The 57193-nt window shown below is 39.4% G+C and carries 61 protein-coding genes and 1 tRNA gene (1 of these 62 cut by a window edge); 30 read left to right on the plus strand and 32 right to left on the minus strand.

Annotated features, from left to right (window positions below; translation table 11 throughout):
- Positions 1 to 309, plus strand: partial view of a hypothetical protein gene (locus P3L44_RS04190; protein ID WP_272662789.1) — the 3' portion only. The gene continues 234 nt to the left of window position 1, outside the view; the window shows 309 of its 543 coding nt (coding positions 235-543); its start codon lies off the left edge, out of view; the stop codon is at positions 307 to 309.
- Between the two features lie 54 nt (positions 310 to 363).
- Here P3L44_RS04190 and P3L44_RS04195 read toward each other — a convergent pair whose 3' ends face one another.
- Positions 364 to 600: a SymE family type I addiction module toxin gene (locus tag P3L44_RS04195; protein ID WP_316928263.1), complete on the minus strand. Its 237-nt coding sequence runs from the start codon at positions 598 to 600 to the stop codon at positions 364 to 366.
- Positions 601 to 702: 102 nt separating this feature from the next.
- Here P3L44_RS04195 and P3L44_RS04200 point away from each other — a divergent pair, with 102 nt between their 5' ends.
- Positions 703 to 1608 carry a DUF6862 domain-containing protein gene (locus P3L44_RS04200; protein ID WP_336298694.1) on the plus strand — a complete coding sequence of 302 codons (906 nt, stop codon included), beginning with the start codon at positions 703 to 705 and terminating at the stop codon, positions 1606 to 1608.
- The gene (locus tag P3L44_RS04205; RefSeq protein ID WP_125895265.1) at positions 1609 to 2016 is read left to right on the plus strand and encodes a hypothetical protein; all 408 of its coding nucleotides are present in this window, start codon (positions 1609 to 1611) and stop codon (positions 2014 to 2016) included.
- Between the two features lie 45 nt (positions 2017 to 2061).
- Here the strand turns inward: P3L44_RS04205 and P3L44_RS04210 are convergent, their stop codons facing one another.
- Positions 2062 to 2289 (minus strand): SymE family type I addiction module toxin, encoded by a 228-nt coding sequence (locus tag P3L44_RS04210; RefSeq protein WP_272662792.1) that lies wholly within the window; start codon positions 2287 to 2289, stop codon positions 2062 to 2064.
- A gap of 514 nt (positions 2290 to 2803) precedes the next feature.
- On the opposite strand from P3L44_RS04210, the gene P3L44_RS04215 reads away from it, so the two are divergent.
- From P3L44_RS04215 to P3L44_RS04225, 3 genes are all read left to right on the plus strand, one after another.
- Positions 2804 to 3151: a thioredoxin family protein gene (locus P3L44_RS04215; RefSeq protein WP_272662793.1), complete on the plus strand. Its 348-nt coding sequence runs from the start codon at positions 2804 to 2806 to the stop codon at positions 3149 to 3151.
- Between the two features lie 42 nt (positions 3152 to 3193).
- Positions 3194 to 3988 (plus strand): sulfite exporter TauE/SafE family protein, encoded by a 795-nt coding sequence (locus tag P3L44_RS04220; protein WP_140172745.1) that lies wholly within the window; start codon positions 3194 to 3196, stop codon positions 3986 to 3988.
- Positions 3989 to 4210: 222 nt separating this feature from the next.
- A complete protein-coding gene (locus P3L44_RS04225) occupies positions 4211 to 5218 on the plus strand; it encodes a LacI family DNA-binding transcriptional regulator (RefSeq protein ID WP_004905247.1) in 1008 nt (335 codons plus the stop codon).
- A 160-nt stretch (positions 5219 to 5378) separates the two neighbouring features.
- On the opposite strand, the gene P3L44_RS04230 is transcribed toward P3L44_RS04225, so the two are convergent.
- The 6 genes from P3L44_RS04230 to P3L44_RS04255 form a co-directional block, all read right to left on the minus strand.
- Positions 5379 to 6350 carry an ABC transporter permease gene (locus P3L44_RS04230; RefSeq protein ID WP_272662794.1) on the minus strand — a complete coding sequence of 324 codons (972 nt, stop codon included), beginning with the start codon at positions 6348 to 6350 and terminating at the stop codon, positions 5379 to 5381.
- 10 nt (positions 6351 to 6360) lie between these two features.
- Positions 6361 to 7845, minus strand: a complete 1485-nt coding sequence (locus P3L44_RS04235) for a sugar ABC transporter ATP-binding protein (RefSeq protein ID WP_140172743.1) — start codon at positions 7843 to 7845, stop codon at positions 6361 to 6363.
- Between the two features lie 156 nt (positions 7846 to 8001).
- The gene (locus tag P3L44_RS04240; RefSeq protein ID WP_370661211.1) at positions 8002 to 8862 is read right to left on the minus strand and encodes an ABC transporter substrate-binding protein; all 861 of its coding nucleotides are present in this window, start codon (positions 8860 to 8862) and stop codon (positions 8002 to 8004) included.
- Between the two features lie 151 nt (positions 8863 to 9013).
- Positions 9014 to 10087: a zinc-binding dehydrogenase gene (locus tag P3L44_RS04245; RefSeq protein ID WP_140172742.1), complete on the minus strand. Its 1074-nt coding sequence runs from the start codon at positions 10085 to 10087 to the stop codon at positions 9014 to 9016.
- Positions 10088 to 10806: 719 nt separating this feature from the next.
- Positions 10807 to 12108, minus strand: a complete 1302-nt coding sequence (locus tag P3L44_RS04250; RefSeq protein ID WP_094963063.1) for an anaerobic C4-dicarboxylate transporter — start codon at positions 12106 to 12108, stop codon at positions 10807 to 10809.
- 79 nt (positions 12109 to 12187) lie between these two features.
- Positions 12188 to 12904 carry an aspartate/glutamate racemase family protein gene (locus P3L44_RS04255; RefSeq protein WP_272662795.1) on the minus strand — a complete coding sequence of 239 codons (717 nt, stop codon included), beginning with the start codon at positions 12902 to 12904 and terminating at the stop codon, positions 12188 to 12190.
- 460 nt (positions 12905 to 13364) lie between these two features.
- On the opposite strand from P3L44_RS04255, the gene hypT reads away from it, so the two are divergent.
- Positions 13365 to 14276, plus strand: a complete 912-nt coding sequence (gene hypT / locus P3L44_RS04260; protein ID WP_140172740.1) for a hypochlorite stress DNA-binding transcriptional regulator HypT — start codon at positions 13365 to 13367, stop codon at positions 14274 to 14276.
- A 263-nt stretch (positions 14277 to 14539) separates the two neighbouring features.
- Here hypT and P3L44_RS04265 read toward each other — a convergent pair.
- The 4 genes from P3L44_RS04265 to mutY form a co-directional block, all read right to left on the minus strand.
- Positions 14540 to 14615, minus strand: a tRNA-Phe gene (locus tag P3L44_RS04265).
- A 183-nt stretch (positions 14616 to 14798) separates the two neighbouring features.
- Positions 14799 to 15872 carry a membrane-bound lytic murein transglycosylase MltC gene (gene mltC, locus P3L44_RS04270; protein ID WP_140172739.1) on the minus strand — a complete coding sequence of 358 codons (1074 nt, stop codon included), beginning with the start codon at positions 15870 to 15872 and terminating at the stop codon, positions 14799 to 14801.
- Positions 15873 to 15926: 54 nt separating this feature from the next.
- Positions 15927 to 16196, minus strand: a complete 270-nt coding sequence (locus P3L44_RS04275) for an oxidative damage protection protein (protein ID WP_042848738.1) — start codon at positions 16194 to 16196, stop codon at positions 15927 to 15929.
- Between the two features lie 10 nt (positions 16197 to 16206).
- Positions 16207 to 17259, minus strand: coding sequence for an A/G-specific adenine glycosylase (mutY, locus tag P3L44_RS04280; RefSeq protein ID WP_272662796.1), 1053 nt, complete (start codon positions 17257 to 17259; stop codon positions 16207 to 16209).
- 289 nt (positions 17260 to 17548) lie between these two features.
- Here mutY and trmB point away from each other — a divergent pair, with 289 nt between their 5' ends.
- The 5 genes from trmB to P3L44_RS04305 all read left to right on the plus strand — a co-directional run bounded on the left by trmB (position 17549) and on the right by P3L44_RS04305 (position 21554).
- On the plus strand, positions 17549 to 18268 hold the full coding sequence (gene trmB / locus P3L44_RS04285; RefSeq protein WP_004264669.1) for a tRNA (guanosine(46)-N7)-methyltransferase TrmB: 720 nt from the start codon (positions 17549 to 17551) through the stop codon (positions 18266 to 18268).
- Complete coding sequence (locus tag P3L44_RS04290) at positions 18268 to 18600, plus strand: YggL family protein (protein ID WP_004264672.1); 333 nt, start codon at positions 18268 to 18270, stop codon at positions 18598 to 18600. The genes trmB and P3L44_RS04290 overlap by 1 nt, the downstream gene beginning before the upstream one ends.
- Positions 18601 to 18719: 119 nt before the next feature.
- A complete protein-coding gene (gene glsB, locus P3L44_RS04295; RefSeq protein WP_004264677.1) occupies positions 18720 to 19637 on the plus strand; it encodes a glutaminase B in 918 nt (305 codons plus the stop codon).
- A 23-nt stretch (positions 19638 to 19660) separates the two neighbouring features.
- Positions 19661 to 20392 (plus strand): DUF2884 domain-containing protein, encoded by a 732-nt coding sequence (locus P3L44_RS04300; protein WP_272662797.1) that lies wholly within the window; start codon positions 19661 to 19663, stop codon positions 20390 to 20392.
- Between the two features lie 211 nt (positions 20393 to 20603).
- Complete coding sequence (locus tag P3L44_RS04305) at positions 20604 to 21554, plus strand: siderophore ABC transporter substrate-binding protein (protein WP_125893698.1); 951 nt, start codon at positions 20604 to 20606, stop codon at positions 21552 to 21554.
- Between the two features lie 160 nt (positions 21555 to 21714).
- Here P3L44_RS04305 and hemW read toward each other — a convergent pair whose 3' ends face one another.
- The 9 genes from hemW to rsmE form a co-directional block, all read right to left on the minus strand.
- Positions 21715 to 22854 carry a radical SAM family heme chaperone HemW gene (gene hemW / locus P3L44_RS04310; protein WP_140172736.1) on the minus strand — a complete coding sequence of 380 codons (1140 nt, stop codon included), beginning with the start codon at positions 22852 to 22854 and terminating at the stop codon, positions 21715 to 21717.
- Entirely contained in the window at positions 22847 to 23440 is a 594-nt protein-coding gene (locus P3L44_RS04315) for an XTP/dITP diphosphatase (protein WP_140172735.1), read from the minus strand. Before P3L44_RS04315 ends, hemW begins: the two co-directional genes overlap by 8 nt.
- 16 nt (positions 23441 to 23456) lie before the next feature.
- Positions 23457 to 24041: a YggT family protein gene (locus P3L44_RS04320; RefSeq protein ID WP_094962050.1), complete on the minus strand. Its 585-nt coding sequence runs from the start codon at positions 24039 to 24041 to the stop codon at positions 23457 to 23459.
- Positions 24042 to 24060: 19 nt separating this feature from the next.
- On the minus strand, positions 24061 to 24882 hold the full coding sequence (gene proC / locus P3L44_RS04325) for a pyrroline-5-carboxylate reductase (RefSeq protein WP_004264693.1): 822 nt from the start codon (positions 24880 to 24882) through the stop codon (positions 24061 to 24063).
- Between the two features lie 13 nt (positions 24883 to 24895).
- Positions 24896 to 25588: a YggS family pyridoxal phosphate-dependent enzyme gene (locus P3L44_RS04330; RefSeq protein WP_140172734.1), complete on the minus strand. Its 693-nt coding sequence runs from the start codon at positions 25586 to 25588 to the stop codon at positions 24896 to 24898.
- 147 nt (positions 25589 to 25735) lie between these two features.
- Positions 25736 to 26155 carry a Holliday junction resolvase RuvX gene (gene ruvX / locus P3L44_RS04335; protein ID WP_004264697.1) on the minus strand — a complete coding sequence of 140 codons (420 nt, stop codon included), beginning with the start codon at positions 26153 to 26155 and terminating at the stop codon, positions 25736 to 25738.
- The gene (locus P3L44_RS04340) at positions 26155 to 26718 is read right to left on the minus strand and encodes a YqgE/AlgH family protein (protein ID WP_094962048.1); all 564 of its coding nucleotides are present in this window, start codon (positions 26716 to 26718) and stop codon (positions 26155 to 26157) included. Before P3L44_RS04340 ends, ruvX begins: the two co-directional genes overlap by 1 nt.
- 190 nt (positions 26719 to 26908) lie before the next feature.
- Complete coding sequence (gene gshB / locus P3L44_RS04345) at positions 26909 to 27856, minus strand: glutathione synthase (protein WP_140172733.1); 948 nt, start codon at positions 27854 to 27856, stop codon at positions 26909 to 26911.
- 9 nt (positions 27857 to 27865) lie between these two features.
- On the minus strand, positions 27866 to 28597 hold the full coding sequence (gene rsmE, locus P3L44_RS04350) for a 16S rRNA (uracil(1498)-N(3))-methyltransferase (RefSeq protein ID WP_140172732.1): 732 nt from the start codon (positions 28595 to 28597) through the stop codon (positions 27866 to 27868).
- Positions 28598 to 28876: 279 nt separating this feature from the next.
- Between rsmE and P3L44_RS04355 the strand changes: the two genes are divergently transcribed.
- Complete coding sequence (locus tag P3L44_RS04355) at positions 28877 to 29686, plus strand: A24 family peptidase (protein ID WP_272662798.1); 810 nt, start codon at positions 28877 to 28879, stop codon at positions 29684 to 29686.
- Positions 29687 to 29747: 61 nt separating this feature from the next.
- Here the strand turns inward: P3L44_RS04355 and P3L44_RS04360 are convergent, their stop codons facing one another.
- Positions 29748 to 30392 (minus strand): DsbA family protein, encoded by a 645-nt coding sequence (locus tag P3L44_RS04360; RefSeq protein WP_140172730.1) that lies wholly within the window; start codon positions 30390 to 30392, stop codon positions 29748 to 29750.
- A gap of 172 nt (positions 30393 to 30564) precedes the next feature.
- Positions 30565 to 31437 (minus strand): MBL fold metallo-hydrolase, encoded by an 873-nt coding sequence (locus P3L44_RS04365; protein WP_272662799.1) that lies wholly within the window; start codon positions 31435 to 31437, stop codon positions 30565 to 30567.
- 130 nt (positions 31438 to 31567) lie between these two features.
- Between P3L44_RS04365 and P3L44_RS04370 the strand changes: the two genes are divergently transcribed.
- Positions 31568 to 32488, plus strand: a complete 921-nt coding sequence (locus P3L44_RS04370) for a LysR family transcriptional regulator (RefSeq protein WP_272662800.1) — start codon at positions 31568 to 31570, stop codon at positions 32486 to 32488.
- Here P3L44_RS04370 and P3L44_RS04375 read toward each other — a convergent pair.
- Positions 32462 to 33397 (minus strand): LysR family transcriptional regulator, encoded by a 936-nt coding sequence (locus P3L44_RS04375; RefSeq protein ID WP_140172727.1) that lies wholly within the window; start codon positions 33395 to 33397, stop codon positions 32462 to 32464. The genes P3L44_RS04370 and P3L44_RS04375 overlap by 27 nt on opposite strands.
- Positions 33398 to 33523: 126 nt before the next feature.
- Here P3L44_RS04375 and lysA point away from each other — a divergent pair, with 126 nt between their 5' ends.
- From lysA to P3L44_RS04395, 4 genes are all read left to right on the plus strand, one after another.
- Positions 33524 to 34783 (plus strand): diaminopimelate decarboxylase, encoded by a 1260-nt coding sequence (gene lysA / locus P3L44_RS04380; RefSeq protein WP_004264731.1) that lies wholly within the window; start codon positions 33524 to 33526, stop codon positions 34781 to 34783.
- A gap of 171 nt (positions 34784 to 34954) precedes the next feature.
- Complete coding sequence (locus P3L44_RS04385) at positions 34955 to 35590, plus strand: hypothetical protein (protein WP_004264733.1); 636 nt, start codon at positions 34955 to 34957, stop codon at positions 35588 to 35590.
- Positions 35591 to 35612: 22 nt separating this feature from the next.
- Positions 35613 to 36317 carry a hypothetical protein gene (locus P3L44_RS04390; protein WP_272662801.1) on the plus strand — a complete coding sequence of 235 codons (705 nt, stop codon included), beginning with the start codon at positions 35613 to 35615 and terminating at the stop codon, positions 36315 to 36317.
- Positions 36314 to 36847, plus strand: coding sequence for a hypothetical protein (locus P3L44_RS04395; RefSeq protein ID WP_272662802.1), 534 nt, complete (start codon positions 36314 to 36316; stop codon positions 36845 to 36847). The genes P3L44_RS04390 and P3L44_RS04395 overlap by 4 nt, the downstream gene beginning before the upstream one ends.
- Positions 36848 to 36995: 148 nt before the next feature.
- On the opposite strand, the gene tnpC is transcribed toward P3L44_RS04395, so the two are convergent.
- The 3 genes from tnpC to tnpA form a co-directional block, all read right to left on the minus strand.
- Positions 36996 to 38519 (minus strand): IS66 family transposase, encoded by a 1524-nt coding sequence (gene tnpC, locus P3L44_RS04400; RefSeq protein ID WP_163762158.1) that lies wholly within the window; start codon positions 38517 to 38519, stop codon positions 36996 to 36998.
- A 135-nt stretch (positions 38520 to 38654) separates the two neighbouring features.
- Complete coding sequence (gene tnpB / locus P3L44_RS04405) at positions 38655 to 38948, minus strand: IS66 family insertion sequence element accessory protein TnpB (protein ID WP_316928264.1); 294 nt, start codon at positions 38946 to 38948, stop codon at positions 38655 to 38657.
- Positions 38945 to 39241: an IS66 family insertion sequence element accessory protein TnpA gene (tnpA, locus tag P3L44_RS04410; RefSeq protein WP_094961085.1), complete on the minus strand. Its 297-nt coding sequence runs from the start codon at positions 39239 to 39241 to the stop codon at positions 38945 to 38947. Before tnpA ends, tnpB begins: the two co-directional genes overlap by 4 nt.
- A gap of 10 nt (positions 39242 to 39251) precedes the next feature.
- Here tnpA and P3L44_RS04415 point away from each other — a divergent pair, with 10 nt between their 5' ends.
- A complete protein-coding gene (locus tag P3L44_RS04415) occupies positions 39252 to 39893 on the plus strand; it encodes a hypothetical protein (protein ID WP_316928265.1) in 642 nt (213 codons plus the stop codon).
- A gap of 80 nt (positions 39894 to 39973) precedes the next feature.
- Here P3L44_RS04415 and fadE read toward each other — a convergent pair whose 3' ends face one another.
- Positions 39974 to 42439, minus strand: a complete 2466-nt coding sequence (gene fadE, locus P3L44_RS04420; RefSeq protein ID WP_272662736.1) for an acyl-CoA dehydrogenase FadE — start codon at positions 42437 to 42439, stop codon at positions 39974 to 39976.
- Between the two features lie 390 nt (positions 42440 to 42829).
- On the opposite strand from fadE, the gene lpcA reads away from it, so the two are divergent.
- Positions 42830 to 43408: a D-sedoheptulose 7-phosphate isomerase gene (gene lpcA, locus P3L44_RS04425; protein WP_140172722.1), complete on the plus strand. Its 579-nt coding sequence runs from the start codon at positions 42830 to 42832 to the stop codon at positions 43406 to 43408.
- Between the two features lie 27 nt (positions 43409 to 43435).
- Positions 43436 to 44203: a class II glutamine amidotransferase gene (locus P3L44_RS04430; protein ID WP_004264748.1), complete on the plus strand. Its 768-nt coding sequence runs from the start codon at positions 43436 to 43438 to the stop codon at positions 44201 to 44203.
- Here the strand turns inward: P3L44_RS04430 and P3L44_RS04435 are convergent.
- A complete protein-coding gene (locus tag P3L44_RS04435) occupies positions 44174 to 44911 on the minus strand; it encodes a murein L,D-transpeptidase family protein (protein ID WP_004264751.1) in 738 nt (245 codons plus the stop codon). The genes P3L44_RS04430 and P3L44_RS04435 overlap by 30 nt on opposite strands.
- A 416-nt stretch (positions 44912 to 45327) precedes the next feature.
- Here P3L44_RS04435 and P3L44_RS04440 point away from each other — a divergent pair, with 416 nt between their 5' ends.
- From P3L44_RS04440 to nqrM, 8 genes are all read left to right on the plus strand, one after another.
- Positions 45328 to 46671 carry a Na(+)-translocating NADH-quinone reductase subunit A gene (locus P3L44_RS04440; protein WP_004264753.1) on the plus strand — a complete coding sequence of 448 codons (1344 nt, stop codon included), beginning with the start codon at positions 45328 to 45330 and terminating at the stop codon, positions 46669 to 46671.
- 4 nt (positions 46672 to 46675) lie between these two features.
- Entirely contained in the window at positions 46676 to 47914 is a 1239-nt protein-coding gene (locus P3L44_RS04445; RefSeq protein ID WP_004264756.1) for an NADH:ubiquinone reductase (Na(+)-transporting) subunit B, read from the plus strand.
- Complete coding sequence (locus P3L44_RS04450) at positions 47907 to 48701, plus strand: Na(+)-translocating NADH-quinone reductase subunit C (RefSeq protein WP_110592315.1); 795 nt, start codon at positions 47907 to 47909, stop codon at positions 48699 to 48701. Before P3L44_RS04445 ends, P3L44_RS04450 begins: the two co-directional genes overlap by 8 nt.
- Positions 48694 to 49323: an NADH:ubiquinone reductase (Na(+)-transporting) subunit D gene (locus P3L44_RS04455; RefSeq protein ID WP_004264762.1), complete on the plus strand. Its 630-nt coding sequence runs from the start codon at positions 48694 to 48696 to the stop codon at positions 49321 to 49323. The genes P3L44_RS04450 and P3L44_RS04455 overlap by 8 nt, the downstream gene beginning before the upstream one ends.
- Before the next feature lie 4 nt (positions 49324 to 49327).
- Positions 49328 to 49924 (plus strand): NADH:ubiquinone reductase (Na(+)-transporting) subunit E, encoded by a 597-nt coding sequence (gene nqrE / locus P3L44_RS04460; protein ID WP_004264764.1) that lies wholly within the window; start codon positions 49328 to 49330, stop codon positions 49922 to 49924.
- Positions 49925 to 49939: 15 nt separating this feature from the next.
- The gene (gene nqrF, locus P3L44_RS04465; protein WP_004264766.1) at positions 49940 to 51166 is read left to right on the plus strand and encodes an NADH:ubiquinone reductase (Na(+)-transporting) subunit F; all 1227 of its coding nucleotides are present in this window, start codon (positions 49940 to 49942) and stop codon (positions 51164 to 51166) included.
- 240 nt (positions 51167 to 51406) lie between these two features.
- Positions 51407 to 52438: an FAD:protein FMN transferase gene (locus tag P3L44_RS04470; RefSeq protein ID WP_272662734.1), complete on the plus strand. Its 1032-nt coding sequence runs from the start codon at positions 51407 to 51409 to the stop codon at positions 52436 to 52438.
- A 17-nt stretch (positions 52439 to 52455) separates the two neighbouring features.
- Entirely contained in the window at positions 52456 to 52683 is a 228-nt protein-coding gene (gene nqrM / locus P3L44_RS04475) for a (Na+)-NQR maturation NqrM (RefSeq protein WP_004264769.1), read from the plus strand.
- A gap of 96 nt (positions 52684 to 52779) precedes the next feature.
- Here nqrM and P3L44_RS04480 read toward each other — a convergent pair whose 3' ends face one another.
- On the minus strand, positions 52780 to 53142 hold the full coding sequence (locus P3L44_RS04480; protein ID WP_110732236.1) for a hypothetical protein: 363 nt from the start codon (positions 53140 to 53142) through the stop codon (positions 52780 to 52782).
- Positions 53143 to 53320: 178 nt separating this feature from the next.
- Positions 53321 to 54235 (minus strand): glycerophosphodiester phosphodiesterase family protein, encoded by a 915-nt coding sequence (locus tag P3L44_RS04485; RefSeq protein ID WP_272662732.1) that lies wholly within the window; start codon positions 54233 to 54235, stop codon positions 53321 to 53323.
- A gap of 284 nt (positions 54236 to 54519) precedes the next feature.
- Here P3L44_RS04485 and dinB point away from each other — a divergent pair, with 284 nt between their 5' ends.
- The gene (gene dinB / locus P3L44_RS04490; protein WP_272662730.1) at positions 54520 to 55575 is read left to right on the plus strand and encodes a DNA polymerase IV; all 1056 of its coding nucleotides are present in this window, start codon (positions 54520 to 54522) and stop codon (positions 55573 to 55575) included.
- A 48-nt stretch (positions 55576 to 55623) separates the two neighbouring features.
- On the opposite strand, the gene pepD is transcribed toward dinB, so the two are convergent.
- The gene (gene pepD, locus P3L44_RS04495) at positions 55624 to 57084 is read right to left on the minus strand and encodes a beta-Ala-His dipeptidase (RefSeq protein WP_109911973.1); all 1461 of its coding nucleotides are present in this window, start codon (positions 57082 to 57084) and stop codon (positions 55624 to 55626) included.
- Between the last annotated feature and the right edge of the window lie 109 nt (positions 57085 to 57193).

The raw sequence follows: 57193 nt of genomic DNA on the forward strand, positions 1-57193 counted from the left end.
GATACGGCTTTAGAAAAACTATTAGTAGATAGCTCGGGAACTCCAGTTGTTAATTTAGAAATATGGAAATCTCAGAATAACAATAGTTTTAGCCAACGTTTTATCGATGATTTTGATTTTGATATTCAGGCAATAGTATCACCAACGTCTATAATGCTAAATATTGCAAAGAACGAGGAAGAAATTAATTGGATAAAATGTAGTGACAGATTTTATGTGGGTATTAATGACAAAAAAAACATCACAAGTATGTTATTGGATAAACTAACACAAGAAGAAATAAGTAATTTTTTTGAGGCAATCAGTTAGTTATTACTAAAAATATAGAGATCCCAATTCTATACTGGGATCTCCTTAATGATCTTATTCGTTCTCAGCCAACCGGATAACCAACTGTCCGGCTTGGCGGGTGAGAGTGATGCTGCTGCCCACCGTAAACCTTAGTTCACTCAACCACTTACCACTTAAGGTGAGCCTTGGGTTGGGTTTACCTCGTTTGGGAGGAATCCATTGTATAGCGTTTGGTTTTAATTCTGCTTTATCCCTTTTTAGGCTAAAAAACGCACGTCGGGGCACTTGTGTTCGACAAGTAAAATGCACTGGAAAAATAAACTTGTAATTGATTGAATATACAAGGAAAAAGTTGTTTTATCCGCCCGTTTCGCAATGGAGTGAGTTGTTGTTGAGAATAACTACTTGAGCATGCCAGAAGCAGGTTTAAGAGATTATTTACAACGTAAAGCTGACAGTGGCGATATTACGGATGAGCAAAAAGCAAAACTAGATGGCTTAAAACAGCTTGATGTAGATAGAGATAATGCTTTATCAGCTGCATGTTCTGGCAGTAATAGCCAAGCTTGTGCCAAAGAGTTACAACTTGCCTATGACGCAAAAGATAGCTATCAAGGTTATGCGGAATACCAAGCTTATCATGATGTTTTAAAAGCTTATCCAGACCAAATGGCGAAGTACGATGATTTGGTGACGAGCTACTCGAAAGACCTGATTGGATTATTAGATCAAGGTTATTCAATGAGCCAAGCTAGCCAAATGCTGGATCAAAAACTTGCGAAAGACCAAGCTTTCCAGAAATCTATGGATGATATGCCCCAGTGGGTCAAAATATCGTTGGTTGTTCAAGAGACGGTAGGTTTAGTTTACGGTGCGAAGGCTGCTAATGATAATGTCGGTGCGTGGATAAAAGATAAGCCTAGTGAAATGAAGCGCCCAACGCCTCAGCAATCAGAGAAAGATGTTGGTAAAGATTTAGGTAATGGTTGGCGTGAGCAAGTCAGCTTTAAAGATGGAAAAGAAGTTCCTTATGGTACAAAAGGTAGTACCAGACCTGATTGGTGCCAAGGAAATACGTGTAGCGTTGAAGTTAAGAATTACACAGTTTCTACTAACTCCAATGGGTTAATTAATAATGTATCTAAGCAGGCAATTGAGCGAAAAGAACATTTACCAGCAGGTATGACTCAACGCGTTGTAATTGATATTAGAGGACAGACAGTCTCTGCTGCTCAAGAAGATGTTATAATTAAAGGGATTGTTTCTAAATCAAATGGAGCAATAAAACCTACAGATATTCAATTTAAGAGGAAATAAATGAAAAGTATTGGTTTTATGGGCGGAAGTTCTATATTTGAAACTGGAACAGTACAAGAAATGATTGATTTTTTTGATTATTTATCTGGTGAGAATATTCCTGATTTGGAGAAGGAATTAATAGATAGCTTATATAGAAAATATATTAGATATCAAGATCTAGATCGTTTTGAAAACTTAATAACAGAGTTGAAGAAATCATCAAGTTCAGAATCAAAATATCTAAAATACTTTGATGCGATTATTACTTGTATCGAATCTGCAAAAATGTTCTATAACAGCTGGGAAATATACCAACCATTAAAAGTTGGATTTACAGATATGCCATACTGTATTGATGATAAGGATCGTCCTCAAGAGTTGTATGATGCTCTAACAGAGGATGATTTGCCTTTTTGGTTACGTTGATCTGAAAAGAGAACCCAGCCGTACACTGGGATCTCCTTAGCCGTCTTACTCCCCCTCAGCCAGCCGGATGATCAACTGTCCGGCTTGGCGAGTGAGGGTATAGTGGCTGCCTACCTCAAACCTCAACTCATTCAGCCACTTACCGCTTAAAGTCAGTTGTGGGCTGGGGTTGGGTTTACCGCGGTTAGGGGCGTAACCCACTGTATAGTGTCTGGTTTTGACCACTTCCTCTTTAGCCGTCGGTGTTTTTACACTACAATCGCGCTTAGCCATGGTGACTACCTCGTATAGTTGTTGTGGTTAGCGACTGTTGTGAGGTGTGAACTCATAATTGCCATGCGTTCTATCTCAACGTTTTATGCTGTTAGATCTCGTTGAGATCCGTTAGACATATTTCAGTCATAATCTAAATAAAAAATTTAAAGGTTTTATTAAGTGTAGAGAGTCTGGTTTACTTTTAATTATAAATATCTTTATATTTCACCAAATAATGTGATTACTATAATGCTTGAAATACAAGTTAAAAATAAATGTATAATAAATTAGGTATATATAATTATAGTTTCTTTAAGTTAATATAAATATTTATGGCGGTTGGAAGCTATTTTAATCATTTGTTTTAAATCATATTTACATGCATTTTATGATGGGTAATAAGTTAATTTATTGATTTTAAATAATAAAATTCCCAATAATATTGATCAACTAATGGATAAGAAGTGATATATTATCGAGTATATTGTTTTTGTATGTTAGTTTAGGAAAAAATCACAAAAGGTAGCATATAATGCCGAATATTTTATCATTAGATAGTGATAATTTCTCGAGTACACTTTACCCCCTAGAGCAAGATGAGCAACAAACTGTAGTTGTTTATTTTTCGGCATCGTGGTGTTTACCTTGTAAAAATATGAAACCTATTTTCATTAAAATTTCTGAATATTTTCAAGGAAGTAACATCATTTTTGGCATTGTTGATATTGCTCAATCGCCCACTTTAGCTCCTCGATATGGTATAAAATCAGTGCCAACAATTGCGGTTTTCCAAGATACTCGGTTAATCGATATTATTGCAGGAGAAGTACCATTTAATAGGGCATTAATGGTATTGGAGAAAACGCTCGGTAAGCGTTAATATTCAGCGAATATATTTAATAATAATGATAAGAAATTCATAATGTTAATATTGATATTAGAAGGGTTATTGATAGGCTGTCTACTCGGTTTGACGGGAGCTGGCGGGGGAATTCTTGCTGTTCCTGCTTTAATGGCAAGCCAAGGTTGGAGTGTTGCACTCGCTGCGCCTGTTGGGCTTCTAGCAATTACAATAGCGGCTTTTATCAGCGTTATTCAAGGGCTTATAAAAAAAAGTATTCGTTATAAAGCCGCAATTTGGATAGCATTATTGAGTATCCCTTCTGCTAAGTATGGTATTTACCTTGCCCATATTGTACCTTCAGTTTGGTTAACGCTTATTTTTAGCCTTGTTATGCTTTATGTCGGGGGGCGTATATTTTTCAATAGGGTTGATGAGCAAAATGATGCACATTGTTTAATTAATACAGAAACTGGGAAATTTATTTGGAACACTAAAACAGCGTTAATCTTTGGGGGGATTGGTGTCATTACAGGATTACTTACTGGTATGCTAGGTGTCGGTGGTGGTTTTATTATTGTTCCTGCATTGCGAAAGTTCACTAATTTGAATATGAAGAGTATTATTGCAACATCGTTAATGGTTATTTTCTGTATTGGTAGTATTAGTATTTTTATTAATGTTTTGAATGGGTTTCAATACCCTAAAGAAATTAGTATTATATTTATTGTCTCTTGTGTCATTGGTTTATTAATCGGTCGATTAATAATGCATTATATTTCCAATAGAACCATTCAAATGCTATTTTCAATTGTTGTTATTCTTGTCGCTTTAGGATTGATTTTATCAGTGCTGATTGAGCTAAAAGTTATTTAAAATATATTTTAAATGTCAATTTGTTTATTTAACATTTCTAATTCATGCGGTATGTCACTATTTTGAATTATCAGTCATTTATTCTTCTTAAAGAAAGTGAAATTGATTTATCTTCAAGCTCAAAACGGTATAATGAATAATCGCATATTTCTCCCTGATAATAGCCAAATGGATTACTAGCCTATTCTTCAGGGGATTCATTAAAGGTTGACTAGTATAATTATGACAAAACAAGATAGCTCAACAACGATAATTGATATAGCTAAACGTGCTAATGTAACTGATATTACAGTCTCTAGAGCATTTAATCATCCTGAGATGGTAAAGAAGGAAACTCGAGATAAAATATTAGCGATAGCACAAGAGCTCAATTATGTGCCAAATCTTTTTGCACGTAATCTGAAAAACAAAAATAGCCGCATAATAGGTGTGGTTACTGATAGCACATTTAACCCATTTTATATCGTACTGATTCAAACTGTCTCACGCTTAGCGAAAGAAAAAGGCTATCAAGTCATGATTTTTGATTCAGATAGTGATGAAAAAGCAGAAAAAACAGCAATCGAAACATTAGTCAGCTACAAAGCGAGTGGGATCCTACTATCGCCAGTTCGTGATGATAAAGACTATCAACCAAGTTACTTATCATTAATTGATCAACATAATGTGCCTTTAGTTTTTGTTGACCGTTCAATTTATGGTTATCAAAATAAGTATTCAGGGCTGTTTTTGAAAAACTTTGAAATTGGCGCTTTAACAGGAAAATTTCTTAACCAGCAGAATAGTGAAAACACACTGATTGTTTCAGGGCCAGAAGGATCTGAAATTAGTTTGTCTCGTTTAGCGGGTATATATGAAAATTTTCCAAATAGAAAAAATATTAATGTCTTATACAGCAGTTATATGTTTAATAAGAATGATGAAGATTATCTAAGAAAAAAAGTTCAAGAGCTTTATACACCAAATATGTATATTGTTGGGCTGAATGGAATTATCACGGCAGGGATGTATAAAATTATTTTAGAGCTAGGCCTTTCTTGCCGTTATTTTTCTGTAGATTTACCACCCTATGCAGATACTTACCATTTATCTATTTCTGGTGTACACCACGATTCAGTATATCTTGGTGAATTAACAACTGAGTTATTGTTTTCTGAAATAGAGCGAGATTCACATAAAGACCATAAAACAAAACAGATATTTGTTGATGGGAAACTTGTTGTTTATTAATAAGAGTTAGAAAGAAAGTCCGTTATGATTTTTATATGTACTCTAAAGAATTTGAGTTGTATATGAACACAGTCAACACCCATACAACTTGAAGTATGGCAATTATAGATAGGCAGGTAATGATACCTGCCTATCTTAATGGCGATGAGGTATTATTAATTTAGCGTTTCATTGAGCTAATTAAGGTAGCGCCCCAAATAATTAAACCTTTTACAATATATTGAACATAAGGTGAAATACCTAATAAATTTAAACCATTATTAAGTACGCCTAAGATCATTGCGCCAATCAGTGTGCCAATGATCATACCACGGCCTCCTGCTATTGAGGCGCCGCCGAGTACGACCGCAGCAATCGCATCTAACTCAAAGCCTACTCCTGCATTGGGTTGCCCACTCATTACTCGAGAGGTAAATATTAACCCAGCGAATGCAGCAGTAAAACCGCTAATAACGTAAACTAACATTTTATAACGTTCAACGCGGATACCACTGAGGCGTGCTGCTTCTTCATTACCACCAATAGCGTAAATATAACGGCCAAAAGAGACATGATTTAGTACAACATAGAAAATAAGATAAAGGCCAAGCATTAATAAAATAGGAACTTGAATTCCCATTAATTCTTCTCGTCCCCAAAAAGCAAACTCTTGAGGTAATCCTGAAACTGGGTAGCCACCGGTATAAATTAAGGCTAACCCTTTAGCAATAATCATGGCACCTAAGGTGACAATGATTGGCGGCATTTTACCGTAAGCGGCTAAAATCCCATTAATAAAGCCAAAAGCAACACCCGATAATAGTCCAAGAGCGATGGCTGCATAGGGGTCCATTCCATAATACTTCATTAAGCCTGCCATCAAGGTTCCAGACAGTGCCATAACAGCACCAACGGACAAGTCAATTCCACCTGTTAAGATAGCAAATGTCATACCGATAGCGATAATGGCATTAATAGAAACCTGACGAGCTATGGTCGAAAGGTTGTTTACAGTTAAAAAATGTTCATTAAAAATGGACATGCAGACAAATAAAAGAATTAAACCAACAAATGGTAAAAATGCAGGTATTTTTGTTAGCTTAGAAAAACTAAATTTATTTTTAGTTAATGGAATTGCACGTTGATTAGACATAGTCGTTATCCTATATAATATTGCCGGCCGCATGTACCATGATCTGAGTTGAGTTTATTTCGTCTCCAGTTAACTCAGCGGCAATTTCACCATCTCGAAAAACCAAAACTCTATCACTGACACCAATAACTTCTGGTAGCTCCGATGAAATCATAATAATGGAAATTCCTTTTTCAGTTAGAGAGCGCATTAATTGATAAATTTCTGATTTTGCCCCAACATCAATACCTCGAGTGGGTTCGTCGAAAATAAGAATTTTGGCTTGTTTATTTAGCCAGCGAGCAATAACAACTTTTTGCTGGTTTCCACCGCTTAAAGTAGAAACTGCAGTGTGAGGCTCTGGTGTTTTAACTTTTACTTGGGAAATTAAATCAATAGATAAAGTGAGTTCTTTTTTGTTTTGAATTAAAAATAATTTTTGAGCGTGATTGTTTAGCCATATATTTTCTTTAACGGAAAACGGCAATACAAGTCCTTGAGTTTTTCGGCTTTCTGGTAATAAACCGATACCTAATTGCAGTGCAGTCGCAGCTGATTTAACTTTAACTTCTTTGCCTTCTAAAACAACTTTTTTCTTGTAAGCCTTATCAGCACCAATCATGGCAAGAATAGTTTCTGTGCGACCTGAACCGACTAATCCAGCAAGCCCTAAAATTTCACCTTTTTTTAGTTGAAGGTGGTTAGTTGGGCTATATGAAAAACGCTGAACTTCCGCATCTAAGATGACTTCTTGCTCGTTAAATTGGCGTTTATGAGGGTAAATATTTTCAACTTCACGGCCAACCATCATTTCGATAATAACGTCTAAATCTGTTTCATCGACCTTACGCGACCCTATATATTGTCCATCGCGTAGTACACTGATGGTGTCACAGATTTCATAAATCTCTTCTAAATGGTGGGAAATAAAAAACATTCCAACCCCTTTAGCTTTTAAATCGCGCATTACATCGAATAAATGGTTTGCTTCATTGGGGGTTAATGTCGCAGTTGGCTCATCTAACACTAAAATTTTAGCATCCAAAGACAGTGCTTTTGCGATTTCAACAAACTGTTGTTCTGCAATACTTAAATGGCTAATGGGTTCATCAACATTGATGTTTACACCCAGCTCAGCTAGGATTTCCTGCGATTTTTTTCGCATTAATTTTCTATCTAATAAACCAAACTTATTTTTCAGCTCTCTATTTAAAAATATATTTTCAAAAGCATTTAAATAAGGAATAAGAGAGAATTCTTGGAAAATAATACCTACGCCTGCTTTTATTGCATCTCTGTAGTTATGAAAGGTGTGTTCTTTGCCTTCAATCAGAATTTGTCCGCTATCAGGTTTATGTATTCCACATAACACTTTCATTAGCGTTGATTTACCTGCGCCGTTTTCACCTAATAATGCGTGAACTTCCCCCTTTTCTAGGGAGAGATTAATATTATCTAACGCCTTAACCCCAGGGAAAGTTTTACTGACATCTTTTAATGCTAATAATTGCATCATATTGCTTCCCTATATTTCTCAACTGCTTAAAAATGGGTAACAAAGCCATTTGGAATTTTTATTCCAATATGCATTTAATAATTAATATTTATGAAAATGTATTGCACCGAACATCAGAAATACAGGTGCAATACATCGGTTATTGATAACTAACGATTACCAGTGAAAGTCTTTAGCATTTGTTTTGTCAATCAATTTAACATCAATTGGGACTTCTTTAGGGACATTGGCGCCCCAGTATTTTGCTAAGCCCATAGCTAAACCAATACGAACTTGGTCACGAGGGAATTGCGCTGAAGTAGCAATAAATGGCGAGTTACCTTTGGCAATCTCAGCAACCGCTTCAGGAGAACCGTCAACACTCACTAATTTGACATCACGACCAGAGGACTCAATCGCTGCTAACGCACCTAAAGAACCGACATCGTTAACACTGAAAATCCCATTTAGCGTTGGGTTTGCTTGCAACATGTTTTCTGTCACATTCATCGCAGTATCGCGTTCTTGTTTACCGTTCAATTTAGTTACGATTTTAATATTTGGGTATTCTTTCATTGCCGCTTCAAAGCCACGAACACGCTCAAGAATTGGTACAACAGGGATACCATCTAAAATTGCCACTTCGCCTTTGCCGCCTAGTGCTTCACCTAAACGTTTACCTGCCATTAAGCCAGCATCATAGTTTTTAGAACCAACGAAAGAGTCAATTGGGCCATTTGCTTGAGCATCAATGGCGATAACTACAACTCCCGCTTTTTTCGCTGCCAGTACAGCCGTTTCTGCACCAACGCTATCTGCCGGGTTTATTAACAGAATATCGATTTTTTTCTGTAACATATCTTCGATATCACTGGTTTGTTTTGATACATCATGAGCTGCATCAGAAATGTATAGTTGTGCGCCCATATCACCCGTTGCGCTCTCTAAGGCTTCCTTCATGGTGACAAAATATTCATTGTTTAATTCTTGAAATGACATACCCACTGAAACTGGCTTAGCGGTAGCGTTAAATGCCATACCTAAAGTCAGTACACTTGCAGCGACAGCTAACTTTTTAAATTTACTCAGCATAAGATGTTCTCCTAAAAGAGCGTTTAATTATATGTAGGGTTTTTACTTATTTAGTGTTTATTTGAATTATCAATTATTACTGCCAGTTAAAACATGTTTATGGCTTGATGACGACTTTAATTGAGTCTGCCGATTTCGCCATGACAAAAGCTTCTTCCCACTCATCGATGGAATAGAAGTGAGTAACGATATCATCAGCGCTAACTAAGCCACGGCTAAACAGGTCTATAGCAACTTCATAACTATATGGGCCTAAGTGGGCTCCGCGGATATCGAGTTCTTTGCGGTCACCAATGATTGACCAGTCAACAGTTGTTTCTTTACCGAATACGCTAAATTCCACGAAACGGCCAAGTTTGCGGATCATTTCTAGTCCTTGAGTAACACCAATTGGCGCGCCCGTTGCTTCAATATAAACATCACAGCCATAGCCTTCCGTCATATCTTTAACTAATTTAATGGCATCTTCTTTCAGTGGGTTGATAACAACATCAGCACCAAATTTCTTTGCTAATTCAAGGCGTTCATCAATCGCATCGATAACAACCAGTTTTTTCGGTGTTTTTAATTTGGCGACTTGGATCATACACAGCCCTAGTGGGCCTGCACCCGCAATGACGACGACGTCATTTAAATCGATATCACCACGGCGTACAGTGTGGATAGCACAAGCCATTGGCTCAATTAATGCGGCATCTTTATCGGATAGTTCATCAGGGATTTTATGGATAATAGCGCGTTCTGAAAAACGCATATATTCAGCCATACCACCGTCGGCAACTTCTTTTTGGAAACCGTAAATATCATGGGTTTCACACATCCAGTATTTACCTGATTTACAGAAACGGCATTCCCAACATGGGACAATTTGTTCTGCTAAGATGCGATCGCCGATTTTCAATTTGAATTTTTCAGCGGAGCCTTCACCGAGCTCTGCAACGCGGCCATAAAACTCATGGCCAGGAACTACTGGGGCTTTGATCCATGGGTCATCTCCCCAAAACATTTGAGCACCATCGTTGGCTTTACAGTCGCCAGCACAGATCCCGCACCCATCAACTTTGATGACAACTTCTCTAAATCCTGGCGTTGGTCTTTTAATATTTTCAAAGCGATAATCATGTGGGCCATGACAAACAACTGCTTTCATTTTTTCAGGTAGGTTACTCATGTTCTAAGACCTCTTTCTAGTTGCTAACCCTAATGTTGACGTCAACATTAAGCGTTTTTTTATAACGCATTTGCTTTAGTTTTTTAACGCTTAACTATCAATATTGATATGTATGTAAGAAAAATGGTTGTTTAATGTTATAGATAAAATAAATTTTTTTTAATATGACGACGTCGTCATTTTTGAAAGTAAGTATCTTAAAAACTAAAATTTGTGATTCAAACCCTAATCTTAGTCACTTAATTGAGTACTTTCATTGGGAAATGAGACTGCCGAAATTGACTCTGTAACATGATGAAAATCTTAATTCATTCCTTGTTTTGTTTTTTTAGAAATGAATATGAAATCGAGTATAATTATTTTAACTATTTTCAGAAGCGGATAATTCATGCAAAAACATTTCAGCTCACACTTTTGAATGAAAACAAATTTAAACTACATTTAATAAAGAGATATTGAATGGCTAATAGGCCATTATTTTTAATTTATAAAATTTAATTTAAAAAAATAAATAAAGTAATGAGTCATTTTGATACGCTGTCATAATATTTTTTGCAGATATACCTATGGGTGTGAAAAAAATAGCTTTATACCTCGTAATTGTATTTTGCCAATTAAACAAAGTATAAAGCTAAATAGAGCCAAAGTTTAACTTCATTTTGTCAATAAAATCATTTTATTACAGCGTAAAGGGTGTGAGGGAGACTCACACCCTTGTGCTAGACAATCATTGGTGCAATGATAAAGCCGAAAGCGACACCGGCAATAATTCCACCTAGCCCTGGTAACATAAAGGGATGATTTAAAATATATTTTCCGACTCGAGTAGACCCAGTAGAGTCGAATTCAATGGCAGCTAATGATGTTGGGTAAGTGGGTAAGACAAATACCCCGGTGACGGCGACAAAAGAGGCCAAAATTGCCCATGTCGGGACATCTAAGGCAATGGCTAATGGAATTATTAATGGTGTTGTGGCACCTTGCGAATATAACAAGGCACAGGTCAAGAACAGAACTAAAGCCAATAAAATAGGATATGCAGATAATACATCTCCCGCGATGGCCTTGATTTGGTCCATATGGGCATCAACAAAAGTGGTACCTAATGTCACAATTCCGAGGATCACTGCAAGAGAACTCATTCCTGAACGGAATGTTGGTGCTAATACAATGGAATCCGGTGATGTTTTACAGAAAACCACCATCAAACATGCTGCACTTAGCATACAAATGATGATGATATCTCGTGTTCCCATCGGCTTACCGATATCAAAACCGGGACGTAATTGTGGGAATGCAGCGAGGATCACGATAGCAATCGTGGCAATAATGAATAGAACAACAGAGAATTTTTCTCTCGTTGTGCTCTCGCCTTTTTTCTCTTCGTATTTATGAACTAAGCCTTTTTGTAAACGTTCTAAATAGACCTCATCGTTTTCAAGTTCGCAGCCCTGACGTGATGCAATAAAAGCGGCAACCATGGCAGCAACAAAAGAGGCGGGTAAACAGACTGACATAACCACAATAAACGTGATGCCGTTACCTTCCATAATGGTCAGCATCGCGGCCATTGCGGCACTGATTGGAGAACCGGAAATCGCAATTTGTGAAGCAACCACTGAGCCTGCTAATGTTCTAGATGGTCGGATGCCCGAATCTTTCGCAATTTCTGCTATCACAGGCAGCATAGAAAACACAATGAAACCTGTACCAGCCATGATAGTCATCACCCAAGTGGTGATTGGCGCTATAATGTTTAGATACTTAGGATTTTTACGCATAAATTTACTGGCTAGGCGGACTAGATAATCCATCCCGCCCGCAGCTTGTAATGCAGATGCTGCTACCACAACTGTCATAATAATCAGAATAACATCAACAGGTGGTGAACCTATAGGTAAACCAAATCCGATAGTTAATACCGCTAATCCTAACCCACCACAGAGTCCTATACCTATTCCGCCCATGCGTATACCAAAGAATATTGCACCTAATACAACAATGATTTCTAGCCAAACCATAATCGTCTCCAATAGACAATATATTGTCATTAGTAATATTAAAAAATTAATTTTGATATTTGATATAAGTTAAATATTTTTATTTATCATTAAATTTTTTTCCGACTCTGTTTTCATACCAGTGAATACTTGCTCTGACCAATGAGCTGGTTGAGTCGATATATTTATCTGGATAACTATTAATTTCATTTTCAAGAATGACGGGAACCTCGGTGCAGCCAAGAATAATAATTTCAGCGCCTCGGGAAAATAAAATTTCAGCTTGCTGTTTCATAATGGACTCAGCAATTTTTTTATTTCCTGATTTTAATAAATAAATGCTTTCCATTACATTTTCTTGGCTTTTTTTATCAGGGGTAATGCAGTTTAAATGTTTATTCTCTATATTTTTTTGATATAGTCCCATATACATAGTGGCATTTGTTGCAAGTAATCCGATATTTTTTTTCTTGGTTGCTAGTACTTCTTTCATTGTCGTCTCAACAATGCTTAGCATGTCGACATGGCAAACTTTTTTTAGTTCACTAAACCAAAAATGTGCTGTATTACAAGGTATAACAATACATTCGGCCCCGGCACTTTCTAGTTTCTTTAAATAGTCAGTCATTAAAGGTAAAGGTGATTCACCATGGTTTAATAGCGCTTCTGTTCGATCTGGTATATCAGGAATAGATGATATAATTAAAGGGATATGCTCTTGGTCTCTATTTGCTACGGTATAGCTTACAAATTTATTAAATAAATCAACAGTAGCGGCAGGCCCCATACCACCTAATACACCAATTAAACCTTTCATTTTAATACCCCTGCATTTCATTAGCCTTTTTATAAAATAAAAATCAATAAATGCTTATCTTTCTTCATTTATTTAACATATTGGTTAATATTCAAGTGATTATTAACTTACTTATTGCTGCTTAACTTTTGGTTAATATTTATCAATGTTTGTCTTGGATGAGAAATGCAAGTAAGTATGGTTTGATGCAAGATACGCATTAAGAACTTTCATTCAAAATAAAAATATTTTTATAAATTGCTCTGAAGGCCTGAATAGACTAGGTTTTATGAATTAAATAAATTAAATGAAAATTATTTTTGATTTTTGTTAATGTTTTAAATGGTAGGGCTATGCATAATACAAATAACGCTATTACAAATTTAGCTTTGTTATTTAACTAGTCATTAACTCAAAATATCAATAAAAATACTTTTAGTTTTTTATATTTTAACAGCAAGTCAATTTAAGGCTTAATAAGATGAAAAATATAGAAACAAAATGGCTATATGATTTTTTAACTCTAGAATCATGTCGACATTTTTCTCATGCAGCAGAACAGCGGAGTATTTCTCAGCCCGCATTTAGCCGTCGTATTAAAGCTTTAGAGGAAGCCATTGGCGTTGAATTATTTGATAGAACGACTTCCCCTTTACAGTTGTCTGAAGAGGGCAAAATTTTTCATTCTCAAGCGCGTAGTTTATTACAACAACTGGAATGTAACTTAAATGAACTATCCGGTCACAATGTATTGAGCCTACCGAATATTAAAATTGCCGCCGCTCATTCGTTGTCACTGACATTACTGCCTAAATTGGTTCATGGGCTGTCTGGTTACGGTGAGGAGTTTGTTTACCATGTTGAAGCCATTGATGTGGTGCAAGTTGTGAACACATTGAGAGAAGGGAAAAGTGATTTTATTATCTCATTTTATGATGAAGATTTAATGCAATCCCCATTTTCCTCATTGAATGTATTTGAATCTGAATTATACCCAATTTGTGCAGCGGATGAGCATGGTAAGCCGCTATTTGATATCTACCAACCTCAAGTGCCATTGCTGAATTACACCAGTGCTTCATATATGGGGAGGTTAGTTAATCGTCGGTTAAGTGAATTTGGTGCGATCAATTCGAAAACACTTTTCATGTCATCAATGAGTGAGTTACTAAAAAATATGGCTTTGGATGGCCATGGAATAGCATGGTTACCCATTTATTCCGTAGTGAATGAATTAAAAGAGAAAAAGCTAGTTTGTTTGGAGACCCCTGAATTAACAATACCTATCCAAGCGTATATTTACCGCATGGATACACGACTAAATAAAACCGCAGAGGACTTTTGGCGCATTTTGAAAAAGAATATCCCTGAGGATTTACGGAATTTGTCGTAGTAGAAGGGGCTTTTTCATTATCACCTCTACAATTTGTTAGGCAGAATTTAATTATAGTTGTCTTATTTTTTAAGGGAAGCGAACAAATCAGAGGTGGATAAATCAATGAAATTGTCATTTCCTTGGGAGATCACATGCTATGTCCACCTAAATGGGGCTGATATGAGGGCGAGTTGAATTTAGTTGAGTTGAAATTGGGCGAGTGTTGACCTCAGAGAGATACAAAGCAAAAACCCGCCTTTTGGGCGGGTTCTTTGAATAAGTGGTGCCCGGACTCGGAATCGAACCAAGGACACGGGGATTTTCAATCCCCTGCTCTACCGACTGAGCTATCCGGGCAACGGAGCGTATTAAACCTGATTTCATTGGTTGAGTCAAGGCGCTTTCAATAAACTTTTGACTGCATGCGCTTTTTTTCAACATGTTAGCTAGTTTTTAATCGAAAACACATAAAATTATTAAGGTTAATGACTAATGCCAGCCTTAAATCAGATTTTGGCTGGCATTCACTATTGGAAAATTTTAACGTAGATAATTTTTCTGTGCTTTGTTCACTTTAATCAGGTAATTACGTGACTCAGTTGCAGGGTGCTTAGTGGACAAGGTTTCATACACTTCACCCGGTTCTAAATTATTAATACGCTGCGCGGCTTGCTTTTTATCGCTGTGGAACACCCGCAGAACGCTGCCTGCGCCGCCATTATATGCGGTAATAACAGCATAACGGCGTGAGGTTTGATTACGAATATCGCCTAAGTAGCTGTTTTGCAATATAGCTAAGTAAGCCGTACCCGTATCAATATTTTTTTCTGGGTCAAACAAATAGCTACGGCTAGGAACACCAGATTTCCCTTGTGAGCGGAAAACATCTTTGCCGGCGGTATTTGGCATAATTTGCATTAAACCAAGCGCATCAGAGCGGCTAACTGCATAAGGGTTGAAACTCGACTCAATTTGCATGATCGCGAGGATTAATGACTCATCAACACCATATTTGGCCGCAGATTTCTTAATATAAGGTAAGTATTTATGAGCCCGTTTATCTAAATGGTTTGGTACTAATTGCATAGTCACGGACCAAACAATATTCATACCAGACTGTCTGCGCTGCATTTTATTTTCAATCAGATAATCAGCAAACTTTGTGGCTCTCCATTCCCAACGAATCGCTTCTCCTGTGTTATCGAGCACTTGGCCAAATAAAAAGGGTTCTTTGCTATGAGGAATATCATTGATATCAGAATAGAGGTCAATGGAATTGGGGTCGTCCCCCATTAATAAGGTGGTGACAATGGCTTTCTTTAAGTGCTGTGAAGGCTCTACCGCTGAAATAGTCTCAACCGTAATGGTCCCTGCATCAAAATTAATATGGCTACGAGTTCGGTATTCATCGGTATATTTTACGTAGTCTTTTGGACCCGCAATTAATACTTCTTTAATGCCCCAAATATTTTCAATATTGTGGGCAAATTGACTCATTAGTATATCGAACCCATTGGTATCTTTGACATAATCAGGGTTAAAGTCAGATTTTTGCTTGCTAGAACAAGAAATAATTAGAGGGATCAACAAACTCAGCGCAAATAGTTTTTTCATACGATTCACAGTCTTGGGGCAAAAGTCTACCTACTAAGTAGGTAGACAAACAGATTATTTTTCAGGTGTATAGCCATCAATATGGATATCGTGGCCTTCAAACAAGAACTTAATCATTTCTTGTTCTAACATTTTACGGTCATCAGGGTTCATCGTATTAAGTTTCTTTTCATTAATGAGCATGGTTTGCTTTGCCATCCACTGGCTCCACGCCTCTTTTGAAATCTCGTTAAAAATACGTTTTCCTAACTCACCTGGGTAAAGCTGAAAATCTTGCCCATCTGCATCACGTTGTAAAAATGTACAAAAAATGGTTCTACTCATTAATTTTTCCTCAAATATCAGGTAGTAAGGCGAGCTGTTTTAGTAAACTTTCAACTGGGGCAGCAAGGCCGATAGTTGCGCCTAAGTGTAAGTTATACCAGAGTCCTTTGCCTTCATCCATGGCAGAATTAAATGCCTGAATCTTAACTTTTACAGGGATAATATCTAAATGAAAATGGCTAAATGTGTGACGGAAAGAAATTAATTGCTCTAATTGAGTATACTCAAAGCCAGATTCGTTCAGCCAATCATTGAGTTGCTCTAAAGAATCAAACTGTGGAAAGGCAAATAACCCCCCCCAAATACCGGATGGTGGGCGTTGTTCTAACCAAACATCATCGTCGTGCTGAATAATTAGAAACCAAGCACTCTTTTCAGGGATTTTCTGTTTTGGTTTTTTACCTGGGTAGTTTTGCCATGAATGATTAGCATAGGCCATACAGCCAAAATTAAGCGGGCATAGTTCGCATTTTGGTTTACTGCGAGTGCAGATCATTGCGCCTAAATCCATCATCGCTTGGTTAAAAAATTCAACTCCCACTTGTGGGGTGACATCAGTGCTGATTTCCCACAAACGGTTTTCGACTTCTTTTTTACCCGGCCAGCCATCAACCGCATAAGCTCGAGCTAATACGCGTTTAACATTACCATCGAGGATAGGGTAATGCTGTTTTTGCGATAATGATAAAATTGCCCCAGCAGTGGACCGGCCAACACCGGGCAGCGCGAAAACTTCATCAAATGTAGTGGGAAATGAGCCACCATATTGAGTTGCGATCACTTGAGCGGCTTTATGGAGATTTCGAGCCCGAGCGTAATAGCCGAGCCCTGTCCATAAGTGTAAAACTTCATCAAGAGGTGCGTTGGCAAGGGCGGTGACGTTCTCAAAGCGAGAAATAAATTTCTCAAAATAGGGGATTACCGTACTCACTTGGGTTTGTTGCAGCATAACTTCAGATAACCACACATGGTAGGACGATTTTTCCTGTTGCCATGGCAACGTTTTACGACCGTATTTGTGATACCAGTTGAGTACTGCAGATGAAAATTGTTGAGCTTCCATTAATAATTTTATTTTTTATTGATATTTCCAGTCATGATAGGAATTGCAACATAGACGAAGGGGGCTGTAAACCGCTATTGTGTTGTTTAGTGTAAAGTTAGCGAATTATCAACTGCATCCTTGTGGAAGTTTTGCTAAACTCCGATATCCATCATGCCTCAAGGGTAAAGTTAATCACTACAACTTGGGCATTTAGGGCTGTAAATTGATAGGTTTAGTAACCAATCACCTTATAAACTTGATTGTTGGCACATTAACTTAATTGGGCACTCATTTTAGAACCTTTATTATGATCAATAATGTTATCTCCCCCGAATATAATGAAGATGGGCGGGTTATGCGCCGAGTCCGTAGTTTTGTCCGCCGTCAAGGGCGTCTGACAAAACGTCAGGAAGACGCATTAGAAAAAGAATGGGCAGAAAAAGGCATCGATTTTATCAATGAACCTTTTGATTTTGCCAAAGTATTTAATAACTCAAATCCAGTTACCTTGGAAATTGGGTTTGGGATGGGCGCCTCATTGGTGACCATGGCATCTCAAAATGCAGATAAAAACTTTTTAGGTATTGAAGTTCATGCTCCCGGTGTTGGCGCATGTTTAGCATCAGCAAAAGAAGAAAACGTCACCAATTTACGGGTGATGTGCCATGATGCAATAGAAGTTTTAGACTGCATGATCCCAAACGGCAGCCTTGCGATGGTTCAGTTATTTTTCCCTGACCCATGGCATAAAGCGAAACATAATAAGCGCCGTATTGTGCAAGTTCCGTTTGCAGAAAAAATTCGTAGCAAACTAGCTATCGGCGGTGTTTTCCATATGGCAACAGATTGGCAGCCTTATGCAGAGCACATGCTTGAAGTGATGACGAGTGTCGAAGGGTATAAAAACTTATCACCATCAGGTGATTACGTTCCTCGTCCAGAAACAAGACCAGAAACAAAATTTGAAAAGCGCGGCCAGCGGTTAGGGCACGGTGTATGGGATTTAATGTTTGAGAGGATCAAATAATGGCTAAACAACCACGTAGTCGTCGTTTACGTAAAAAATTACGCTTGGATGAGTTCCAAGAGTTAGGCTTTACTGTTAAGTGGAGCTTTAAAGAAGGTACGCCGATTGAGGAAGTTGACAGCACCGTTGACCAACTGATTGCAGAAGCGATTGAACCGAATGGTTTGGCGTTTGAAGCAAGTGGCTATATGAACTGGGAAGGGATCGTTTGCTTACAAAAAATTGGCAAATGTACCGAAGAGCACCGTCAAATTGTTGAAAATTGGCTAAAATCAAAAGGCATGAATGACGTCGTCGTTTCTGAGCTGTTTGATGTTTGGTGGGAAGAATAATTTTATTGAGTCAATCTCAATAAATAAACTGAGCTTTCAGTCGCTTGAAGAGGCATCCAAAAATTGGGTGCCTTTATTTTCTGTTGCAAATACTATCTGGAGTCAACGTCTTGAGCGCCATGCTTTCTAACCAGCTACTCAACGATATCCTAGACCAAGTTCGCCCACTGATTGGGCAAGGTTGTGTTGCAAATTATATTCCTGCTTTAGGTTGCGTACCTTCCCACCATTTAGGCATTGCGGTATCCACGATTGACGGTGATATTTTCACCGCAGGGGACGCATATCAACGTTTTTCAATTCAATCTATTTCAAAAGTATTAAGCCTCACGCTTGCAATGACACGTTATGAGGAAGAGGAAATTTGGAGCCGCGTAGGTAAAGAACCCTCAGGGCTACCCTTTAATTCGTTAATTCAAATTGAAATGGAAAAGGGGATACCTCGAAACCCGTTTATCAATGCGGGAGCCATTGTTATTGCTGATATGTTGCAATCACGCCTAAGCGCACCTAAACAGCGCATGCTAGAGTTTGTCCGAAAGTTGTCCTGTGAACCGGATATCAGTTATGACACGGTTGTCGCTCGTTCAGAATTGGAACACGCCAGTCGTAATGCAGCCATTGCTTATCTTATGAAATCTTTTGGAAATTTTGAAAATGATGTTTTAACGGTTCTCGAAACTTATTTTCATTATTGCTCTCTAAGTATGAACTGTGTTGAATTAGCGAGGTGTTTTTCCTATTTAACATCGCAAGGGATGTCATCTTGCTCCATTGACCCCATCATCACGCCACTACAATCAAGGCAAATCAACGCATTAATGATGACTTGTGGTATGTATGACGGTTCTGGTGAGTTTGCATTTCGGATAGGAATGCCCGGCAAGTCTGGTGTTGGTGGCGGTATTGTTTGTGTGGTTCCAAACCAATTTACCGTAGCGGTTTGGTCACCTGAGCTAGACTCGGCGGGGAACTCTTTAGTCGGCTGTGCGGCTTTAGAGTTATTATCGAAACGAATTGGGCGTTCTGTTTTTTAATTAATGCTCTACTAGGAGATTTTATGTTACGCCATACATTAATTGCATTTTCACTCCTTGCTTGTGCGACGAGCCAAGCTGCAGATTATAACTGTTCTGTGACACCAAAGGATGACATCGTTATGACACCTGAAAGTGTGCAAGTTATTGGTGCAAGTGGCGATTTAAAAATTACGCCAAATGGTGATATCACGCTTAACGGTAAAAATGTTGCTGCAACAGAGGCCCAAAAGCAGCAAGCTATTCGTTACCAAGCCTCTATCCGTCAGGATTTACCTTGGATAAAACAAGAATCAGAAAAAAAATTATCAACTTCAAGGGAAACGATAGACAAAGTTGTTGTTAAAGTGGTTGGTAGCGATAGCAATATCCGTAACCGGTTAACAAAACTAGAAAAAGAGCTTAATGGGCAAATCAATCAAATTATTGAGACTCGTCCTAATGGTTATGTGTTTCACCATGAAGCCATGAAAACTGTTGAAACGAAAGGGCGCGAGCTGGTTAATGAAAGCCTAGGTGGTATTTTACAAGACAGCATCAACGAAATGGGGCGCAAGCAATTGTTATCAGGTGGTGACGCCAGTAAAGCGCTACAAGGTATGTTAGGGAACTTAGGTGGGTTACAGCAAGAGCTCGAATCTGAATGGAAAAAACAAGAGAAAAGTTTCCAGCAATTTGGCCAACAAGTTTGTTCTAAAGTGACTTCAATAGAACAACAGCGCGCTTCGTTACTTAATTCAATCAAAAGTAGCTGATAGCGCTAAAATCATAAATAACCTTATGAACAGTAATGTATTTTTTGTACATTACTGTTTTTTATTTAGCGATATTATCGTCATCATCAATTTGTGTGATATTAATTCCATTAATGGGAATGAAAATGAAATTGATTCTTATTTGATTGACATCTAAGCCACTCACTTTACAATGCGGGTTTGGCTTAATGACTAAATTGGGATCATTTAAATGAAAAAATTCATACCTGCTCTGCTTGTTTCTGTGTTGTCATTCTCTGCGCCTATCGCTCTAAGCGCTGAATCTACCACTTTCACGCCAAATGCGGTGATAGCGCAAGGTGCGGAGAAAGTAACGATCAAACACTTATCAGGTGAAACTGAAGTCGTGAAAAAACCACAAAAAGTGGTTCTGTTTGATTTTGGTGTTTATGACTCAATGCAAAAACTCGGCTTAGGCGACAAAGTTGTTGCACTCCCAACAGGCAATGCTCCCGCTTATATAAAAGGCAGCATTCCTGCATCAATGGAAAATGCAGGTGGAATGAAACAACCTGATTTAGCCAAAATCGCGCAATTAAAACCTGACCTGATTGTGATCACGGGTCGTCAAGGTAAGTCTTATGATGAGTTATCAAAAATTGCACCCACTATTAATTTAGGTTCTGATAGCAAACACTATATTGATTCTGTGAAAGCCAATATTGGTGTGATTGGCGAACTTTATGGTAACCAAAAAGCGGTTGATGAGCAGTTAGTCCAATTAGATAAAGTCATCGCAGACGCCCAGAAGAAAGCGGCTGATTCCAATAAAAAAGTTTTAGTATTGATGCATAATGACGGCAAATTAATTCCAAATAGCCAAGCCGTTGTTTACAGCGTTGTGAAAGCGCAACGCGCTGACCTACCGGTTGATGAAAGTGCAGATAAAGCAAAACGCCGTGTAGTGGATACCAAAACTATTGCTCAAGCGAATCCAGACGTGATCCTGATTGTTGACCGTAGCGAAGCGATTGGTGCAGGTAAACTGGATAAAACGGTATTTGAAGACAGCAATATTCAAGAAACCAAAGCTTATAAAGACGGCAAAATTACTTACCTGCAATCTGACTTATGGTATTTGTCAGGTGGTGGTTTAGTTAGCTTAACTGAACAAGTTAATGCGGTGGTGAATGCTTTATAACAGATATCTGCCACTGTCTTATTGATGGTGGCAATATGTATTACCTCAATTGTTATTCTTGTCTATTTCATTTTTATCTCTAAACAAAAGCCCACGTCAAATAAAGTGGGCTTTCATCTAATTTATAAGTGAAATGATTTATAAATAAATCGAATAACCGCTACTCTTCACCTAAAAATAACTCTAATAGGGAATTGAGAAACAATTTTCCATGCTCTGTGATCTGCCATTTATTCACGGTTTCTGTGATATAGCCTTTAGCTAAGGCTTCATCAATGGCCGCTCTAACTGTTGATTCTGGTAACCCTGTATATTGGGTAAATTCAGCGCGAGGCATAGCTTCAAGCAGGCGAAAGCGGTTCATGAAATATTCAAATGGCCTATCGGAGGCATCAACATCATAGGATTGGTGCATATAACGTCCCTCCATATAACCTCGAGGGTGTTTTGTTTTTACGGTTCGTAAAATTTGACCATCTTCAAAAGAAATTTTTCCATGAGCACCACAACCGATACCTAAATAGTCACCAAAGCGCCAGTAATTGAGATTGTGTTGGCATTGGTAACCAGGTTTAGCATAGGCGGATGTTTCATATTGCTGATAACCTGCCGCGCTCAATAATTTATGGCCTTCGGTGTAAATATCCCACAGAGTATCGTCATCGGGTAATACCGGAGGACGTGAGCCAAATTGAGTGTTGGGTTCAATGGTTAATTGGTACCAAGACAGGTGCGGAGGTGCAAGTTCAATGGCTTGGCGCAGGTCAGATAAACCTTCAACTTGAGTTTGCGCAGGTAACCCATGCATTAAATCGAGGTTAAAGCTTCTTAAATTAAGATTAGTGGCCAACTGAGCGGCGCGTTTCGCTTCATCAGCGCCATGAATACGCCCTAAAGTGATTAATTTGTCATTACCGAAACTTTGTACACCAATAGAAATACGGTTGATTCCTGCCGCTTGGTAACCTGCAAAACGGCCAGCCTCAATAGTGCCGGGGTTTGCTTCCATGGTGACTTCTGCGTGAGGGTCTAAATCAACTCTCTGACGTACGCCATCCATTAATGCTTGCATTGACTCTGCACTTAATAAACTGGGCGTTCCACCCCCAATAAAAATGGTTTTTACCGAACGCCCAGCAACTAATTTTGCATCAATGTCTAAATCGGCCAATAAGTGCGCCACATATTCTTGCTGAGGGATTTCCCCTTTAAGTGTGTGTGAGTTGAAGTCACAATAAGGGCACTTTTGCACACACCAAGGGATATGGATATACAGGCTCAGCGGAGGTAATTTAAGCATTCTTTAGCACATCCAACATCATTGTGAGTGCTCTTCCACGATGTGAAACGGCTTGTTTTTCTGCTTTAGTTAACTCTGCTGAGGTGCAACCTAATTCAGGAACATAAAATATTGGGTCATAACCGAAGCCACCTTGGCCTTTGCGTTCATGAGTTATGACACCGTGCCAGCGACCATGAAAAACCAACGGCGTTGGGTCTTCTGCATGGCGTAAATAGACCAGAACGCAGTTGAATTGAGCCTGACGTTGGTCGTCAGGCACATTTTTCATTGCTTCAAGTAATTTTATCAGGTTTTGCTCATCGGTCGCATCTTCCCCCGCATAACGTGCGGAGTAAATCCCCGGCGCGCCACCAAGTGCATCAACGGAAATTCCTGAATCATCAGCAATTGCGGGTAACCCGGTTTGCGCTGCTGCATGGCGCGCTTTTAGGATCGCATTTTCAATAAAGGTTAAGCCCGTTTCTTCAGCAGATTCAACACCTAATGAGGTTTGTGCGACGATATCCATCCCAAAATCACGTAGTAGGTCAGCTAACTCATTCACTTTTCCGGGGTTACCAGTGGCTAAAACAACTTTTTGCATTATTTAAAACTCGTTTTTACATAATACCAATGGAATACATCATTGCAGTTAATGATGGGTCAATCATCAGTGAGATATCAACACGCAGATAATTCAGTGCAATTAAAATAAACATGACAATCATTGCGGAGAAATCTAACCCGCCCATAGCAGGGATGATACGGCGAATTGGCGCCATTAAAGGTTCTGTTAATTGGTATAATAAATAGTCTACAGGGTTACGGCCTTGGCTGACCCAGCTTAAAATTGCACGGATTAAAATCATCCAAAAAATCAATTTACCAGTATAGGTTAATAATAAAATCAGCCCCATAGGCAAAATACTTATGCCTAAAATAGGGAGCAAGTTAGTCGCCCACATACCAAAAATAATAGCTGCAATGGCTAAAATAAATGCCACAACCACTGAAGCGGTATCTATCGCGCCAAAAGAAGGAATGACTCGGCGCAATGGTGCGACGATAGGCTGTGTTGCTTTGACAACAAATTTCGAAAAGGGATTGTAAAAATCTGCACGCACCCACTGCATCCATACGCGCAGTAGTAATACAAAAATATACAGTTGAATCAGGGTAGTAACGACGAATACTAAGGTCTGCATGGTGAGTTCCGCGATTAATTTAAAAAAGTTTTTCCATTTCTTCCGCTCTATTTATTGCGCTTTGCATTGCATCGGCAACAATCTGCGGAAGATTTCCATTATAAAATTGCTCTAAAGCCATCGCGGTGGTACCGCCTTTAGAGGTGACTTGTTCACGTAGAGTCGAAAAAGCCGTGTCATTTTGTGACTTAGCAAGTTCTACAGCCCCCTCAATCGCATGAAGAACGAGCTCTCTAGCTTGTTGTTTATCATAACCGAGTTGCTCTGCTTTTTGCTGCATTGATTCCATAAATAGAAAAAAATAGGCAGGAGAGCTACCAGTAATAGCAATAATGTTATTGATTTCTTGTTCTTGTTGGCACCAAATCGTCGAGCCGACACTTTGCATCAGTTCTTGTGCAAATTGTTTGTCTTGCTCTGAAACTTTCCCTTGAGCAAATAGCCCACTAACGCCTTTTCCTACCAATGATGGCGTGTTTGGCATGATGCGCACTAAATTCAGCGAATGAGCGAAATAGTCGTTATAACGTTCTGCTGGGATCCCAGCCGCAATGGTTAGGACTAATTTTTGCTCAAAATCAGCCGCATTTTGTAGTGGTTCACATACTTCTTTCATCATTTGCGGCTTAACTGCAAGGACAATCACATCTGCAGCTTTAACAGCGGCTAAGTTATCATGACTGCTGATAATGCCATATTGTTCAGCCAGTTTATCTCGACGCACAGGTGTAGGAGAACACACCGTGATCATCGATGCAGGGTAACCATGGTTAACCAGCCCAGCAATGATGGCGTGAGCCATATTTCCGGCGCCGATGAAGGCAATTTTACGATGTTGCATTCTGTTCTCCTATTTATTGGTGATATTGGCGCGCGCCAAAAATAGCGGTTCCTATGCGAACAAGTGTTGAACCGCAATGGATTGCTGCACGCATATCATCAGTCATCCCCATTGAAAGGGTGTCAACCGTGGGATAAGTGTTTTTTAATTGCTCAAATGCCTCATTCATTTGATGAAACGCAGCACATTGGCGTTCATAATCCGTTTCAGGTGCCGGGATCGTCATCAGGCCGCGTAACACTAGGTTTGGCATAGTAGCGACCTGTGCAGCAAGTTCTGCGACTTCTGCTAGTGTTATACCCGATTTACTGTTTTCATCGCTGATATTAATTTGAATTAGCACATTGAGAGGGGCTTTTCCACTTGGACGTTGGTCATTTAAGCGCTGAGCAATTTTCGCTCTGTCTAAGGTATGAAACCAGTCAAAATGTTCAGCGACAAGGCGGCTTTTATTTGACTGTAATGGGCCAATAAAATGCCAAATAAGGTCATTTCTATGTGAAAAATATTGAATTTTCTCAACACCTTCTTGAACATAATTCTCACCAAATTGGCGCTGACCTGCCTCAATGGCTTCTGAAATAGCTTCACAAGGTTTTGTTTTACTTACCGCGAGTAGCGTAATGTCCTGTGGTGAGCGCTGGCACTCTGCGGCAGCATGCTCAATACGCGCGGTGACATCAGTGATATTATTTTGAATGGTCATTATGTTATTCAATATGGTTTATTCAATACTATTTTATTCATGTCAGACATGAATAGCGACTGTAGACCATAGTGTAAAGCAAATTACATCAGAACGGCACCATGGCATGAGGTTAAGCTAAAAATAACCACGCAAAATACGCAATAATTACATCTGTTGTTCAAACCAGCTTTCAAGGATCACCACGGCAGAGGCTGAATCAACTTTGCCTTTGCTTAGTGCTCGATAACCACCTTGTTCAAAAAGGCCTGCTTTTGCTTCAACCGTGGAAAGACGTTCATCATGTAGTTCGACTTTAACACCAAAACGGCCATGAATTCGATTTGCAAAATTACGGGCTTGGCTTGTAACCAGTTGCTCCGTACCATCCATATTAAGGGGAAGGCCGACAATAACCAACTGTGGTTGCCATTCTTTAAGTAACTTTTCGATTTGTTGCCAATCAGGGCGGCCGTCACTGGCTTTCAATGAGGTTAATGGCCGTGCAGTACCTGTAATTTCTTGTCCAACTGCAACACCGATGCTTTTGGTTCCAAAATCAAAGGCTAACAAAGTTCTTCCAGACATTAAGCATGCCCCGCTTGCATTGAAATTGTATGAATATCAACACCAATTAATTTAGCCGCGGCACTCCAGCGTTCATGAATGGGTGTGTCAAAAATAAGCTGAGGAGAAGCTTCAACGGTTAGCCAGCTATTTTCCATAATTTCACGCTCAAGTTGACCTGGCTCCCAGCTTGCATAACCTAGCGCCACTAATGAGTTGGTAGGCGAGTGCTCACTTCCTAAAGTCTCTAAGATATCTTTTGACGTCGTCACCATGACGTCATCATTTAAATGCAGGCTAGATAAAAAGCCTTTAATTGGTGTGTGTAAGATAAACCCATGTTCTTCTGCAACAGGGCCTCCCGCAATGACGGGCTTTTTTAAATTACGGTTATCAATTTTATCTGAAATCGTAATTTCGAGTTTTTTGAGCATCGTATCGACAGAAAAGTCATCAATAGGTTTGTTAATCACGATCCCCATCGCCCCTTTTTCATTGTGCTCACACACATAAACGACCGACTGTTCAAAATAAGGGTCTGTTAAGGATGGCATGGCGATAAGAAAATGGTTTTGCAGATTCAAACTTAGACTCCAGCAAATTTAAAAACAATTGATAGAACACAATAAAAGGCAAAACTATAAGGTGGTAAATAAAACTGATGACTTTTACCGTTTGAAAATAATATATCGCTTGAGAAAATATCTCTTGTAAAAACAATATATTGTGTGGAAAAAATAAAAATCATCAGTAAGAATAAACCACTGCTATAAATTATTTATTGAGACGGTGTTCAATGGCATCCATTAACATACCGGTAATGGAGATATCAAATGCGGCTTCTATTTCCCGTGCACACGTTGGGCTGGTCACGTTAATTTCAGTTAAACGGTCACCGATGATATCAAGACCAACAAAAATTAAGCCTTTTTCTTTTAATGTTGGCGCGACAGCACGCGCAATGGCCCAGTCACTTTCACTTAATGGACGCGCTTCCCCACGGCCACCTGCAGCAAGGTTACCTCGGGTTTCGCCTTGAGCTGGAATTCGTGCTAAACAATACGGAACGGGTTCACCATCAACAACTAAGACACGTTTATCACCATCTTTAATTGCTGGCAGGAAGTTTTGTGCCATGCAGTAACGGGAGCTATGTTCTGTTAGCGTTTCAATAATCACACCCACATTTGGGTCATCTTGTTTGAGGCGGAAAATCGAAGCGCCGCCCATACCATCGAGTGGTTTAAAAATGACATCGCCATGTTTTTGGTGAAATTCTCTCAACTTTTGTGGGCTGCGAGTGACTAATGTGTCCGGTGTTAATTCAGCAAACCAAGCCGTAAATAATTTTTCATTACAGTCGCGTAGGCTTTGCGGCTTATTCACAATTAAGGTGCCAGCTTGTTCCGCTCTTTCTAAAATATAAGTCGCATAGATAAATTCAGTATCAAAAGGCGGGTCTTTCCGCATTAAAATGGCATCAAGTGAACTTAGGGCGATATCTTGTTCCCCATGAAATTCGTACCATTTTTCTGGGTTTTCTTCGACTGTCACGATTTTTGTTTGTGCGCGAGCTTCACCTTGGTGTAAATACAGGTCATTCATTTCCATATAATGGATTTCATAACCTCGACGCTGAGCTTCCAGCATCATTGCAAAACTGGTGTCTTTCTTGATTTTGATGGATGAAATAGGATCCATCACTATACCGAGCTTGATCATTTTTTCTCCTTACCCCAGATCACCTAAGCGCACTTGTAGTGCTGTGATAGCGGTTAGCGCAGTCGTTTCTGTTCGTAATACTCGAGGCCCTAACAGTATATCGGTAAATTGATAATTTGCTGTCATGGCAATTTCGTCTGCTGACAAGCCACCTTCCGGGCCAATCAACAATCGTACTTTCTTCAGTTCAGTGGGTAACGTATTAATACTTTCTGTTGCTCGTGGGTGCAAATTGACTTTAAATGCACCGTCAGTTTCCGCGCACCAGGCTTCAAGGGTTTGCACTGGGCGAATTTCTGGAATTCGGTTGCGGCCGCATTGTTCACAGGCTGCAATTGCAATTTTTTGCCATTGTAGTAATTTTTTTTCGAGTCGTTCGCCATCTAAGCGAACACCACAACGTTCTGATAATAAAGGTGTTATTGTATTAACTCCGAGTTCGACAGATTTCTGGATGGTAAATTCCATTTTTTCCCCACGAGACATGACTTGCCCTAGGTGCAAATCGAGCGGGGATTCTCTATCATCAATTTGGCTATTTTCAATGTGTACGAATACGTTTTTTTTAGTTGCTTCAGTAATTTCAGCACTAAAGGTCTGATTGCTGCCATCAAAAAGTTCGAGTTTTTGGCCAGCAGTCATGCGTAGCACCCGGCCGACATGGTTTGCGGCATCATCACCAAGAGAAATTGTTGTATTTATTTGAAGAGGCTCAGGGTGATAAATGCGTGGAATGCGCATAGCTTTTCCTTAGTACAAACTGGGTTAATAAATAATATAACTTTGATGAATATGGGGGTTGAATTGTTAAACTCAAGCGCTACTACCTAGTTTATAACGAAATACTGACCTTTTATAGTATGTCTGTGCCATAAGCGATATCTTAAACAGTGATGAAAGCAAAATAGGAGATCATGATATTCGAATAAACCGACTCCACTCAACGAAATTAAAGTGTTGGGAGCATCGAAAATTCACAGTATATTTATTTTTATCTCCATAAAGGAATAAGGAGTTAATATGAGGGAACTAATTTGTATTTTTATATCATCAGCTATATCTATTATTTCACCGTCTGAGCAGTTTATATTATCATGCCAAAATGGAAAATTTACAAATCCGTTTAATTTTGTTTGTATTTTTTCTGCTTTGATTATGTTGTTAATCTCTTTTTTCTCGACTAAAAAGCTACTTATTTATTTACCAGTTGTTTTTTTTGATAAATCAAAAATTATTATTAAAAATACTATTCTACTTCTAATATATGGCTTGTTAATTTTTATAATATATTCGACGTCTGATGGTTTATATATGGTTTTATTTTTGACACTATATATTAATTTGATAATTCCATTATTCATCATTGATAATAAAATAGGTTATCTCCGTGATATTCTTACATACCCATTATTATGGTTGGGGCTGTTATATCAAATTCATTTGCCAAATGGGAATGTGGTTTCAGCTATTTACGCGGTGCTGATCAGTTACTTAGTTATGCTTATGGTGGTGACATTGGTTGAAAAACAAACGTCTCAGCCTCAAATGGGGAGGGGGGATTTTAAACTCGTTGCCGCTTGTTCTGCCTGGCTTGGGGTTTGGCAGCTTCCTTACTTTTTGGGGACTGCCGCAGGGGTAGGGCTATTACAATATTGGGTAATCTATGGGTTATTGCCTAAAATATATCAAAAGAAGCAACAGGCGAATCAGGCCTACCCTGAGACATTATCTGGGGAAAAAATAGCTAAAAAAACGAAGATGATCCCATTTGGTCCCGCGCTAATTATTAGCGCTAGCATATGGTTGTATTTATCAATAATTGAATATTAAATTAAAAGACAACCATACGTGCATGCATGAAAGGGGTGAGTAAAAATCGGAGTTGTAGTTGTTAAGACGCTGCTGTTACTAGAGAGTCTAAAAACTGCTGCCATTTACTCGGCTCACCGAGGTAATTTTGTAATGGAACACGCAACCATCTATCCTGTTGTTGTATTAACAGTGTTGGAAAACCGGATGCACCTGACTGCGCTAACAGAGCCTTACTTGTTCCAATGTGGGCCGCAGTTTCATGTTGCTTACACTCACTGTAGTCGGACACATACTGGGTTACATCGAGGCCAATTTCTTTGGCGAGCTCAAGAAGTACCGCGGTATCTTTAATATGGCGTCCTGAAATGTAGTGTGCTTTTTGAATGGCTTTAAGCATTTCAAAGCCTTTGCCTTGCTTGGTTGCCGCTAATATAGCGGTTTGCGGTGGTGTTGAGTCCATAACAAAATTAGGTTCGTGTAGCATTTTTATATAGTCATCGCCAAACACTTGCCCTGTCATTGATGCAATGCGCTTATCGGATTGCAGAATATATTGGCGAAAATTATCATCTAAATGTAGACGAGCGTCACCTGCTAGCATGCCACCACCATGCATTTCAATGTTGATACTTGGGTGTTGCTTGGCAATTTCGACTAAAGGCGCAGCGGCATAGCACCAGCCGCAATAAGGGTCATAAATATAGTGTAGGGTGATGTTGCTCATAATCGTTCTCTTTATTTGCTATTTTTAAATAATTTGAGTTAAGTTGTATCATTATCAAGAAATTAATACCACTGTCATCTAGTTAAATCAGCCAAATTGCTTTTAGTAAGTCATTCAGTGTGCAGATACGGGACATACCGCGCAACTGGCTGAAATAGTGAATATTACTTAATTACTGAGGCCATTTCATTTCGCCTTTAATGACTTTTGCACTAAGTTCTAAGCTTGATTTATCATCTAATTGTGGATACTTCGCTGCAACTTTTTGGATGAGCTCACCTGAGTTTTTACTTGTTTTATATGCACTTTCAAAGTCCTGTAAATATTTTTGAGTGAAAGAAACCGTCGTTACATCTAATTTAGATGCCCCCGTAAAGTGGCCGGGAACAACGGTTGCTGGGTTCAGAGCTTTGATGTCTTTTAATGTTTGCAGCCAATTTTTGCGTGACTCTTCTGTTTGGGTATCCGCTACCCAAACATGAATATTGTCAGAAACAATAACGCCACCCACAACGGCTTTTAATGATGGAACCCAGAGATAAGTTCTATCTGGTGACACGCCATCAAGGCCTTTAATTTCAAGTTTTTCGCCATCAACGGTGAAGTAGTCTCCTTTAATAACTTCAGGGACGATAACATGAGTAGGCGCTTCATCTTTTAATACACCGCCCCAGTAAGCAAGTTTGCTATCTTTAGTGGCTTTAATGGCTTCAACAGTGTTTGCTGTCGCGACCACCTTTGCCTCTGGGAAGGCGTTTGTTAGGGTATCGAGCCCAAAATAGTAATCTGGATCTGAATGGCTAATATAAATCGTGGTTAATTTCTTATTGAGTTTTTTGATTTTATCAACCAATTGTTGTGCATCATTTTTTTGAAATTGCGCATCAATCAGTACCACTTCACTTGAGCCGCTAATAATTTCAGAGGAAACAGGGAACACGCTGTTATTTCCGGGGTTATAAACATCCAATGCCAGTTTTTCAGCTTGTGCTAGATTTATCGTTGTGGCGAATAATGCGGTTGCTGCTAATAAGGTCAATTTCATGTTTTATCCTAAAATGAAGTTATACAGAAAAGTTTGTTTTGCATGTCGTGTATACTAAATTGCAATGATGAGATGAAAAACCCCATAATTAGGTGTTGTTTGTTGCATAATTCGGTCAAATGAGAATGGTATGGATAGATTAAAAGCGGCTGAGGTATTTATTACTATCATTGAACAAGGCAGCCTAAGTGGAGCCGCAGAAAAACTGGATATGTCTAGAGCGATGGTGACACGCTATTTGTCAGAAATGGAACAATGGGCGGGGGTACGTTTATTAAATCGCACCACACGGAAATTAAGTTTAACTTCCGCAGGGGAAGGGGTATATCAACAATCTTTGCAACTTAATGCGATTTCCCAAATGGTGCCTGTGCAGCAAGAGCTTGATGCAAAAGCATTATCTGGTTTAGTGCGTATTAGTTGTTCACAATCAATCGCCCAAAGTGCGCTTTCTGTGGCTATTTCTGAGTTTATGAAACTTTACCCGAATATGGCTATTGATATGCAAATATCGAATAAATCGGTTAATTTGATAGAAGAACGAATTGATTTGGCAATCCGTATCACGAATCAATTGGAACCGAGTTTAATCGCAAAACCCTTGTCAACTTGCCATTCTGTCATTTGTGCTTCACCTGACTTTTTAAAAGGAAAAAAACAGCCTGAAAAGCCAGAGGATTTAGTTTTGCTTGATTGTTTAACCTACAATTTTTTTGGTCGCAGCTTATGGGTATTTGAAAAAGCAGGCATTCAGCATAGTGTGTTAGTTGATGGGCGCTTAAGTGCTAACGAATCCGTATTTCTCGCTGAAGCAACATTGCAGGGGGCGGGTATCTCTATGCAACCTTATTATTCAGTTGCTAATCATTTGGCTTCGGGTGAGTTAGTTCAGTTATTACCTGAATATACTCCAATGCCACTAGGTATTTACGCTGTGTATACTAGCCGCCAAAAAATGCCAACCGCCCTGAGGGTGGTGATTGATTATCTCGCTAATTGGTTTGAAACTTCACCTCATTGGCACCTATTGATGCAACAGCGCGGAAGTTAGCTGAGTTTTTATTTGATTAAAGTTATCCACTAAATGTTGAGTAAAAATATTGGTCAATTGTGATGAAGGGCGGTGAATTGGCCTTATTAAACTAACAGTAAAAGGAATCGAAAAACTGAGTGGGCGTAGAGCTAACTTCCCAGCTGATTGTTGATGGAAATCTAATGCAGTTAACGGGTTAACAATAGAAACTCCAATCCCTTTTAGTGTCATAGCGCAAATGGATGATGCCGAATGCGTTTCCATGACCATTTTGCGTTCGACGTGGTGTTCCGCAAAGGTCGAGTCAATCAACTGACGGTAGCTGTCAGTTAATGACAGGCTAATAAAGCGTTGGCCTTGAAAATCGTTGGGTGTTAACACTTCTTTTTGGGTTAAAGGGTGGCTTGCCGGTAAGACACACACTTCATTTAAACTTCCTAGTGTTTGTTGTTCAGTTCCCGGTGGCATTTGTAGATGCTCTGTTAAGCCGAAATCGTAACGCTGGGCTGACAACCATTCCTCTAATACAGGGGACTCTTGTGGGATCACCGTGATGCTGACATCAGGGTAATTTTCCATAAACGATTGGCAAACCTGAGGTAATAAAGATTGGGCGAAAGCCGGTAGACAGGTTATCGATATTTGTGCATGTTCGAAGCGGCGGATGGTTTCCGCTGAATTTTTAATGCGCTCTAAGCCATAATAGGAGCGTTCAACCTCTTCAAGAAACCGTAAACCTTGTGCAGTAGGTTGTAACCGCCCTTTGACTCTATCGAATAACTTAAACTGCAAAAGGTATTCTAAGCGTGCAAGTTCACGGCTAATAGTGGGTTGTGAAGTGTTCAGCAGCGCGGCGGCTTCCGTCAGGTTGGGGGTGGTCATTACTGCACGGAATATTTCGATGTGCCGCCATGAAATGGCTTGCATAAAAAGTCCTTAAATAAAATCCATATCAAATATGAATAGACTTTAGCAAAATAGATATTTTTTTTCCCGTATTATTCTTTGAATAATAGCTTTTAATATAATAAAAACTTGCAAACGAGAAAGACAATGACTTCATTCGCAACGACAACAAGCCAATATTTAACCCCTGAGTATTTACGCGCATTACCTGAGCAGTATGGTAGCCCTGTTTGGGTTTATGATAGCGCGGTGATCATTGAGCGTATCAAGCAATTACAAGTTTTTGATACCGTGCGCTTTGCACAAAAAGCGTGCTCGAATATTCATATCCTGCGCTTAATGAAACAACAAGGCGTTAAAGTCGATTCCGTTTCCTTAGGGGAGATTGAACGTGCGCTGGTGGCAGGGTTCCAGCCTGGGCGTGAAAACTCAGAAATCGTCTTTACAGCGGATGTGCTCGATAGAGCGACATTAGCGAAAGTCACTGAGTTAGATATCCCTGTGAATGCTGGCTCGATTGATATGCTTGAACAAATTGGCGAGCAAAAAGCTGGCCATCCTGTTTGGCTGCGTATCAACCCTGGTTTTGGTCACGGTCATAGCCAAAAAACTAATACTGGCGGCGAAAATAGTAAGCACGGTATTTGGCATGAAGACTTATCTTTAGCGTTAGAAAAAATTCGCCATTATAATTTGTCATTGGTTGGTATTCATATGCATATTGGTTCTGGGGTTGACTATCAACATCTTGCCGATGTGTGTGATTCTATGGTGGCGCTAGTCACAACCGCAGGGGTTGACCTTCATGCCATTTCAGCAGGTGGTGGGTTATCAACCCCTTATCGTGAAGGTGATGAATTAATCGATGTGCAGCATTATTACAGCTTATGGGATAACGCTCGCCAACGTATCGAACAACACTTAGGGCACAAAATTGAACTTGAAATAGAACCTGGCCGATATTTGGTTGCGGAATCAGGCGTATTGTTAGCTGAAGTGCGAGCCGTTAAAGATATGGGTAGCCGCCACTATGTGCTTGTAGACAGTGGTTTTAATGACCTAATGCGCCCAGCGATGTATGGCAGCTATCACCATATTTCAGTATTACCCACGGATGGACGTAACGTTGATGGGGCTCAACTAAAAGACACTATTGTCGCTGGCCCTCTGTGTGAATCAGGAGATGTATTTACCCAGTTAGAGGGCGGTTTAGTGGTAACCCGCGCTTTACCCGAGGTGAAAGTTGGCGATTTTCTGGTTTTTCATGACACTGGCGCTTATGGTGCATCCATGTCATCAAACTACAATAGCCGCCCATTATTACCCGAAGTGATGTTTGTGAATGGCAAACCACAATTGATTCGCCGTCGCCAAACGATAGAGGAATTATTGGCGTTGGAGTTGTAATTTAAATAATTCCTCAAAAAATTAATGGATCCAGCTATTAAATAAATGGCTGGATTTTTTTGTTTTTAATTAAGGTTAAAACTACTCTTTTAGGTTATTTACAATACTTTTTTATATGTAAAAATAAATTTATTTTCTTCTAATGATTTATTTTATTTAAATGAGAATAATATGAAATTGATGATTTTTATACTTGGCTTAGCCTTTTTAGAGTGTAAAGCTAATGATTTTAAAAGAGATATCATTATGCCATCATATAGGATGTTATCATTTAATTATGATAGTAAGTATTTAATATATGAACCATCTATTAGTGATGAGTACCCACCACCAAGAAATGAAAAAGATTTCTTTTTGTTAGTTGAAAAGGCTGCATCAGGAGATTCAAATAGTAATTTATTATTATTTAAATTATTCCTTAAGGATTCTAATTGCAAGTATTTTGATTTTAAACCGTCGATACCTAATTTCATCTGCAAAAAAGCTGTTAATTACTTAATTGAATCAGTTAATATAAATCCTGATAATAATATGGCGTTATTTGAAATGAGTAAACTTTATCATAAAGGGGTTGTATTGAATGAAAATGAAAATAAAGCAAATCTAATTCTAGATAAAATAATAAAAAAAGGAGGGAGAGATTCTGTATTAGTCTGTGATTACTTAGTTGAAATTACTCTTTTTGATGATGATGGAAATATAAAAAATATTGATAAATCTAGATATTATGCAGATATTGGTGCTAAAAATGGTAGCGAAAAATGTAAAAAATATCTCAATGATATAGATAACTATATGAGAAATTAATAGAGATAAAAGGGGGGGATGTATGGATGTTAAAGAATATATACCAGAACATTATTTACAAAGCGTAAATGAAGGTGATAGTCGATTGTTTGAATTAGATGATAATGGTTTCTCTAACTATGGAGGACCTAGCTTTACTATATTTGTTTCTCCGCCAGATAGCCAATATATAGATGTTGTAGGTGATAATACAAATATAGGGGATTCTTCTTTTGGTCATGTGTTTATTGGTCTTAAAGGCACAAATCCGGAAAGTAACCAATTTGAAAGCGTACCTATAGGTTTTAGTGCTGGTAATAGTTTTTTGACCAATACGGATAATATTTCATTCGATGGTCATAATAAGTATTCAGAAGCATCATCTTTGACAATTGTGGGACAAGGACCTGTGTTTGATAATGATTTAAATAATTTATTTAAGACATATAATTCAATCAAAAATAATTTGGATGGTAATGAGAATTATAACTTGATATCAAATAATTGTATTGACTTCGTGAGTGATTTTCTTGAAAAGTCTGGTGTCAATGGTATTAAATTAGCAGGAACACCAAAGAAAAATTTAAAGAAAATAAAGGAAATAGCAAAGGATTATAAAACACCTTTAATTATTGGCTTAAATAATAATGGAGTGGAAACTTTACCATATGATTTTGGTGTGCTATTTAAATTTAATGGAGAGCTAAAAAAACCGGATGGGTTTCTTCCAGTGATGCATTATTGGTGATGGATAAAAATAGTGATGGAATTATTAATGATTCTAGTGAGTTATTTGGGGATGATTATCTGAAAGAAAATGGTTGTTTTGCATTAAATGGTTTTGATGGCTTAATGGATTTTGATAGCAATAATGATGGATTTGTTAGTAATGATGATTTTCACTGGGAATATCTTAAGTTATGGCGAGATAAAAACAGTGATGGTAAAACGCAGTCTGAAGAATTATTAGGTTTGAGTAAGGCCGGTATTTCATCAATAAGCTTAAGTTATTCATTTTCTGATTATGTGGATGAAAATAGTAATCAACATAAATTAATATCAGAGGTAACTTGGATTGATGGAAAAAAAACAGATATTGTTGATGTGTGGTTTAAACAAAAAGATATAGCTCATCCTGAAAATCAACTAGCAGAGTTGATTTCATTATTTAATAGTGAGTCATCTATAAGCTTAAATAATGTATTAATGACTACAATGAAAAATACACTACCATTTTTAAAATCAAATAACGATCGCGTATTTAATGGGGTAATATGAAATGGTTATTGGTTGTGCTAGTTTTTATTCTCAGTGGATATGATTCATATTCATACAGTGAAAATTTTTTACAAAGTAGTGACGTGAAACCTCCGTCGTATAGGATGCTTGCTTTTTCTACGTAAGCGCTTAATGAACCAGTAAAGCTTTACTCAACCTCACTGATTTCTACGTTCCATGGCATGAGATCCGACACATCATCTTTCGGACTTCGTTTTGGTAACTCGGTAAACAGGTGTTGGAAGTAATAATAAGGGTTCATGTCATTAGCGCGGCAAGTCATCACGAGGCTATACAAGTTTGCACTCGCCTTTGCTCCGCCTACCGACGTTGAGAACATCCAATTTTTGCGACCTGTCGTGAACGGCCTTATATCTCGTTCGGTCACATTGTTGTCGATACTTATATCGCCGTCTTCAAGGTAGGTAAGCAGCTTAGGCCACTGGTTTTGCGTATAAGTGATGGCTTTGCCAAGTAATCCTTTAGGGAGAACGTTTTGACTGTCAAGCCATTGCTTGAACTCATCTAAAATAGGTTTGGCTTCTTCTTGTCGTAGTTGGTGTCGAGATTTTGCGTCAAGCCCTTTGGCTTTCTTTTCAATACCGTATAGTTTGCTAATAAAGTTCAGTGCTTTTTCTGGCTTGCCCGCTTTTTTTGATGGTGAAGCTTTTTGAGCATCAGTGAACTTTCTGCGTACATGCGCCATGCAAGCAGCTTGAGTCACGTCCTCAAGTTTGTCGTATGCACTGTAGCCATCCGATAGCAAGTAACCAGAGTAACTACCTAAAAAGTCTTGTACGCACTCTGCTCTGCGGCTGGCTTGATAGTCGTAGATAACCACTGGGTTATTGACGAACTCACCGCTACGATAGACCCACATATATGACTTAGATTGTGCTTTCTTATCTTCTTCACGTAATACTTGAACAGTGGTTTCGTCCGCGCAGATGAGCTTTTCTTTCAATAACTCACTTTTCATTGCATCAATAATGACTTGCACTTTGCTTCCTAACTGAACGCACCAGTTGGCCAGTGTAGCGCGGCTAATATCTATACCAGAGCGATTGAGAATATCCACTTGGCGATAGAGTGGCAGAGCATCAACGTATTTTGCTGTGACTACAGCGGCGAATGCATCTGCACTCCCTAGGCTTTTAGGGATCATACTTGCGGGTTTTGGGGCTGTGATAATCTTTGTTTCAGTCTGTGTTTTTTCACACTGCCGGCAAGCGTACTTGGTTCGCTCGTGACGTATAACACTAACCTTCTGTGGGATGATTTTCAGCTCTTCAGAAGTTTCAACACCACATTGATGTAAAGGCTCGTCGCAGCAGTCGCAATAAGGGGCATTGAGTTCATGTTTATGAACTTCACGCTCGAGCTCTTTTGGAAAAGGCTTACGGCCTGTTTTTTTCTTGTCGTCGTCGGATTTAGCCGTACTCTTTTGTTGCTCCGCTTCGTTAAACGTACCTTTGGGTATTTTTTCACTTTGTGATGAGAAGCGCTTTGACTTACTTAAATTGAGCTGTTCAATCAACAACTCAATTTTGGTTTTGAGCTCGGCAACCTCCTCTTGCTTTGCCGCAAGGAGTTTATCTTTTGCTTCGTTCTGTTGGTGAAGCTCAAGCAGCATAGCTTTTAGCTGGTCGATATCATCAGGGAGGTCGGTCATGTCTGGGCTCTGGTCATCTCAATGACTTAAGTATGACAGCAAAAAAGGATCGTTCAAGCCCAACGTGACGATCAGTATCAGCGGTCACACTTCTAGATTATGAAGTGGACGATGAGCTTTGGCATGTTCGAGCGTTTACCCCGAAAGAAGCCAACCCAGTTGTTGCTTAGTAATATGAATGGCTCCGTCCTCACTGGGTCTTGGCCACTTGAAGGTCCCTTTTTCTAAGCGACGATAGTACAGCCAGAAGCCATTAGTATCCCAAAACAAGATTTTCAATTTATCTCGGGTACGATTGCAGAAAATGAACCAAGACTCACTAAACGGATCCATCTCAAGAGTCTCCGCGACAATCAACGATAGTCCATCAATGGACTTACGCATGTCCGTGACTCCAGAGATGAGGAAAACCTTACCTGTTGGTATCATTGTAGCGCTTCAAACCAAGTCTTAATTTGTTGCGAGCTAAGCGTTGCCGGCAGTTCTGCTCGAATGCCATTATTGAGAATTAACACAACACAACTTGTGCTCACGGTAGGCTCTGTCACCACGATAGGTTGAACCCTGGTTTCAGGCTCGGATTGCGTGAGCTTTTTCGACCAATAGTGAAAAGTCTGATAGCTTATGTTTTGCTCCGAGCAAAACTGCTTAATGCCTAAATTACTTTGTCGTTGCTGCTCTAGAATTGCAGTCCAGTATTCTCGTTTACTTTGTTGTTCCATAGTCCCTCCAATGAAAAAGCTACTATGGCAAATGACGAGTTTGTTTAGTATGTGTGGTTCATTAACCGCTTACTTTTCTACTAATAATATGAAGCATGAAGAAGAGAAAAATTTTTTTCAGTCCATGACACCAATTGAGACAGCAGAGAAATTTTATCTACTCAAAAATAAAGTAGATGAAGGTGACGCCAAAACCCATTATCTTTTATTTTTATTATATTTTGATGATTCGACCTGTTCTGAAAAAAGTCTAGTCAATTTAAAGCGAATTGCAGATGAAAATTGTTTAATTGGTTTAGAATATTTAAATAAAGCTGTAATGATTGATCCTAATTTTCAGCTGGGTTTATACCGATTAGCTTACTTTAATAACCACGGAGTTGGTGTTGAGATTGATTTAGAGCAGTCAATAAAATATTGGGAAAGGTTGATAGAAACTAAAGGTTATTACCGTCTATTAGCGTTAGAGGCCGCCTCTGAAATCTATTTTTATGAATTTGGAAAAATAGACAAAGCAAAAGAGTATCTAACAATTTGTGCAAATGAAGGTGGAGAGATTTGTCAATTTAAGCTAGGTGACTGGGATAATAAAATTAAATTACGACCTTATATATTAGAGGCTAAACAACGAGCAAACTCCCCGAGTACGTAGAAAATTGATGTATAATTTTCACTAATAAAAAACTCAAGGGGCGAATAACTCCTTGAGTTTTTTTATTACTTAATAATTAATCAAGCCGCTTTCTTTTTCTTACTGGTTTCTTCATTTGAAGGTTCATCTGGTGACTTTTTTGTCGGAAGTACACCCAAATCATCAAAATCGAACTCATCGACATTAATTGTCCGTAATCGACTTGCTTCTGCTCTACGCAAGATATCGGCTTCTTCTTGCGTAATTACATTTTCAGGAAGTAATTGGTCAGCAAGCTTATCTAAGCGAGTAAAGCTGAGTTTACGCTCTTTTAAGCGGCAGATACGTTCGAAAATAGGTTCAGCGGCAATGATATCCAGCAAGGCTTGGTTAACTAAGCCATGAGGGTTGTTTTCCGTAGGTGTTAAATACTGCCCACGGCCCAATCTGTCGCGTGTTTCTGATGGCTCCATCAGAATTTGAGCCAGTTTATGGTCTAGTCGGTCTGATGGTGTCGACATCGCACGGCCAGTAGGGAACAGTGTGATGCGCATGATCCCGGCAACCAATTTGTTAGGGAAGTTTTTCAGGAGGTCATCCATCGCTTTTTCTGATTGATATAAACAATCTTCAACCGCCCATTTCACTAATGGTAAGTCTGCTTTCTGGCGACCTTCATCTTCATAACGTTTTAAGGTTGCAGATGCGAGATACAAGTGGCTTAAAATATCCCCTAAACGAGCAGAGATACGTTCACGGCGTTTCAAGCTACCGCCTAACACACCCATGGCAACATCGGATAGCAATGCTAAGTTGGCACTTTGGCGGTTTAGCATTTGATAGTAACGGCGTGTTTCATCTTTGGTTGGTGCATGACTTCCACGGCCATTGGTTAAACCAAGCCAGAAGCTACGGAATTGGTTACTAACCACATGTCCAATATGCCCAAATACGGCTTTATCGAATTTATGTAAGTTATTGTCCTGCGCTGCGGCCATTTCTTCTAATACAAAAGGATGGCAACGGATAGCGCCTTGACCGAAGATGATCATACTGCGGGTTAGGATATTTGCCCCTTCAACTGTAATGGCGATAGGTGCGCCTTGATAGGCTCTGGCAACAAAGTTTGAATCCCCAAGACAGATTCCTTTACCACCCGTAATATCCATGGCATCAATAATGGCGCGCTGGCCACGGTGTGTACAATGGTATTTAACAATAGCAGACAGAACGGCAGGTTTCTCACCTAACATAATCCCAGAGGTAATGAGAGTTGCAGCTGCATCCATTAGATAAGTATTACCAGCAATACGTGCGAGAGGCTCTTCAATACCTTCCATTTTACCAATAGGTAATTTGAATTGACGGCGAATATAGGAATAAGCGCCCGTTGCCATTGCAATGCTTTTTAAGCTCCCCGTTGAATTGGATGGCAATGTAATGCCACGACCCACTGAAAGGCACTCAACCAACATTCTCCAACCTTGGCCAGCCATTTTTGGCCCACCAATAATGTAATCGATTGGAACAAAAATATCTTTTCCACGTGTAGGACCATTCATAAATGGAATATTTAGTGGGAAGTGGCGGTGACCAATTTCAACACCTGGGGTATTAGTTGGAATTAACGCACAGGTGATACCAAGGTTTTTCTCGCCACCTAAGAGTTTATCAGGGTCTGAAAGTTTGAATGCGAGACCTAATACAGTGGCAATTGGTGCTAAGGTAATATAGCGTTTGTTCCATGTTAAACGCATTCCTAATACTTGCTCACCTTGCCATTCTCCCATACAAACGACACCTGAATCTGGGATTGCACCAGCATCTGAGCCTGCTTCAGGGCTCGTTAATGCAAAACATGGAATTTCTTCACCCGTCGCTAAGCCCGGTAAATAGCGTTGTTTTTGTTCGTCAGTCCCATAATGCTGTAGTAGTTCGCCAGGGCCTAATGAATTTGGAACACCAACAGTGATAGCAAGAATACCGGATACGCCAGCGAGTTTTTGTAGAACTTGAGACTGTGCATAAGCAGAAAACTCAAGGCCACCATATTCTTTTTTGATGATCATAGCGAAGAAACGGTGATCACGTAGGTATTGCCACACTTCAGGAGGAAGATCCGCAAGTTCATGGCTAACTTCGAAGTCATTGACCATACCACAAACAGTTTCAACAGGCCCATCCATAAAAGCTTGTTCTTCTGCGGTTAATTGTGGTTTTGGGTAGTTATGCAGTTTATTCCAATCTGGAGCTCCACGGAAAAGGTCACCTTCCCACCACGTTGTCCCAGCGTCAATGGCTTCTTTTTCTGTACTTGACATTGGCGGCATGACTTTTTGGAACATTTTCATCGCGCGGATAGAGAAAAGCGATTGACGTACGGGAGTGAAGACAAAAGGAAATAAAATCAAGGCAACTGGCAGTAATATCCAGTAGCTCCAAATATTGATGACCCCCATAACCGCGGTATAGGCCAATAATAATATTGAGCTAAAAACTAAAGAGGTTTTGTGGTAACAAAGTACGCCGATTAAGGCGAGAAATAACACAATGCTGAGAAGGATCATAGTTAAGCTCCTGTCCACTTGTAAGAGGTCTGACCTGTCTGTTGCTTTAATCTATACCCATTAATAAAGAATTAGCAATGTATTTACATCTTAATTACAACTTGGCTCACAAAAACGTCATATAAAGGAAACTATCGTAGTAATTCGTCTTATTTGTTTTATGAAAAGTCAGGTTATTGGTTATGAGATACGGTGAATTTTGTCGATAGGGTCATGACAGCACAATCAAAAGTAGAAACAAAATTATCCCTGTGCAACAATCTGACTATTAAAGATTAATTACTGATATCTATCTGAGTTTTGCCATGGAACGCCATTTTTCTTTTAGGATAATTTGGATGTAAATTAATCGTAATTTCTGTAACGTATTCTTAATTAAGAGGAAATCTCATGTATCAAGACTTAATCCGCGGCGAGCTGACTGAAGCGGCCGAGACGTTATCGAATTTCCTTAGCGATGATGCCAATATTAATGCTATCCAACAGGCTGCCGTTTTACTGGCTGACTCTTTTAAAACGGGTGGCAAAGTATTATCTTGTGGTAATGGGGGCTCTCACTGTGATGCAATGCATTTTGCTGAAGAATTAACAGGGCGTTACCGCGAAAACCGCCCAGGTTATCCTGCGATTGCTATTTCAGATGTGAGTCATTTATCTTGTGTGAGTAATGACTTCGGCTATGAGTATGTTTTTTCGCGCTTTATCGAAGCTGTTGGCATGAAAGGTGATGTTTTACTCGGAATTTCTACCTCAGGTAATTCAGGAAACATTATTAAAGCGATTGCCGCTGCGCGTGAAAAAGGTATGAAAGTCATCACGCTAACAGGGAAAGATGGCGGGAAAATGGCTGGAACCGCGGATATTGAAATTCGTGTTCCACACTTTGGGTATGCCGACCGTATCCAAGAAATTCATATTAAAGTTATTCATATCTTAATTCAGTTAATCGAAAAAGAGATGGTGAAATAACGTTATTATTGTTTCAGGAGCTTTTAAATGTGCGAGTTACTTGGCATGAGTGCCAATGTTCCAACCGATATTTCGTTTAGCCTAAGTGGGTTAATTTCCCGAGGGGGCCAAACAGGCCCACATAAAGATGGTTGGGGAATTACCTTTTATGAGGGGCTCGGGTGTCGCACATTTAAAGATCCTCAACCTAGTTTTTTATCACCTGTCGCTCGTTTTGTGCAGGAATACCCGATTAAATCAGAAAGTGTTGTTGCGCATATTCGCCAAGCAAATCGAGGGGATGTGTCGTTAGCAAATACTCACCCCTTTACTCGTGAGCTATGGGGACGTAATTGGACTTATGCGCATAATGGGCAGTTAAAGGGGTATCGTACACTGAAAACTGGACGTTATTGTCCAATAGGTGAAACTGATAGCGAATGGGCATTTTGTTGGATACTTCATCAACTCAGTGAAAAATACCCACGCAGGCCATCGAATTGGAAAAGCGTGTTCCGTTTTATTGCGACATTAGCTGACCAATTACGTCATAAAGGGGTATTTAATATGTTGCTGTCTGATGGGCAATATATGATGGCCTTTAGCTCGACGAATTTACATTGGTTAACGCGTAAGGCTCCGTTTGGTAAAGCAAAATTACTTGACCAAGATATTGAAATCGATTTTGAGCAGTGCACTACCCCCACTGATGTGGTCTCTGTTATCGCAACGCAACCACTAACGGGTAACGAAAACTGGCAGCGAATTGACCCAGGTAATTTCGTCTTATTCTATCTTGGTGAGCGCATATTGTGATTTAGACCCTAACAATTTTGTTGGGGTATCAGCTTGGTCAATAACCGCATATTTACCTAAAGCGACCGACACCTCGGCAGGCCTTCCTGTGCGGTTGAAATACTCGTAAGCGGGTTGTAGCTGCTTCCAGAAGGCATAATGGCTGGAATTACGGTAGCGCAGCATATTTTCATTTGTCATTTTAAATGGGTAAATGCTGACATTAATGACCGACTGTCCGCTGAGTAAGGCCGTTTCTACTGTTTGGTAAATCTCACCCATATATTTATCGGTCATGGCATAACATCCCACCGAAACGCAACTGCCGTGGATCATAAGATAGCTACCGCTATAGCCTTGCGCTTTATCAAACTCATTAGGAAAACCAATATTGATAGATCGGTAATACCGACTATTAGGATTGAGCTGTTCCGCTGTAATTTGATAAAATCCTTCTGGGCTTTTCAGGTCACCTTCAATTTTTTTTGGACCTAGCCCTCCTGAAAACTTACAAATTGGGTAAGTTTTCGACAGTTTATATTTTCCTGATGGTGTTTTTTGATAGAGTTCTAATAAACCTTCTTGCTTAAATATTTGAATAAAAATGGATGAGTTTGAGCTATCCGATACGTTATTATTAAGTAGAAATGAATAGTTACTCGCCTGAATAGCAGGAGAATATATGAGTACAAATAAAAAAATTGCACTAAAAAATTTACTTAATTTCATATCTAAGCCATATCAAGAAAATGTTATTGAATAAAAAGAGTACATATTTTATGCATTCTAGACGAGTAAATCGAAAATTAATATAGTTTGTTAATAGTTTTTAAATGAACCTTTATTGTGTAAATAATGAGCAATGATCGATAAATATGAGCTTAAATATCGATAATACCGAATTGTTAACAGAAAAATTTAAATATTAATGCAATTTGCTTGAACTATGTCACTTCTATAGCCGGACATAGAGAGTGGGAACTGATAAAATTGTGGGTGGCAGAAGATAAAATTTAGTAACAATTATGTGAGAATACCTGCTTAAGTGATGACGATTACTTGAGCTATTTTTTATTTAATGAGTCGCTATCATTCATTGCTGAATCGTTAGCTTAGGGTTTAACTGATAAACTTGTGCAGATCTTATGATTAAAATTAAAAAAGGCCTCAACCTTCCTATCGCAGGTGAGCCAGCCCAAGTGATAGAAGACGGCCCGAAAATTCAACACGTAGCTGTGCTAGGTGAGGAATATGTCGGAATGCGTCCTTCGATGCTGGTTAAAGAAGGTGAGCGTGTAGTTAAAGGACAGGTTCTTTTTGAAGATAAAAAGAACCCAGGGGTTTTATTTACAAGCCCAGCCTGCGGTAAAATTGTTGCTATTCATCGTGGTGAGCGTCGTGTGCTTCAATCTGTTGTCATCGAAATTGATGGTGATGAACAAGAAACATTTGCAGCTTATACTCGTGATGAGCTATCAACATTAACGCAACAACAAGTCGAAGATAACTTGATCAAATCGGGTCTGTGGACATCTTTAAGAACGCGTCCATTTAGCCGTTCACCACAACCGGGTTCTTCACCTATCGCTATTTTTGTCACTGCAATGGATACTAACCCACTTGCAGCGGATCCTGTTTTAATTATTAAAGAGCAAGAACAAGCATTTAACGATGGGCTTTTGGTTCTAAGTCGTTTAACAGAAGGTAAAATCCATGTGTGTCATGGAGAGGGAGACTTACCGAAGAATACGGCACACAACCAAATTTCTTATACTCAGTTTGCAGGGCCGCATCCTGCTGGTTTAGCGGGAACTCATATTCATTTCTTAGAACCTGTGAGTATTAAGAAAAAAGTTTGGAGCCTTAATTACCAAGACGTTATTGCTATTGGTAAGCTATTTGTTACGGGTCACCTATACACAGACCGCGTGATTTCATTAGCAGGGCCACAAGTTGAAAAACCTCGTCTTCTGCGTACTCGCCTAGGTGCTGATTTATATGAATTAACACAAGGTCAGCTTAAAGCGGGTGAAAATCGTATTATTTCCGGTTCAGTCCTTTGGGGCGTGACATGCGATGATACCCATCACTATCTTGGTCGTTTTCATAATCAAGTCTCAGTGTTAGCCGAAGGTCGCAATAAAGAGTTATTTGGCTGGATTATGCCTGGTGTTAATAAATTTACGATTACTCGTACCACAATCGGGCATTTCCTGAAAAATAAACGTTTTAATTTTACAACGACAATGAACGGTGGCGAGCGTTCGATGGTGCCAATTGGTAACTACGAGCGAGTCATGCCTCTTGATATCATGGTCACTCATTTATTGCGCGATCTCCTTGCTGGAGACACTGACTCATCACAAGAATTGGGCTGTTTAGAGTTGGACGAAGAAGATTTAGGTTTATGTACCTACGTTTGCCCAGCGAAATATGAATATGGTCCGGTGCTACGCGATGTTCTGACCAAGATTGAGCTAGAAGGGTGATTCCATGGGTCTGAAAAATTTATTTGAAAAGTATGAGCACCATTTTGAGCCCGGTGGAAAGCTAGAAAAATACTATGCGTTATTTGAAGCAGTTTCGACTGTTTTTTACACGCCGGGTACGGTAACAAAAGGGCGTTCTCATGTCAGGGATACTATTGACCTGAAACGTATGATGATATTGGTGTGGCTAGCGGTTTTCCCAGCTATGTTCTGGGGAATGTATAACGTTGGTAACCAAGCCATCCCAGCTTTGCATCAATTATATAGTGGGGCTGAATTACAGCAAGTTTTAGCTAGTGATTGGCATTATAGCTTAGCGCAGTTTTTAGGCGCATCACTTTCGATGGATGCGGGATGGGGAAGTAAAATGCTGCTGGGTGCAGTGTATTTCCTTCCTATTTATGCAGTCGTTTTCTTAGTCGGTGGTTTCTGGGAAGTGTTATTCGCCATGATCCGCGGCCATGAAATAAACGAAGGCTTCTTTATTACCTCGATTCTATTTGCCTTAATTGTGCCGCCAACCATTCCTTTATGGCAGGCTGCATTAGGTATCACGTTCGGGGTTGTTATTGCGAAAGAAATTTTTGGCGGTACTGGGCGTAACTTCTTAAACCCGGCATTGGCTGGACGTGCTTTCTTATTCTTTGCTTATCCTGCTCAAATATCAGGTGACTTAGTTTGGACCGCTGCAGATGGCTTCTCTGGTGCAACACCATTATCACAATGGGCAACAGGTGGTGAGCATGCGCTAATGAACACAGTGACTCATGAGCCTATTACTTGGATGCAAGCCTTTTTAGGTAATATGCCAGGTTCAATTGGTGAAGTGTCAACTCTGATGCTGTTTATTGGTGGGGCTCTTATCATGTTCTTCCGTATTGCATCATGGCGCATTGTCGCTGGTGTGATGGTTGGTATGATTGCAATGTCCTACCTATTCAACGCCATTGGCTCTGATACCAACCCGTTATTTGCTATGCCATGGTGGTGGCACATGGTACTCGGTGGTTTCGCATTCGGTATGATTTTTATGGCGACAGACCCGGTATCAGCTTCATTCACAGACAAAGGTAAATGGGCGTACGGCATTCTGATCGGTGTAATGTGTGTTCTTATCAGGGTTGTTAACCCAGCTTATCCAGAAGGGATGATGCTGGCGATCCTATTCGCCAACCTGTTTGCTCCTCTGTTTGACTATCTGGTCGTTCAAGCAAATATTAAGCGGAGAAAAGCTCGTGGCTAATGAAAAACCAATTAATAACGATAGCGTCGGCAGAACATTTCTAGTTGTTTTTATTCTTTGTCTAGTGTGCTCTATTGTCGTCGCAGGTGCTGCCGTTGGTTTAAAACCACAGCAGCAAGAACAGATTCAGTTAGATACTCAACGTAACATTTTAAGTGTTGCTGGGTTGCTACAGCCTAAAATGACCGCTGAGGAAGTTCAAAATGTGTATAAGGATCGCATCGAACCTAAACTTTTGAATTTTAAAACTAATGAATTATCTGATAGCACTAGCCGTTATGACTTAAATAGCGAGCTACGCAGCGAAGAAACGAGTATTGCACTCTCTCCTGCAGAGGATATTGCAAAAATCCGCCGTCGTGCCAATAGCGCTGAAATCTATTTGGTTAAAGATGAAGCAGGAAAAGTATCACAAATTATTTTACCTGTTTACGGTTCTGGTTTGTGGTCTGTCATGTATGCCTTTATTGCGGTAGATGTAGATGGTGTTACCTCTCGTGGTATTACTTACTACGCACATGGTGAAACACCAGGGCTGGGTGGTGAGGTTGATAACCCTCAGTGGAAAGCACAATGGCCAGGTAAAAAGCTGTTCAATGAACAGGGGGTTCCGGCAATTAAAATCGTGCGCGGTGGTGCTACAGATAACCCATACGGTATCGACGGCCTTTCAGGTGCGACTCTAACATCGAACGGGATCCAACATATGTTTGATTTCTGGTTAGGGGATAACGGTTTTGGTCCGTTCCTGAAAAAAGTACGTGAAGGAGCGCTGAATAATGGCTGATTCAAAAGAAGTAAAACGCGTCCTACTTGGGCCGCTATTTGATAACAACCCAATTGCTTTACAGGTATTAGGGGTTTGTTCTGCACTTGCAGTGACAACGAAGTTAGAAACCGCGCTCGTTATGACGATTGCTGTAACCTTAGTAACGGCTTTTTCTAACTTCTTTATCTCACTCATCAGGAACTATATTCCGAGTAGTGTGCGTATTATTGTTCAAATGGCGATTATTGCGTCTTTAGTTATTGTCGTTGACCAAATTTTACGTGCATACGCTTATGAAATATCAAAACAACTTTCTGTATTTGTTGGCTTGATTATTACTAACTGTATCGTCATGGGACGTGCTGAAGCTTACGCAATGAAAGCACCACCAATTGAAAGCTTCATGGACGGTATTGGTAACGGCCTTGGTTATGGTGTGATCCTTGTTTTAGTCGGCTTTTTCCGTGAGTTATTTGGTTCCGGCAAATTGTTTGGTATCACAGTTTTTGAATCACTACAAACCGGTGGTTGGTACATGCCAAATGGCTTGTTCCTCCTCGCGCCAAGTGCATTCTTTATCATTGGTATGCTGATTTGGGGACTACGTACTCTGAAACCAGCTCAGGTAGAGAAGGACTAATCACATGGAACACTATATTAGCCTGTTTGTTAAAGCCATTTTTATTGAAAATATGGCATTAGCGTTTTTCTTGGGAATGTGTACTTTCCTTGCGGTGTCGAAGAATGTAAAAACCGCTTTTGGGCTGGGTATCGCTGTAACGGTAGTTCTGGGGATCTCTGTCCCAGCCAATAACTTAGTATACAACTTGGTGTTACGTGATGGTGCGATTGCCGAAGGTATCGATTTATCCTTCTTGAACTTCATCACTTTTATCGGTGTTATTGCCGCGTTAGTTCAGATTCTTGAAATGATTTTAGACCGCTACTTCCCGTCACTGTATAACGCGTTAGGTATCTTTTTGCCATTGATTACCGTTAACTGTGCCATTTTCGGTGGTGTTTCTTTCATGGCTCAGCGTGATTATAACTTTAGCGAATCGATTGTGTATGGGTTCGGTTCGGGGATCGGTTGGATGCTCGCAATCGTATTGCTGGCGGCTATCCGTGAGAAGATGAAGTACTCAGATATTCCATCGGGTCTAAAAGGGTTAGGTATCACCTTTGTGACAACCGGTTTAATGGCATTGGGCTTTATGTCCTTCTCCGGTGTGCAGCTATAAAGGCGAGAAGAATTCATGGAAATTATTATTTTAGGTGTCGTGATGTTTACCCTGATTGTCTTGGTGCTGACAGGTTTAATCCTGTTTGCTAAATCCAAGCTAGTCAATACAGGGAACATCAAAGTTGAAGTTAATGGCGATCCAGACAAAAGTTTTGAAGCTCCGGCGGGCGACAAACTGTTAGGCATGCTATCAAACCAAGGTATTTTTGTTTCATCAGCATGTGGCGGCGGTGGCTCTTGTGGTCAGTGCCGTGTGAAAATCAAAGAAGGCGGTGGTGATATTCTGCCAACTGAGCTTTCACACATCAACAAACGTGAAGCAAAAGAAGGCTGCCGATTAGCGTGTCAGGTCAACGTTAAGCAAGATTTAAAAATTGAGCTTCCAGAAGAAATTTTTGGTGTGAAAAAATGGGAGTGTGAAGTTATTTCTAATGATAACAAAGCCACTTTCATTAAAGAGCTTAAACTGAAAATCCCAGAAGGAGAGGTAGTTCCTTTCCGGGCGGGTGGTTTTATTCAGATTGAATGTCCGGCACATGTTGTCAAATACGAAGATTTTGATGTACCAGAAGAGTACCGCGAAGATTGGGATAAATTTAACCTGTTCCGTTATGTGTCTGAGGTTAAAGAGCCAACTGTTCGCGCCTATTCGATGGCAAACTACCCGGAAGAGTATGGCATTATCATGCTAAACGTGCGTATTGCTACGCCACCACCTCGTAATCCAGATGTCCCACCGGGGATCATGTCTTCTTATATTTGGTCATTAAAGCCAGGGGATAAAGTCACTATTTCTGGGCCGTTTGGTGAATTTTTTGCTAAAGAAACGGAAGCAGAAATGGTGTTTATCGGTGGTGGTGCGGGAATGGCGCCAATGCGTTCTCACATATTTGACCAACTGCGTCGTTTGGATTCTAAACGTAAGATCAGTTTCTGGTATGGTGCGCGTTCAGTCCGTGAAATGTTCTACACTGAAGATTTTGACCAACTTGCCGCAGAACATGAAAACTTTACATGGCATGTCGCGCTTTCAGACCCTATGCCTGAAGATAATTGGGATGGTTATACAGGTTTCATCCATAATGTCTTATATGAAAACTACTTAAAAGACCATCCAGCGCCAGAAGATTGTGAGTTCTATATGTGTGGACCTCCAATGATGAATGCTGCTGTGATTAAAATGTTGAAAGACCTCGGTGTTGAAGATGAAAACATCCTATTGGATGACTTCGGTGGTTAAGCAACTTAGCTGATTTTATTAGACTTATCAAAGTCAGTAGACAGTAACACTTTAAAGAGGGAAAATATTTTCCCTCTTTGTGATTTTAGTAAATCTATTAAGTGCTAATTAGTTAGCGCTTAATAGGTAGATTTATAATTATTTTGACTGGAACATTCTCTGCATGGGTGACGATGTAAAGTGTGTTAATAGTCTGGGCGGCCTTAACAAAATGCGCTCATGATTGACGCGGAGAAAATTATGCTAAGTAAAAGAATCTATACCCCAATACTGCTATTTGTTGCAGCTCTGTTTCTTACTGCCTGTGGTGGACCTGAACAACAGAATCTTCAGGGGCAAACGATGGGGACGTACTATTCGGTTAAATATGTTACAGATTCTTCGGAGCCAAAGCCTGAAGTCATTCAAGCCGAAATAGATAAACGTTTGGAGGAAGTTAATGACCAAATGTCAACATATCGCCCAGATTCAGAATTAAGTCGTTTTAATCAATTTAAAGAAGTGAATACGCCGTTCCCAGTTTCTGCAGCAACCGCAACTGTGGTTAAAAAAGCCATTGAAATTAATAAGCTTACTAATGGTTCATTAGATGTAACGGTTGGGCCTTTAGTTAATTTATGGGGTTTTGGCCCTGAAGGAAGAGTGACTAAAGCGCCTTCTGATGAAGAGTTGGCTAAGCGTAGAGCCTGGACTGGTATCGAGAAACTCTCGGTTCAGGATAATAACTTAATTAAAACGATCCCTGAGCTGTACGTCGACCTTTCATCAATTGCTAAAGGTTATGGTGTCGACGTTGTTGCTGAATATTTAGAATCATTGGATATCAATAATTATATGGTTGATATTGGTGGTGAAGTGCGTACGAAAGGAACAAATGGTAAAGAAGTACCATGGCGTATTGCAATAGAAAAACCTGTCGCGGATGGGGTAAGCCAAACAGCACAAGAGATTATTGAACCAGGTGACCGTTCTATCGCTACATCAGGAGATTACCGTAATTATTTCGAGCAAGATGGTGTTCGTTTTTCTCATACCATTGACCCAAAAACAGGCAAGCCAATCACTCATAATTTAGTTTCTATTACGGTGATTGCAGAAAATTGCATGAGTGCTGATGGCCTATCTACGGGGCTAAGTGTTTTAGGGCCTGAAGTTGGCTTTGATTTAGCTGAAAAAATGAATATTCCTGTTTTTATGATTGTTAAGACAGATAAAGGTTTTGAAGAGCGTTATACTAAGGCATTCGAACCATTTTTAACTAAAAAACAGTAGTTGTGGGAGGATAAAAGATGCTAAATGTTTTTATTGCAGCCTTTGTACTGTTTTTGCTGGCCTTTTTAGGCATGTCACTTGGATATATTATTAAGCGTAAGAGTATCCAAGGTAGCTGCGGCGGGTTAAGCAGTATTGGTGTTGATAAAGTGTGTGATTGCCCTGAGCCTTGCGATGCACGTAAAAAGCGTATGGCACGTGAAGAAGCCCGACAAAAAATACTGGATAAAAACCGTATTATTTGAATAGTAATATTTAACGGTTCTATAACTAGTAATGAGCCGGAGATGTCTAAATATAGTTATTAGACATCTCCAAATATTACTTTCCCGTTATACAGTCTAAATTAATTGCATTTTCTTAGCACATGAAACAGAGACAGGGTAATTAACATGCATGCTTTTTGTCTCACCATCAAATCTAATCGTGACCTTTCCATTATCATTGTTGTTAATTTGGCAAGGTAAAAAATCACCACTACTCCACAGTTCATTACTTTTCGTAGTAATTTTAGCTTTCCAAGCACTTTTACCTGTTGTTGAGTAAGGGAATGAATTTACGTTAGAGCTAGATGTGGCATGTGCTAGATTATAAAATATAAACACATTATCATAGGGGTTATCACTATTATGATAATGTATTTCAACTTTCCTTAATGTTTCATTCCAATAATTCTCGACAATCATTGTTCCAATATTTGACATATAAAGCCTTTTTTAAATTATTTTAAATAGAATTTTTGTGATGGATTAAATATATCAAGTTTTCTATAGCAGTAAATTAAGAACAATTATTATTAATTGATGAAAAGAATGTTTTTAAGATGTGATTTAATTCCTAAGCTATTATTAAAGTAATAATAGCTTAGGTGATGTTATTAGATTATTTTTTAAATGCTTTTGGGGAATCAACCATTACAGCATCAACACCAATTTCTTTTGCGAGTTGGTAGTCACTGTCAGTATTAACACCAAAGACAATGATATAGGCATTACCATTTTTTCTAAAACAGTCAATGGCTTCTTTATCCCATGAAAGGGTTGCTGGCGAGCGTGCTTCGCCTAAAGTATATTTTTCGACCACTTCAACTTTACGATGTAGTTCAAAGCCATACCAGCGAGTTGTTGTTTTGTCATTTTCTATTGAACATTGATGGTTCATCACAACATTTGCCAACAGGGTGCGAGTCTCATCACGACTTTCAAATAATGGGATCTTTGGAGAAAGGGATTTGAGTGCTTTTAAAAATTCATCATTAGTGGAATAAAAACGTACTTGGTTAAATGCATTAGTTTTATCTAAGAGGGCTAAAATCGCCTTTGCTTGAATATCAGGGTTGGCGTCAGGGGATTTTAAATCTACGTAGAAAGTTGTGTCTGGGTATTTTTGCAGAATATTTTTTAGTGTAGTGATAGTTGTTTTTTGTAAGGGGAATTGCTGATTATGTTTTTGACTAAACTTATAAGCAGCATTGACATGATTGAGTTGTTCTACTATATAAGCAGATACGTTACCTTTTTTGTCCGTCAATGAATCTAGATCACTCGGACGATATAGGACTAATTGATTATCTTTACTAAGTTGAACGGTAAGCCAAATAGCATCGGCATTATTTTGCTTGGCTAAATCAATGGCATAAATTGTGTTTTCTGGTGCATCTGCTGTTCCTGCACGGTGAGCTACAATTTTAGGGGATAGCGCTAAATTAGGGGATAGTGCGAAAACTGTTTGGCTAGCAAGCAGCATAATGAGAGGAGCCATAAATTTAACATATTTTGATGTTGATATAATTGCCATAGAGATGATCCATAAATAGTTTTTCAAGATATTGTTGTTGGTAAAACAACTCTTTTTATTACTTTTTTGTTTAAAAGTAAGTAGTAATACTTATTTTTAAGACAAACTTTAAGCCGAATCTAGAGTTGGATAGCTTGGCAGATGATTATTGCAATAATATGAATTACGTAATTATCATGGAGTTAGCTTTTTCATTCGTCAATTTTATGGTGATGTGACAATAATTGCATGGCTAATAAAAATACTGTATATTTAATCAGGTGTTTGATTGGCAGAGTTAACCCGTGCGTAAAATTATTCATATTGATATGGACTGCTTTTATGCAGCGATCGAAATGCGTGACGACCCAAGCCTTCGTAATGTCCCCATTGCAGTGGGGGGAAGCGCAGATCGCCGAGGCGTTATTAGTACTGCAAATTATGAAGCCCGTCGCTACGGTGTTCACAGTGCGATGTCTACTGCGATTGCACTTAGGCTTTGCCCTCACTTGAAAGTGGTTCCTGGGCATATGGCACTTTACAAAGAAACCTCCCTGTATATTCGAAAAATATTTGCTCGCTATACTGACCTCATAGAACCACTTTCTCTTGATGAAGCTTATTTGGATGTCACTGATTGTACGCAATTACATGGCTCTGCAACGCTAATTGCTGAGGCCATTCGCCAGCAAATCTTTGATGAACTGCAATTAACCGCTTCAGCGGGGATAGCGCCAATAAAATTTTTGGCGAAAATAGCTTCAGATATGAATAAACCCAATGGCCAATTCGTGATCACGCCGCAAAATATGGATCAATTTATTCTTAGCTTGCCCCTTAAAAAAATTCCTGGCGTGGGTAAGGTAACCGCTCAGAAATTAGCGGATATGGGGTTACTCACTTGTGCTGACGTCCAAAAATATGATGTTGTTACATTGGTTAAAAGCATGGGTAAATTCGGGCAGGTACTTTGGGATCGATGCCATGGTATCGATGAGCGTGCTATTAACCCTGATAGGCTTAGGAAATCGGTAGGAGTTGAACGTACACTTACAGAAGATATCTATCAATGGGAAGATTGCTTGCCGTTGTTGGATAAATTATACGATGAACTCCAACTGCGTTTAGCAAAGGTAAAGCCTGACCTTCGTATTGCTCGCCAAGGTGTAAAATTTAAATTTGCAGACTTTCAGCAAACGACACAAGAACATGTATACCCAGTTCTCAATAAACAAGATTTGGTACAAATAGCGAAACAAGTTTGGGATAATCGCCGCTTAGGGCGTGGTGTTCGGTTAGTTGGTTTGCATGTGATGCTGCAAAGTCCTCAGCTTGAACGGCAATTATTACTTGAATTTTAAAAAACACCCATCGTATGATAGGTGTTTGATTTACAATTAATTAGTTGTTTATTCTTTAACTGGAATTGCTTTTAAAACCGCAGTTAATAATTTCCAATACTCACCAACGCTTGCAATATGCACACGCTCATCAGGGGAGTGCGCACCACGAATAGTTGGCCCAATTGAAACCATATCCATGTCTGGGTAAGGCTTTTTGAATAAGCCACACTCAAGGCCTGCGTGGATCACCATCACATTAGGAATTTTACCGAATAGTTTGTTGTAGGTATCACTGACTAAATGCATCACTGGTGAGTCTGCATCGGGCTGCCAACCAGGGTAACTGCCTTCTGCTCGATATTGGGCTTGTGCTAATTTACTGATAGATGTCAGCATGTTAACAACGTAGTTCTTGCCGCTATCGATAAGTGAGCGAACAAGGAAGATAATTTCTGCTTTATCTTCAGTTAGGCGTACCACACCTTCATTAAGTGACGTTTCAACCACGCCAATAGCTACGTCGCTCATGCGAATTACACCGTTCGGTGCTGCATTTAAGAAGAAAACAAAACGCTTTTGGCAATCATCAGAAAGGGCTTTTAATTCGCTTTGCGTTTCATCTAGTAGCAGAACAAGGTTAGGCTCAACGACGGCTAATTCATTTTTCAGAATATCTTCATAACGAGCTCTTAGGGCAGTTAACTCAGCGACTTTGTTCGCAGGAACGGCAATAATGGCGTAAGCTTCCCGAGGAATGGCGTTACGAACAGTACCACCTCTGAAATCTAATAGTTTTAGGTTTAAATCTTCTGCGTGGCCAGCTAGAAAACGTGCTAACAGCTTATTGGCATTACCTAAGCCTAAATGTACATCACCACCAGAGTGCCCACCTTTTAGGCCTTTTAGGGTCATTGTGAAGGTTTTATAGCCTTGTGGTAATGCTTCACGTGTCAGGTCAAACGTAGAGGTAAAGTCAACCCCACCAGCACAACCCATGTAAATTTCACCTTCTTCTTCTGAGTCGGTGTTAATCAGAATATCGGCTTGTAACCAGCCTGCTTTCAAGCCAAACGCACCTTCCATGCCGGCTTCTTCAGTCATGGTCAGAAGAACTTCCATTGGCCCATGCTCAACACTATCATCAGCAAGAACAGCCAACGCAGAAGCTAAGCCAATGCCGTTATCAGCACCTAAAGTGGTTCCTTCAGCGGTGACCCATTCACCATTAACATATGGACGAATTGGATCTGTTTTAAAGTCATGTACCGTGTCGTTATTTTTCTGTGGCACCATGTCTAAGTGAGCTTGTAAAACAACGCCTTTGCGGTTTTCATAACCAGGGGTTGCAGGTTTACGGATCAGAATATTACCCACTTCATCACGTTCAACGTGAAAGCCTTTTTGTTTTGACCAATCAACAATATGTGCGGCTAAGGCTTCTTCGTGATACGAAGGGTGTGGGATAGAACAGATTTTAGCGAAGATATCCCATAGCGGTTGGGGGGATAATGTAGCTAGCTCAGACACGTCTCTCTCCTTTTATTTTCCCTTTATATTTCAATCTGTAGCGTTGTTGGCTTCATTCATAAATCCCAGTCACATACTTATGTATGCTCCTAGGATTTACTCATTTGCC

It is taken from the genome of Providencia sp. PROV175 (assembly GCF_032707045.1).
GTDB classification, from domain to species: domain Bacteria; phylum Pseudomonadota; class Gammaproteobacteria; order Enterobacterales; family Enterobacteriaceae; genus Providencia; species Providencia hangzhouensis.

What these genes read in the sequence shown, in the direction of transcription:
- hypT (WP_140172740.1), top strand. Translation starts at nt 13,365, where the DNA reads ATGAAAAATATAGAAACAAAATGGCTATATGATTTTTTAACTCTAGAA.
- P3L44_RS04210 (WP_272662792.1), bottom strand. Translation starts at nt 2,289, where the DNA reads ATGGCTAAGCGCGATTGTAGTGTAAAAACACCGACGGCTAAAGAGGAA.
- P3L44_RS04470 (WP_272662734.1), top strand. Translation starts at nt 51,407, where the DNA reads ATGCTAAGTAAAAGAATCTATACCCCAATACTGCTATTTGTTGCAGCT.
- P3L44_RS04305 (WP_125893698.1), top strand. Translation starts at nt 20,604, where the DNA reads ATGAAAAAATTCATACCTGCTCTGCTTGTTTCTGTGTTGTCATTCTCT.
- tnpC (WP_163762158.1), bottom strand. Translation starts at nt 38,519, where the DNA reads ATGACCGACCTCCCTGATGATATCGACCAGCTAAAAGCTATGCTGCTT.
- P3L44_RS04430 (WP_004264748.1), top strand. Translation starts at nt 43,436, where the DNA reads ATGTGCGAGTTACTTGGCATGAGTGCCAATGTTCCAACCGATATTTCG.
- P3L44_RS04390 (WP_272662801.1), top strand. Translation starts at nt 35,613, where the DNA reads ATGGATGTTAAAGAATATATACCAGAACATTATTTACAAAGCGTAAAT.
- P3L44_RS04235 (WP_140172743.1), bottom strand. Translation starts at nt 7,845, where the DNA reads ATGATGCAATTATTAGCATTAAAAGATGTCAGTAAAACTTTCCCTGGG.
- hemW (WP_140172736.1), bottom strand. Translation starts at nt 22,854, where the DNA reads ATGCTTAAATTACCTCCGCTGAGCCTGTATATCCATATCCCTTGGTGT.
- rsmE (WP_140172732.1), bottom strand. Translation starts at nt 28,597, where the DNA reads ATGCGCATTCCACGCATTTATCACCCTGAGCCTCTTCAAATAAATACA.
- P3L44_RS04255 (WP_272662795.1), bottom strand. Translation starts at nt 12,904, where the DNA reads ATGAAAGGTTTAATTGGTGTATTAGGTGGTATGGGGCCTGCCGCTACT.
- fadE (WP_272662736.1), bottom strand. Translation starts at nt 42,439, where the DNA reads ATGATCCTTCTCAGCATTGTGTTATTTCTCGCCTTAATCGGCGTACTT.
- tnpA (WP_094961085.1), bottom strand. Translation starts at nt 39,241, where the DNA reads ATGGAACAACAAAGTAAACGAGAATACTGGACTGCAATTCTAGAGCAG.
- P3L44_RS04225 (WP_004905247.1), top strand. Translation starts at nt 4,211, where the DNA reads ATGACAAAACAAGATAGCTCAACAACGATAATTGATATAGCTAAACGT.
- lpcA (WP_140172722.1), top strand. Translation starts at nt 42,830, where the DNA reads ATGTATCAAGACTTAATCCGCGGCGAGCTGACTGAAGCGGCCGAGACG.
- P3L44_RS04365 (WP_272662799.1), bottom strand. Translation starts at nt 31,437, where the DNA reads ATGAAATTGACCTTATTAGCAGCAACCGCATTATTCGCCACAACGATA.
- P3L44_RS04320 (WP_094962050.1), bottom strand. Translation starts at nt 24,041, where the DNA reads ATGCAGACCTTAGTATTCGTCGTTACTACCCTGATTCAACTGTATATT.
- P3L44_RS04315 (WP_140172735.1), bottom strand. Translation starts at nt 23,440, where the DNA reads ATGCAAAAAGTTGTTTTAGCCACTGGTAACCCCGGAAAAGTGAATGAG.
- P3L44_RS04445 (WP_004264756.1), top strand. Translation starts at nt 46,676, where the DNA reads ATGGGTCTGAAAAATTTATTTGAAAAGTATGAGCACCATTTTGAGCCC.
- P3L44_RS04330 (WP_140172734.1), bottom strand. Translation starts at nt 25,588, where the DNA reads ATGACCATTCAAAATAATATCACTGATGTCACCGCGCGTATTGAGCAT.
- P3L44_RS04375 (WP_140172727.1), bottom strand. Translation starts at nt 33,397, where the DNA reads ATGCAAGCCATTTCATGGCGGCACATCGAAATATTCCGTGCAGTAATG.
- mltC (WP_140172739.1), bottom strand. Translation starts at nt 15,872, where the DNA reads ATGAAAAAACTATTTGCGCTGAGTTTGTTGATCCCTCTAATTATTTCT.
- P3L44_RS04435 (WP_004264751.1), bottom strand. Translation starts at nt 44,911, where the DNA reads ATGAAATTAAGTAAATTTTTTAGTGCAATTTTTTTATTTGTACTCATA.
- P3L44_RS04250 (WP_094963063.1), bottom strand. Translation starts at nt 12,108, where the DNA reads ATGGTTTGGCTAGAAATCATTGTTGTATTAGGTGCAATATTCTTTGGT.
- glsB (WP_004264677.1), top strand. Translation starts at nt 18,720, where the DNA reads ATGCTTTCTAACCAGCTACTCAACGATATCCTAGACCAAGTTCGCCCA.
- P3L44_RS04200 (WP_336298694.1), top strand. Translation starts at nt 703, where the DNA reads ATGCCAGAAGCAGGTTTAAGAGATTATTTACAACGTAAAGCTGACAGT.
- mutY (WP_272662796.1), bottom strand. Translation starts at nt 17,259, where the DNA reads ATGGAAGCTCAACAATTTTCATCTGCAGTACTCAACTGGTATCACAAA.
- P3L44_RS04220 (WP_140172745.1), top strand. Translation starts at nt 3,194, where the DNA reads ATGTTAATATTGATATTAGAAGGGTTATTGATAGGCTGTCTACTCGGT.
- P3L44_RS04240 (WP_370661211.1), bottom strand. Translation starts at nt 8,862, where the DNA reads ATGGCATTTAACGCTACCGCTAAGCCAGTTTCAGTGGGTATGTCATTT.
- P3L44_RS04290 (WP_004264672.1), top strand. Translation starts at nt 18,268, where the DNA reads ATGGCTAAACAACCACGTAGTCGTCGTTTACGTAAAAAATTACGCTTG.
- P3L44_RS04300 (WP_272662797.1), top strand. Translation starts at nt 19,661, where the DNA reads ATGTTACGCCATACATTAATTGCATTTTCACTCCTTGCTTGTGCGACG.
- P3L44_RS04480 (WP_110732236.1), bottom strand. Translation starts at nt 53,142, where the DNA reads ATGTCAAATATTGGAACAATGATTGTCGAGAATTATTGGAATGAAACA.
- P3L44_RS04485 (WP_272662732.1), bottom strand. Translation starts at nt 54,235, where the DNA reads ATGGCAATTATATCAACATCAAAATATGTTAAATTTATGGCTCCTCTC.
- tnpB (WP_316928264.1), bottom strand. Translation starts at nt 38,948, where the DNA reads ATGATACCAACAGGTAAGGTTTTCCTCATCTCTGGAGTCACGGACATG.
- nqrE (WP_004264764.1), top strand. Translation starts at nt 49,328, where the DNA reads ATGGAACACTATATTAGCCTGTTTGTTAAAGCCATTTTTATTGAAAAT.
- nqrF (WP_004264766.1), top strand. Translation starts at nt 49,940, where the DNA reads ATGGAAATTATTATTTTAGGTGTCGTGATGTTTACCCTGATTGTCTTG.
- P3L44_RS04355 (WP_272662798.1), top strand. Translation starts at nt 28,877, where the DNA reads ATGAGGGAACTAATTTGTATTTTTATATCATCAGCTATATCTATTATT.
- P3L44_RS04205 (WP_125895265.1), top strand. Translation starts at nt 1,609, where the DNA reads ATGAAAAGTATTGGTTTTATGGGCGGAAGTTCTATATTTGAAACTGGA.
- P3L44_RS04385 (WP_004264733.1), top strand. Translation starts at nt 34,955, where the DNA reads ATGAAATTGATGATTTTTATACTTGGCTTAGCCTTTTTAGAGTGTAAA.
- nqrM (WP_004264769.1), top strand. Translation starts at nt 52,456, where the DNA reads ATGCTAAATGTTTTTATTGCAGCCTTTGTACTGTTTTTGCTGGCCTTT.
- ruvX (WP_004264697.1), bottom strand. Translation starts at nt 26,155, where the DNA reads ATGTCTGGAAGAACTTTGTTAGCCTTTGATTTTGGAACCAAAAGCATC.
- proC (WP_004264693.1), bottom strand. Translation starts at nt 24,882, where the DNA reads ATGCAACATCGTAAAATTGCCTTCATCGGCGCCGGAAATATGGCTCAC.
- P3L44_RS04230 (WP_272662794.1), bottom strand. Translation starts at nt 6,350, where the DNA reads ATGTCTAATCAACGTGCAATTCCATTAACTAAAAATAAATTTAGTTTT.
- P3L44_RS04440 (WP_004264753.1), top strand. Translation starts at nt 45,328, where the DNA reads ATGATTAAAATTAAAAAAGGCCTCAACCTTCCTATCGCAGGTGAGCCA.
- P3L44_RS04370 (WP_272662800.1), top strand. Translation starts at nt 31,568, where the DNA reads ATGGATAGATTAAAAGCGGCTGAGGTATTTATTACTATCATTGAACAA.
- gshB (WP_140172733.1), bottom strand. Translation starts at nt 27,856, where the DNA reads ATGATCAAGCTCGGTATAGTGATGGATCCTATTTCATCCATCAAAATC.
- lysA (WP_004264731.1), top strand. Translation starts at nt 33,524, where the DNA reads ATGACTTCATTCGCAACGACAACAAGCCAATATTTAACCCCTGAGTAT.
- trmB (WP_004264669.1), top strand. Translation starts at nt 17,549, where the DNA reads ATGATCAATAATGTTATCTCCCCCGAATATAATGAAGATGGGCGGGTT.
- P3L44_RS04360 (WP_140172730.1), bottom strand. Translation starts at nt 30,392, where the DNA reads ATGAGCAACATCACCCTACACTATATTTATGACCCTTATTGCGGCTGG.
- P3L44_RS04415 (WP_316928265.1), top strand. Translation starts at nt 39,252, where the DNA reads ATGAAAAAGCTACTATGGCAAATGACGAGTTTGTTTAGTATGTGTGGT.
- P3L44_RS04275 (WP_042848738.1), bottom strand. Translation starts at nt 16,196, where the DNA reads ATGAGTAGAACCATTTTTTGTACATTTTTACAACGTGATGCAGATGGG.
- P3L44_RS04455 (WP_004264762.1), top strand. Translation starts at nt 48,694, where the DNA reads ATGGCTGATTCAAAAGAAGTAAAACGCGTCCTACTTGGGCCGCTATTT.
- P3L44_RS04215 (WP_272662793.1), top strand. Translation starts at nt 2,804, where the DNA reads ATGCCGAATATTTTATCATTAGATAGTGATAATTTCTCGAGTACACTT.
- P3L44_RS04245 (WP_140172742.1), bottom strand. Translation starts at nt 10,087, where the DNA reads ATGAGTAACCTACCTGAAAAAATGAAAGCAGTTGTTTGTCATGGCCCA.